Here is a 56,646-nt window from a genome sequence, read left to right as displayed (position 1 = left end):
GCGACATTGGCATCCTGGATCGACGCATCGACATACTGGCCCTGGCCGGACCAGAGCGCCGCCAAGGCCGCAAGGGCGGCCGCCGCACCCCCCTGCATTTCGGCGAAATGGCCGCCGATCTTCAGCGGCGGGCGGTCGGGAAAGAGGTCGACGGACAGACCGTTCGGCAGGAGATAGCCCTCCCCGCCCGCATGAACGAGGTTTATTTCCGCTCCCTTCCAGTCCGCCTTCGGGCCGGATGCGCCGAAGGGCAGCACGGAGAGATGGACGAGATCGGGATGGCGCGACGCAATCGCCGCCTCGTCCAGACCGAGACCCTCCCGATCTGCCAACGGCGTGTCGTCGATGAGAATGTGCGAACTGGAAAGAAGCGCGTCCAGCGCCGCGCGATCGGTTTCGGTCTCGAGGTCGCAGATGACGCTGCGCTTGTCCGCCGCGAGATAGGCGAAGAGCGCGCTGCCGCCCTGCCGGAACAAGGGCGCCTCGTTGCGCAGCGGGCAGAGCGAGGGCGGTTCGACCATGACGACGTCGGCGCCCATCGCAGAAAGCAGGCGCCCGGCCCAGGCTCCGGCCACACCGGCCGCGTGCTCGACGACCCGGATACCGGCAAGTGGTTTGTCATGCTGCATCACCAGACGCCTCCCTCGTCGGTCCGCGCAGGAGCGGGTGGCCACACGGACCTAGAATCCCGCTCCAACGTCTTGTTCTTGCGCATGATCGCGCCCGGAAAGACTTGCGCCCGACCGGCATCATGCCCGTGCGATCACCGCACGACCGGAAGTTCCAGATCGAGGGCGCTGCCATCGAAGGAGACCTTCAGGTTGGGATCGCGGCTGGGAAGGATGACGGTGGCGACGCCCGGCGTGGTGATCTCCCCGCGCTGGTTCTCGCCCCAGATCTCGATATCCACGAGAGCGTGACCGTCCTTCACGTATTTGCGGCTCACCTTGCCCTTGCACCAGGTGGAATCGCCCATGGTGTTGAAGCGCCGCATTTCGGTGCGCACACGCTTCAGGAAGCCGGCATCGCCCATCCAGTTGGTGACCAGCGAGGCCATCCAGGACGAGCGCTGCGGGCCGTAGTCGTAGACGCCGGGAACGCCGACCTCCTTGGCCGTGCTCTCGCGGTGGTGGCCGATGCCGGTATATTCGATGCCGCCGCCGGCTTCCGGATTGCGGAAGAAGTGGCCCGGATGCTTGACGGCCGCCTGGAAGACGACGCCGTGCGTGTGACCGCGGCCGCAACCGACGAGAAAGCCCATCGTATCCATCAAGGACAGCGGCCCGCGCACGATCGGATCGAGCGTCTCGCCCTCGGTGACGTCGTCCCAGTAGCGGACCTTGCCGCCACGGATGAGCTCCACCTCGCGGATGATCGCCTCGTCCAAGGCCTCGTATTCTTGCGCGGTGTATTCGTAGGGCTTGATGTCCTTGTACTTGCCCGTGTCGCGGGCTGCCTTGCGTTCGTGGCGCGTGCAGGTGCCGAGCGCGCGGGCGACGATCTCGCCGCGCTGGTTGGAATAGGTCGCCTCGACATATTGCAGGACCAGCCGCCCGGAGAACTTGCTCTCCTTCTCCTGGACGCCGACGACGCGCTCGATCGCGCTGATCCGGTCGCCGGGGCGGATATGGCGGTAAAGCTCCCAGTCGTTTCCGGCGTAGAATCCGTGAACCCCCGGCAGGCCCCAGCGCGTCCGGCCGACCCAGCCGAAGGCCATCGGAAACATCGGATGGGCGAGCTGGCCGCCATAGCGGGAATTACGACCGTATTCCTGCTCGCGGTAGAGCGGGTTGAGGTCGCCGATGCCATTGCACCAGTTGCGCAGCGTGTCGGTGGTCGCATCCTGCAGATAAGGGCCTTCGGGGCGCAGATGCAGGCCGATCATGTCGCGGGCGGCGGCGACCGCCTCGTCGGTGATCTTCCCCTCCGCCGGGGCGCCGCCCATGCTCTCCTTGGTCGCTTCCTTCGTGTCAGCCATGCTCACGGGTGGTCCCTTCTCTCTCGGGTTCGTGCCCGGCACGGTGGTCCGCGCCCCTGGGCAATGCCGGGTCAACCCAGCGCGTCATCGATAATTTAATGCATTTTATTTTCTCAGGTCAACACGATCATTGCAAGAAAACGCGATTTCTCGGCTGATTCACGCAATAAGCACCGCAAATCCCCACAAGAGCGCGAAGCGATCCCGCTTTTGGGTGCATTTAATGCATTGTTTGAGAGGTCGGCGTTAGAACTGCGCGTCTGCGGCCTTGGTGATGGTCGCGTATCGTTTCAGGCCGGCGAGAGCAAAGTCATGCTCTTCGGTGGTGGCGCCGGCGCAGCAGTCTTCGAGGACGACGCACTGATAGTCGCGGTCGTGCCCCTCGCGCACCGCCGCGGACACGACGCCGTTGGTGGAGACGCCGGTGAGGATCAGGCGGCGAATGCCCTGGGCCCGCAACAGGGGCTCGAGCTTGGTGCCATAGAACGGGCTGACCCGATGCTTGACGATGTCGGGGTCGCCCTTCTGCGGCGCGAAATCCGAATAGACTTCGGTTCCCCAGCTGCCGAGGGTGAAGATCTTGTTGTCGCGTGCCTTCGAGAAGACGGGGGAGCCCGGCGGGCATTCGGCGTAGTCGGGCGAGAACCCGACCCGCACATAGCCGACCATCATGCCGGCCTCGCGGGCGCGGCGGATGGCGAGCTTCGTGTTGTCGTAGACGCCGCGTTCGCGGCAGAGCGGAACGTAGGATTTGCCGCCCATTCCATCGGGATGGACGAGGTCGTTCAGCATGTCCATGACGAGCAGGATGCTATCGGAAGCCATGTTCTTCTCCTTGCTGCACTATCCGTTTGCGGAGGCAGGTCCGCCGGATCGAGCAACGAGGAACGCCTGCCCTATTCGGTGTAACTTGCCTTGAATTCGTCCCAACCGGCCCGGATGTGAGATCTCAGCGCCGTCAGGATCGCGCCTTCGTCCCGGGACAGAATGGCGCTGAGCATGTCGCGGTGCTCTTTCGAGGCCCGGTCGATCCGGTTCTCCAGCTTGTTGATCAGGTCGAAGGGATATCGGGCCCAGAGCGCGCGCACGAAGCGCAGCGTCTGCGGCAGATCGGCGGTGAGGTACAGGACCTCGTGAAAGCGGTAGTTGATGCTGCGAACCGCATCCCGGTCGCCTTTGGCGGCGGCCGTTTCGAGCTGATCCTGCAGATCGCGCAGCTCCTGCATCTGCTCCGCGTTCAACCGCTCCATGGCCCTCAAGGCCAGCTTGCATTCCAGCGTCACGCGCAGATCGACGATTTCCTCGGTCGCGTTGATGTCGAACGGCGCGACGGTCGCCCCCCGGTGCGAGGTGCCGAGGATGAACCCCTCGGCCTCCAGAAGCTTCAGCGCTTCGCGAACCGGCGTGATGCTGGTTCCGATCATCTCCGCGATCTGCGCCTGCTTCAGCTTCGAGCCGCGCGGAAACTTGCCCGAAATAATGCCTTCTCTCAGATAGTCCGCGACCCGCTCTTCCTTGGTCTGATGCTTCAACGTCCCGGCCTTCCGTCCACCATGCGTCGGTTCTACACCGCCGTCGGAGCGAAATAGTGCAAAATATCACGAAGCGCCTCCTCTTTCGGGCGCAACGTCAAGCCGCAGGATATGCTTCATGCCGAGCCCTTCTGCCAAGGGGTAGAGTTCGGCGATCCGCGGGTCGTGGGCGGGCAGGACATGGTCGTCGCCGTCGGCGAGCGACCGGATGACGTCGTGGGCCGCGATCATCTCCGAGGCGTTGAACAGGACGGCGAATGGCACGCCGCGCTCGTACTCCTCATAGTAGTGCAGGGCATCGGAGGCGAGAACGACAAAGCCGCGTTCGGTCCTGACGCGCACGATCTCCTGGCCTGCGCAATGTCCGCCCACCCAGTGGACGCTCACGCCATCGGCGATCTCGGCCTCGCGCCCGTGCAGCGTCAGCCGTCCATCATGAAGCAGGTGAACCAGGCGAACGATCTCGTCCGGCTCGTAGGCCCGGCGGAACCAGGGCTTTTCCATCCAGGGGCCGGTCACATAGGCCATCTCCTCGGCCTGCATGTGAAAATGCGCAGCGGGAAAGGCGTCGAGAAAACCGAGATGGTCGTAATGGGCGTGCGTGAGGATCACCGTGTCGGCCGTTGCGGCATCGACGCCGAGGGCGGCCAGGCCCTCCACCGGGCTCAGGAGGTGCGTGTGTCCATGCTTGGCAGCCTTGGCAGGGTCCATGCCGGTATCGACGACGATGGCGCGCCCGTCGCCGATCAGCACCCAGGAATAAAAGTCGAGGGTGAGCGGCGCGGTGGGATCGGCTTCGAGGATGAAGTTGTTGCCGCGGGTGCGGCTTTCGTTGACGGCATGACGGATGCCGTAGATGCGCCAGATCTGTCCTTTGGTCGTCATCGCGAAATCCTCACGCTGCCGAGGCGGCGCCGAGATAGGCGTCGATGGCCTCCTGGCGCGCCGCGTTGTCTTTCAGGTCCGCCGCCGTGCGATGACCGATGATCCGCCCGCCCCGCAGGAAATGCAGTTCGTCGCAGATGCGCATCGACATCGCGAGATTCTGCTCGACCAGCACGATGGCGAGATCGGATTCGCGCCGGATCGCCGCGAGCCGGTCGAAGACCCGCCGCACCAGCATGGGCGCGAGGCCGAGGGACGGCTCGTCGAGAAGCAGGAGCTTGGGCGCGGCCATCAGGCCCCTGCCGATCGCCAGCATCTGCTGCTCCCCGCCGCTCAGACGCCAGGCCGCGCGATCCGCCTTGTTGGCGATCTCTGGAAACAGGTCCAGCACCATCTCCGTGCGCGTCCGGCGATCCCTGGCGGCGAGATGGTAGCCCCCAAGGACGAGGTTCTCGCGCACGCTCATATTGGCGACGATCTCGCGACCCTCGGGGACGTAGATGATGCCACGCTTCACCCGCTCGCGCGCCGGGAGCGCCGAGATCGGCTCCCCGCCGAAAAGGATCTCGCCGCGCGAAGGGATCAGCCCGGCAATCGCCTTCATGATCGAGGTCTTGCCGGCGCCATTCGCACCGAGAAGCGTGACCACCTGGCCGTCGCCGACGGCAAAGGAGACGTTCTCGACCGCCTGGGCCGAGGTTCCGTAGAAGACCGACAGGCCGGAGACCGACAGGACCTCAGTCATCGTCGTCTCCCAGATAGATGCGCACGACCTCCTGATTGGCGCGCACTTCCTGCGGCGAGCCGCAGGCGACGATGGCGCCGAAATTCAGGACGTAGATCCGGTCGCAGATCGACATGACGAGATCCATGTCGTGTTCGACGACCACCATCACGAGGTCGGACGTCGCGAGCTTGCGCAGGGTGCGCATGAGATCGCGGGTTTCGGAATTGTTGAGACCTGCCGCCGGCTCGTCGAGCAGCAGCACCGCCGGCTGTCCGACGATGGCGCGCGCGATCTCGACCAGACGCAACATGCCGGGCGGGAGTTCGGAGGGCAGCTTGTGCTCGAGACCCGCGAGCCCCAGTTCGGACAGGGCGCCTTCGGCCGCCGCGCGCATGGCCGCCATCTCGTCCGTGCCCCGCCGGGTCGGAAGGAAGGCGTGCAGCCAGCCGGCGTGATAGTTCCGCGCGACGCCGATCATGACGTTTTCGAGCACGCTGAGGTCGGGGCTCAGAGCGACATGCTGGAAGCTGCGCACGATCCCCTTGCCGGCGCGCGCGGCGGGAGACAGCCCGTCCAGGGCGTGCCCGAGATAGGTGATCGCCCCCTTCTGCGGGCGATAGGCTCCCGTCAGACAGTTGAACAGGCTGGTCTTGCCCGCGCCATTCGGGCCGATCAGACCGGTGATCTCCCCCGCCCTGAACTCGACGTCGAGGCCTTTCAGAACCTCGATCCCGCCGAAGGACAGCGCCAAGCCCCGACCTGTCAGGGCATTCGCCGTTCCGTCCATCAAGCGCCTCCCTTGCTTGCGAAGAGAAACGAGCGGATGCGCGGCAGATAATGCCCGATGAGGATCATGCCGAGCAGCGCCAGACCGTAAAGGACCGGGATCCACGCACCGGACGCCGACAGGAACTGCGGCACGAGGGTGAGGAAGGCGCCGCCGACGAGCGCTCTCGTCAGACTGAGGCCGTAGAAGCTGACCACGGACCCCACCAGGAGGAATATCGACGTCCAGAAGGTGAAGCTGCTCGGCGACACGGTCGAACCCGCAAAGGCGAGGATCGCGCCGCAAACGCCGCCGATTCCGCCGCTGATGCCCATGACGGCGATGCGGGCCCAGACCTGGCGGGTGCCGAAGGCGTCGGCCGCGGCCGGATGCTGCTTGGCGAGGAGAAGCGTGAGGCCCTGCCGCGAATGCCGCAGACGCCTCAGGCCATAGACGACTGCGATCAGCGCGAGAAGTCCGGCATAGTAGCGTTGCAGGCTCGCCTCGACGCCCGGGATGACCGACTGCGAGACGTAGAGCCCTTCATAACCGCCCGTGAGCCAGTCGGCATTGTTGATGAGCTCCGGAACGGCCAAAGCCAGCGCCATGGTGGAAACGGCGAGATAGATGCCGGAGAGCTTGCGGGACGGCCAAGCGAAGGCGACGCCGCAAACGGTGCCCAGCACGAGCGCCAGAGGCAGGCTCGCGACCAGCGAGAGACCGTATCGCGTGTCGAGAATGGCGACGGCGTAGGCGCCGACGGCGGCAAAGAAGCTGTGCCCGATGGAAACCTCGCCGCCGTACCGGACCAGGACGCTGACGGCCAGGACACCGATGCTGTTGGCAAAGCAGATACCGAGCGCGAAGGTCCACGAACCGCCGATGAGGAACGGCAGGGCGAAGAGGACCGCGGCGAGGAGATAGTCGGCTCCGCTGGCCGCGAGCCAGCCGCGTGCGTGGTTCCCGGACGCGGACCCGGGCATCGTTTCGATCGAAGCGGACGACTTAGACACGGCTGCCCCCGGCGCGCGCCAGGATGCCGTTCGGGAAAACGTTCAAAGCAAGGAGGATCAGGACGAGCAGGAAGGTGCTGGTGAACTCCGCAGAGACGTAGAAGGTGAAAAGGTTCATGAGGATACCGATGAGGATGCCGCCGACGAGGCTGCCCGGCAAGCTGGCGAACCCTCCGATCACCGCCGCCGCGAAGGCCTGCAGCATGAAGGCCGCGACAGTGGTCACGCTGAGGAACGTCGTCGGAACGATCAGGAGCGCCCCGACGACGCCGAGAATGGCCGCGACGATCCAGGAAAACAGATGGATCGAGCGCAGATTGAGCCCACAGACCTCCGCGGCGAACGGGTTCTCCGAAATGGCCCGGAACGCGATGCCGAGCTTGGTGTAGTCGACGACGAAGAAGAGCGTCCCGATGGTGACGACGGCAACCGCCAGCACGGTCAGATCGTATCCGGTGATGAAGAGCCCGAGAAACGACATGCTGAAACGCGGGATCGGCAGATCCAGATTGACGATGTCGGCGCCGAAGATCAGAAGCGTCGCGCCCTGGGCGATGAGACCGAAACCCAAGGTGGAGATCGTCGCGGTCAGCTCGGATTCGAAGACGAGCGGCGAGATGACGGCGTAGATCAGGAAGGCGATCGCGACGACCGCGATCATCGCCAGCAACACCGCGACGCCCCAGCTGAGATTCAGCAGAACGCCGCTGGAAAATCCATAGATCAGGAAGGCGGCGAAACCCGCGACGTTGCCGTGCGAGAAGTTCACGACCTGCGACGACTTGAAAATCATCACCAATCCCAGCGCCCCGAGCGCGTAGAGGCAGCCGGTGATCATGCCGGACCACATCAGCGGGAAGAGGTCGAGCAGGATATTGCCAAGGCCGTCGCTCATGACGACCGATCCTTGGTGCCGGACCGGCCCATCACGCCCGCCTCCACCAGCTCGATCACCACCGGGAAGTAGCGCCCCGAATAGCCGTTCTCGACCGCGGCGTCGTAGTAGCTGCGCACCGCGGCGGCCGCCGGAAGCGGCACTCCGGTCTGGTCGGCGAGTTCGAAGACATAGGATATGTCCTTGAGAGCGTATTCCGGGGAAAACGCCTTGCCCGGGAAATCCCTCGGAAGCATCGCCTTGCGGCCATGATTGCGAAGGACGAAGCTGTCTCCCGACCCTTTCGACACCGCGTCCAGGAGCACGTCCGGGGCGACGCCGGCTTTTTCGCCCAGGACCATCATCTCGGCCAGGGCCGCGGTGTTGGCAAAGACCAGCATGTTGTTGACGAGTTTCAGGACCTGGCCTGCCCCGACGTCGCCGCCATGGGTGATGTCGGTGGCGATCAACGCCAGCATCGGCTCGATTTCAGCAAACAGGGTTGCGGACGCGCCCACCATGATGGCGAGCGTGCCCTTCTGTGCCGCCTCCCGGGTCCGCGCCACCGGCGCGTCGGCAAAGTCGATCCCCTTGGCCTTCAGCACTCCAGCCACTTTGCGGGCGAGTTCCACCGGTGTCGTCGAGAGATCGACCACCGCCCGGCAGCGGCCGCCCGCCGCGGCGATCGCGCCGACAACCGCCTCCACCTGAGGCCCGCCCGGCAGCGACAGGAAAATCACGTCCGCCTCTTCTGCCAGCGCCTCGACGGAGGGAACCCGCGTTGCGCCCGCCTCTTCGACCACCTCGAGGGCATCGTCGGAAAGGTCGAAGGCGAGAACCCGGCCGGAAGCCTTCCTCGCCATGTTGCAGCACATGGGGCCTCCCATGACGCCGAGGCCGACGAATCCGATCGTAGTGTTGTCGCTCACGATATCAGTCCATCAACATGCCGCCGTTCACGTCGAGAACGGTGCCGGTAATCCAGTTGGAAGCGGGCGAGCAGAGAAACAGGATCGCCTGCGCTATGTCCTCGGGCTGGCCGAACCGGCCGAGCGGGACGTTGCCGTTCGCCGACGGGGCGGCGCGCTGGGTCACGGTCTCCCACATGGGCGTCTCGACCGGGCCGGGCGCGATGACGCTGGCATAGACGCCTTTCGAAGCGCCGTTCTTGGCCACCCATTTCATCAGGCCGTGGACGGCCGACTTGGCGGCGACATAGGACGGTCCCGAAGCCACGCCGCCGATCTTCGCGGCGATCGAGCCGAGCGCGACCATCTTGCCCATGCCCTGCTCGGCCATGATGGGGTAGACCGCCCGCACGGGATTGACCACGCCCATCAGGTTCACGTCCAGGATGGACCGCCATTCCTCGTCGGTGGATTCGGTCAGCGGCCTGTGGGAGATCGTCCCCGCACAAAGGACCAGCGCGTCGATGCGGCCGTGCTCGGCCTTGATCTCGGTGACCAGGGCATCGGTCGCCTCGCGCGAGGTCACGTCATAGCGGCGGTATGACACCCGCCGATCCCCGAAATCGGCGGCCTCGGCGATGTCGGTCGCGACCACCGTCGCGCCCGCCTCCGCCAGAGTGAGCGTCGTCGCCCGCCCTATACCGCCCGCCGCGCCGGTCACGAGGGCGATCCGCCCGTCCATGCGCGCAGGGGCACTCACCGGTATGAGGGCCATACCCGTCTCCTGCTCTGCCTGATTGAAAATATCTGGCGCGGCACCTGGCTCATGCAGGTGCCGCGACGCCGACGTTATTCCGGTTTCGCCTCGAATAAGACGTCGGGATAGGGACGGAAGTCCTGAACCAGCTCGAAGTCGTCGCCCTTCAGCTGGATGATGCCTTCCTGTCGCGTGCCCCGATGATCGCCGGGCTCGAAGGTCACGCCCCGTGCACCGCCGATCGAGGCGTCCTTGACGGTCTCCAGGGCGGCGATGAGATTTTCCCGCGTCAGATCCTTGCCGGAGTCGAGGAGTGCCTTGAACCCCTTGTGAAAGATCGCCGCATTGCTCCAGCCGTTGAGGCCGAACACGCCGACCGGATCGCCCGGATAGTATTCGGCGATCGATTCCCTGTAGGCGGCGACATCGGGCGCTTCGCTCGAGACCGGCAGCAGCCAGGACGAAAAGTAGACGCCGTCAAGCAGATCGCCCGCGAGCTTCAGCGTCGAAGGATCGGCCGTGAAGAAGGGAGCGAACCACTTGACGTCGAGGCCCTGCAGATCGGCCGCCTTCAAGGCCGCCGCCAGATTGGCGTTGGAACCGAACAGGATCACGGCCTCCGCTCCGGAGTTGGCCACCTGTCGGATCTGCGGGCTGAAACTGGTCGTCTTGACGTCGAACGAGACGGATGCCGCGGCTTCGAGTCCGAGTTTCGTCATATAGGCGTCGAAACCGCGCTTGGCCGACTTGCCGAGTTCGTCATTCTCCCAAAGCAGAGCCACCTTCTTCAGACCGAGCCCGTTCACCGCATAGTCGAGATTGGACGCCGCCGACCACCCGTAGTCGGGCAGCAGCGGGAAGACGTTGGGTTCGACGAAAAAGGCGCTGGCGCCGCCGATCGGCCCCACCATGGGAAGGCCGACTTCGCGGGCATAGGGCAGGACGGCGACGTTGGTCGCCGTGCCGATCGGGGCGGACAAGGCGAAGATGCCGTCGTCCTCGACCATCTGGCGGGTGACCGCGACGGAGCGGGCCGGATCGTAACCGTCGTCCTTGGTCACATAGTTGATGGTCCAGCCGTCGATGCCGCCGTTCTCGTTCAGGTGCCGGTAGTAGGCTTCCGCGGCGTGGGTCAGGATCGCGTAGAACGGCACCGGCCCCGTGACGGGGGTAAAGGCTCCGATCGTGACGGTCTTGTTCTCTTCGTCTATGCCATCATCGGCGGCCTGCGCGGACGTGGCAAAGACCATTGCGGCCAACATCGCACCGACGGCGACCGCGCCCTTCAATCCCGAGATCATCTGCACTCCTCCCATGCATGTCTCACTGGCTGGGGGCAGAGTATGAGACGGAATCTCCGACGTCAATATAAAATGCATTTGAAAGTGCGAAGGCCATTTCAGCAGTGACCAATTATCGCCAAAAAATCGATTTTCTGCGAATTTTGAGCGCCAAACAGCGCAGCTCCCCGTGTTAGGCAGGCAGGATTGTGCATTTTATTCTTGCATTGTCCCCTGACTTCGGACACTCATGAGGCCGATTTTGCGCCACAATCGCGGCACGGTCGAACCAGGGAGTGGGTCATGAGAACAGCCGTTCTGGCTCAAAAGACCGTCGTCGAGCTCGGAAGTATGATCGCGGCACCTTTCGCGACACACATCCTCCAGCAGCTCGGCGCCGATGTCATCAAGATCGAGCCCGAGGCGGGCGAAACCACGCGCAAGCTCGTGCGGGGCGGTCCGAGCGGCAGCTATCTCGCCTTCAATCGCGGGAAGCAGAGCCTCTGCCTGAATCTCCAGACCGAAGCCGGCAAGGAGATCTTTGCCAGGCTGATCGAGCGCGCCGACATCGTCGTGCACAATCTTTCGCCGTCTGCGGCGCGCAAGCTGGGCGTGACCTTCGAGGCCTGCAACGCCATCAATCCGCGCATCGTCTTCTGTCACATCAAGGGGTATGGCGAAGGCCCGCTCGCCGACGAAGTCGCCTCGAACCCGATCGCGGAGGCGGCGACCGGCGTGATGTACTCCAATCGCACGGACGGGCGCCCGACGCGCCTCGGTCCGTCTTATCACGACCAGTTTGCCGGCTGCTACGCGGTGATCTCGATCCTGTCGAGTCTTCTCGCCGGCGAAGAGGGGGAACGCAACATCGAACTCGGCCTCTACGAGACGGGCCTTCATATTGCCGCCCGCGACCTCCTCGGCGTGCAGCTCAAGTCCCAGCTTCTCGGCCGACCTGAAACCGAGCCCTCGGCAGAATTCAGCATTCCCGGCTATGGCGCCTACGAGACGTCCGACGGGCGATGGATCTATCTCGTCATGCTGACCGACGACCACTGGCGGCGCTTCTGCTCGGCAGCGGGGATTCCCCGGGACCCGGCACTCGCCACCTTGCGGGCTCGCCGTGGCAATCGCCCGAAAGTCGAGGCGCTGGTGCGCGAGGCAGTGGCGGGCATGACATACGACGCGCTCGCGAAGGTTCTGTCGACCGAAGGTGTCGGACACACCGAGATTCTCTCCACCGACAGAGTTCTTCAATCGCCCCAGGCCCGGGCGCCGGGAAAATATTCCGAATTCGCCTTCGAGGGCTACGACTTTCAGTCGCCGGACCTGCCTCTGTCCTCGATGATCCGGAAAGATGGCCTGGACGACGCCCCGCCTCTCCTCGGCGAGGACACCGAAGCGATATTGCGATCACTGAACTACGAAGACCGCGAGATCCGCGAACTGCTTGCCTCCGGCGCAGCGCATACGGCCCGCCGGGACGGGCCCCTTTGGGCTGCCGTGCGAGAGTCCGATCGATCCACGGGGACGTAGAACCCGGCAATACCGTTCCCGGCAATGCCGTTCATGAGCACCGACGCGGGCCGCTTTCCGGCCTCGCCTGCCGACCGCACGACAAGTTTGGGCCTCGTTTGCGGACTGCCGTCGCATCCTGCAAGCCGGTCGAACCCTGGTCGGTGAAACAGATCGTGCCGGTGCGCCCGAAGGTCGGATGGTCGGCGCTCTTGAAGCGCTCTGACCGGTGTCGATCGACGACGACGCGGCGTTTTGCCCGTATCGAGACCGAATTCCATGACGCCAAGCCGGAAATCGGGGACGAGAACACGGCCATCGGGCAGCACCGTCAGTTCGTTCGGCTCGCCCTCATAGTCGGCTAAAACCCCGGCTTCCTTGCGTCGACGTGGCCGTCGTAGCGGTCTTCCGCATCGCCGACGAAAACTTCGATGCTCGTCTCTCCTTCCGGAGCAGACGAAGCGTGGGACGTTCCGGAAGGCGTTCGCCATGGTGATCCTCCGAGCCGCCGAACGCACCTCCTTCAAAGGGCACGACCGATCCAAGAACGGCTGGCCGGAGGCCGTTCGTCCGCCGAAACGGAAGGCCGCCACGACGGCGGACTTGACGCCATGCCGATCGCAGCGCAGGACTAATCGCAAATAGCCTTCGCGAAGCCGGTGCCGTTCAACGAAATTCGACGCAGTCCATATGGTGGATTTCTCAATACATTTTCTTGAAAATACCTCTCAGCGGATGACTATGACGATCATCGTACGAAAGTTCCCTTCAGCCGCCTCCCACGACAGATGGAAGAGGAGCTTTCCGCATGTTTGCTAAGACGGCTGGCATGCTGACCGTGCTGTTTTGCTTCACCATGGTCATAAACGTCCTTCTGCTCGTGCAGCCGATCTACATGCTGCAGATCTACGATCGCGTCCTGGTCTCGGCCTCCTTCGACACGCTGGTCTACATCTCGCTGATCGCCGCCGGCGCGCTCTTGCTCCTCGGCGCCTTCGACGCGTTGCGCTCGATGATCGCCGGGCGTCTCGCCGCGCGGCTGGAGACCGACAATGGCGGCGACGCGCTGATCGCCTCCCTGCGCTCGCCCCGCGCCAGCCTCGGCGACGTGCAGCCGCTGCGCGACCTTGCGACGGTGCGCGGCTTCGTCGGCGGCCGGGCCATGCTCGCCTATCTCGATCTGCCCTTCATGCCTCTGTTCATCGGCATGCTCTATCTCATCCACCCCGACCTGTTCTGGCTGACCCTCGGCGGTGCGGTGGTCCTCGCCTTCGTCGCGCTCGCCAATCAGCGCGCCACGACGAAGCTCGCCGGCGAGGCCGGCGAAGCCTCGATGAACGCGACGCTCTCGGCCCAGGCCTTCGTGCGATCGAGCGAAAGCCTCTTTGCCATGGGCATGATCGGCAATGCGGTGGACTTCTGGGGGCGGAGCCAAGCCAGGTCGCTGCGGGCGCTCGATCGGCTGAACGGTCGCAACGCCTTCTTCGCCGGCCTGTCGCGGTTCCTGCGCATGGGGCTTCAGATCGCCATCCTCGGCTATGGCGGCTATCTGGTCATCGCCGGGGAGATGACGGCGGGCATGATCTTCGCCGCCTCGCTGATCTCGGGCCGGGCGCTGCAGCCGATCGATCAGGTGATCGGCGGCTGGAAAGGCTTCGTCGACATGCGCAAGGCGATGTCGCGCCTGTCGAAGGGCCTCGACACCGTCCGCTCGGACCGGTCCGGCAAGACCGCCTTGCCGGAGCCACGCGGCGAGGTGCGCTTCGATCAGGTCGTCGTCATGCCCCAGGGCAGCGGCGCCGATCCGATCCTGAAGCGCATATCGTTCAAGGTACCGCCGGGAGAGTGCTGCGTGGTGATCGGTCCCTCCGGCGCCGGCAAGTCGACGCTGATGCGGGCTCTCGTCGGCGGGGTCGAGACACGCTCCGGCGCGGTGCGGATCGACGGCGCCGACATCCGCAACTGGGACGGCGAGGCGCTCGGCCGCCATGTGGGCTATCTCGCACAGGAGGTCGAGATCCTGCCCGGAACCGTGGCCCAGAACATCGCCCGGTTCGACCCCGACGCCGCCGACGAAGCGGTGATCGCCGCCGCGAAGATGGCCGAGGTGCACGAACTCGTCCTGAAGCTGCCGCAAGGCTACGACACGGTCCTCGGGCCGATGGGGATGAAGCTGTCCGGCGGCCAGCGCCAGCGCGTCGGGCTCGCCCGGGCCTTCTACGGCCGGCCGAAGATCCTCGTCCTCGACGAGCCCAATGCCAGCCTCGATGCGGAAGGTGATCTCGCCCTCGACCGGGCGCTGCGTCACGCCCGGGAAAGCGGCGTCACGGTGATCCTCGTCACCCAGCGCCGGCAGGTGGCCGAGCAGGCCGACTGGATCCTCGTCCTGCGCGATGGTGCCATCGACGACTTCGGATCGCGTGACGAGGTTCTCGGGCGCCAGGCGAACAAGGTCCAGGCCGCCAGAGAAGCAGCGCGCCAGCAGACGAAAGAGTCCGGCGGCCAGGTCGTCGCGGCACAAGCCGCCTTCGGCGCCAATGCCGCCCCGGCACCGGCAGCCGCGATGGCGCAGCCGATGGGGCAGGCGACCGGACGGGTCACCGCGCCGATGCGCGCGCGGTTTCCGGCCATCGTAACCGATGGCGGCAAGCCGGCCCGGCCGGGCGGTTGAGACGAAAGCGCCGGTGGGGCAGACGACGACGCACCCGCGAAGCCGACCGGCTTCCGGCAAAGAGGTGGCGGACATGGCGAAGGACACGGGCGGGGTGGCGACGCTCGGCGACGGCAAAAAACCGAGAGCGAGCTGGACATCGGAGGTTCCGAGCGGCACGCGGCTCCATACTTTCACCGGGCTGTTTCTCGGAGTGGCCTTTCTCGGCAGTTTCGCCGCCTGGGCGAGCCTCGCCCCGATCGCCGGCGCCGCCGTCGCTCCCGGCGTCGTCGCGGCCGCGGGCCAGAACCTGTCGATCCAGCATCTGGAGGGGGGTATCGTCCAGGCGATCGCAGTTGCCGAAGGAGAGCGCGTCAGCGAAGGCCAGCCGTTGGTCGAACTCGATCCGACCGTCGCGACCGCCGAGCGCGACCGCCTGAAGAACCAGCTCATCGGGCTGGAGGCGCGGGCGGCGCGCCTGTCGGCCGAGCGCGACGGGGCCGGAGAACTCGTCTTCGACGCGGAGCTCGTGCAAAGGGCTCGGACGTCGGCCGTCGTCGATCTCCTCGACGAGCAGCACCGGGAATTCGCCGCCCGTCTGGCGCGCCACCGCCAGGAGCAGGAGATCATGGTCCAGCAGATCAAGGCCCTGCAGGAACAGGCTGAGGGCATGACCGCCCAGAAGACGGCGCTCGAACGTCAGATCCAGGTGGTGCGCGAGGAGGAGGCCCGAAAAGGCGATCTGCTCGGCAAGGGCCTCACCAACCGGTCCGAATATACCGCCCTGGTGCGGGCCGAGGCGGACCTCGTCGGCCAGCTCGGACAGGTAGTCTCGACCATACTGGCCTCCAACACCCAGATCACCCAGGCCGAGCAGGAAGCGGCGCGGCTGGAGGCGCAGCGCGTCGAGACGGCCGTCAGCCAGCTCAACGACGTCAGGGCCTCGCTGTCGGACATGACGGAGCAGTTGCGGGCATCCGAGAGCGTGCTGTCACGATCGGTGATCCGCTCTCCCGCCGACGGCGTCATCGTCGCCAAGTCGATCAATACGATCGGCTCCGTCGTCAAACCGGGCGAGACGCTGATCGAGATCCTGCCGAGCGCGGCCGATCTGATCGTCGAGGTGCGGCTGTCGCCGAACAACATCGATTCCATCCGGCCCGGCCAGGGGGCCAGGCTGCGCTTCACCTCGCTCAATGCCCGCACGACCCCGACGGCCGAGGCGACCGTCTCCTACGTTTCGGCCGACCGGCTGGTCGATCGGCAGAACCGCGAGAGCTACTACACCGCCCGACTGAAACTGGACGAACCGCTGCCGCCGGGGCTTTCGGCGGAATCGATCACTCCGGGCATGCCGGTCGAGGCCTATATCTTCACCGGCGAGCGCAGCTTCTTCGACTACCTGACGCAACCGATCACAGACAGTTTCGCCCGCGCCTTTCGCGAGTAGACGGCGGGCGAACGACGGACGCCTCGTCTGCGGTCCGCTGCAATGCGAGCCTGCCATGGCACGACCGCCCCTGCCGCCGCTTGCTGCCGAGATCGCCGGCCGGAAGGCGCGCATGGCGCGACGAAGCGTGTCCGCTCCGCCGGCCCGAGGATCGCCCGCCGTTGATCGGGACTCTCTCACTTCCAGGGCGTCGTCTTCCAGATCTCGGCGGCCGCCTCGTTCTGCTCCTTGGCGAGCGCTTCATAGGCTTCGCCTTCCGAGAACTCGACCGGGCTGCCCTGTTCTTCCATCGCGGCGGTGAATTTCGGGTCCTTGGCGACCGCGCCGAGGGCGTCGATCAGCTTCTGGCGGACGTCGTCGGGAAGGTTCGCCGGGCCGACGATGCCGCGATAGGAGCCCATGGTGATGTCGAAGCCGAGTTCCCTGGCGGTCGGAACGTCGGGGGCATAGGGCAGGCGTTCGTCGGAGAGGACCGCGAGCACCTTCAGCTCGTCCTCGAAGCCGACCGTCTGGCTGTAGGCCATCGTGCCCATGGCGACATGGCCGCCGAGCATCGCGGCTCTCGCCATCGACGCGCCCTTGAAGGGCACCTGCGTCAGCTCGATGCCGGCGGCATTCGCGAACTGGATCGCCGCGAAGTGATCGTTGCCGCCGAGCGAGGTGAGACCGGCCGTGATCGCGCCTGGATTCTCCTTGGCCTTCGCGACGAGATCCTCAAGGCTCTCGATGCCGGAACTCGCCGGCACGACCAGCGTGTTCGGATCGTAGACGAAATTGCCGAGCCAGGTGAAGCTGTCGACCGTGTAGTCGGCGTCGCGGTCGTAGGTCAGCGCGACGGCGGCGGGCAGGTTCATGACGCCGAGCGTATAGCCGTCCGCCTCGGCCGTAGCGACCTCGGTGAAGCCGATCTGGCCGCCGGCGCCGGGCAGGTTGCGCACGACGACGCTCGCGCCGCCCAGCGCGGGCTCCAGATAGCTCGCCACCGTCCGCGCCATCACGTCCGAACCGCCGCCCGCCGAATAGCCGACGACGACCTCGATCGGGCGGGTCGGATAGTCCTGTGCCGCGACCGGGGCCGCGATGCCGGCGAGCACGGCGGCGGCGCCGAGGGTTGCAAGAAATCTTCTCATGATATCCTCCCGTTGGTCTTGTCGTCAGATGTCGAGCGTGAACCCGTAGGCCTCGCAGGCCGTCCCGGCGAAGAGGCGAGCCCGTTTCGGAGCATCGAGATCGGCGGTCAGCCGCTTCATCGCGTTCCAGTAGATGCCGTAGGAATAGCCGCCTTTGTCGACGGGGAAATTGCTCTCGAACATCGCGCGTTCGGGGCCGAAGAGGTCGAGGCAGGTGGAGACTTCCGGCGCGACGGCCTCGGCGAACTCGACCGACGAGGGCGGGCGCGCGCGTTCGTGAAAGCCGAAGCCCATGACCGGCATCGCGAAGCCGCCGATCTTGACGAAGGCGTTCGGCGCGGTGGCGACGGCGGCGAGGCCGTCGCGCCAGGCCTTGCGATCCTCGGCGCTCCTTGAAGCATAGGGCCCGACGCCGAGCGGGCCGCCGGCATGGTCGAGGACGATCGTCAGGTCGGGGATCGCTCGCGCGATCTGCGCCACCTCGCCGAGCTGCGTCTGATAAACCCAGAGGTCGAGCGTCAGGCCGCGCCTTGCGAGGGCGCGCGCACCGGCCTGGAAGGCTTCGGTCACGATCAGGCCCTCCGGCGCGGGAACCGGATTGGACCGGACGACCGGGTCGGGATGGGCGGCGACCGGCGTGCGCACGCCCCGAAACAGCCGGCCACCGGCCACGCTCATCGCGTCGAGGACGCGCGCCACGTCGCCGCCGAGGGTCAGATCGGCACCGCCGACGATCGCGGCGATGCGATTGGGGCCGTAGAAGCCGCTGTTCGCCTGCGCCGCGAGCCCGCGCACGAATTCGACCTCGCCGACGGGGCGCAGGTCCTCGGGCCCGTCGGCTCGGAGCATCGCGCGGCACTGGACGAAGACAGAGGCGAGGACGTTGTGCCCGCTCTCGCCGATATCCTCCGCGAACTCCTCGAGGAGATAGCGGAAGCCCTGCCGGTCCCAGAGATGGTGATGGGCATCGACGATCGGTAGGTTGGGTTCGAGCGCCGGCTCCACGACCTCGGCCAGCCAGTCGGGCCGCGGAAGGGGGTTCGGCGTCGCGGCTGCCGGGCGGCGGCGCCAGGGCGGCAGGCGGTCCGTCCGGTCCGTCTTTCCCGCCTCCTCACGCATGGCGCGCCGACTTCCGCTTGCGCAGGAAGCGCGTCACCAGCGGCCCGACGACGATGGCGATGGTGACCGCGATGAGGATCTGGCTCGTCGTGTTCGCCCAGAGGACCGACCAGTCGCCGCGACCGATGCGGAGCGCGAGGCGCAGGTTCTCTTCGGCGAACCCGCCGAGAATGACGCCGAGGACGACCGGCGGAAGCGGATAATCGAGCTTGTCCATGCCGTAGCCGATCACGCCGAAGCCGAGCATCAGATAGACGTCGAACATCCGCCCGTGGATCGCGTAGGTGCCGATCAGCATGAGAACGATGATGAAGGCGGCGAGCAGCGGGCGCGGCAGCAGCAGCACCTTGGCGAAGGAGTTGGTCGCCAGCGATCCGCCGAGGAAGATCAGGAGGATCGCGCCGAAGAGGAACTGCCACATGAAGCCGAAGACGATGCCCGGATTGTCGCGGAAGAGCATCGGGCCCGGCTGCAGGCCGTGGATGAGGAGGCCACCCAGCATGACGGCCGCGACCGCCGTGCCCGGAATGCCGAGGGTCAGCGCCGGGATGAGGGCGGAGGCCGTGTCGGCATTGTTGGCGGTCTCGGAGGCCGCGACGCCTTCCGGCTCGCCCTTGCCCCAGTTCTCGGGGTTTTTCGAGGCGCGGCGCGCCTCGTTATAGCTGAGGAAGGCCGCCATGGAGCCGCCGGCTCCCGGCAGGATGCCGACGAGGATGCCGATGATCGAACCGCGCAGCCAGGTCGTCCAGAAGCCCATCATGTCCGGCAGGCGCGACCAGATGCTGGTGGTGGCGAGCTTACGGGTGTTCGAGGCGTCCGGGCTTTCGGGATGTTCCAGAAGGTCGATCACCGGCGGCAGCGCGTAGAGGCCGACGAGGAGAACGACGATGTTGATGCCGTCGAGGATTTCGAGCCGCCCGAAGGTGAAGCGATCGTAGCCGGTGATCGTGTCGGAGCCGACGAGCGAGACGAAGACGCCGAAGGCCGCCGCGATCAGGCCCTTGATCGGATTGCCGCCGAGCAGGAAGACGATGCTGGAGAGACCGAAGACGGCGACCCAGAAGACCTCCGACGGGCCGAAGAGCAGCGTGACGCGCGCGAGCGGCGGGGCGAGCAGCATGAGCGCCAGCGCGCTGGCGATGCCGCCGATCGCCGAGGAGACCACCGCGATCTGAAGCGCGTAGCCGCCTTCGCCCTTCTGGGCCATCGGATAGCCGTCGAAGCTGGTGCAGACGGCCGCCGGCGTGCCCGGAATGCGCAGGAGCACGGCCGGGATCGCGCCGCCATACATCGCGCCATTGTAGATGCCGGCCATCAGGCCGAGCGCGACCAGCGGCTCGAAGGCGAAGGTGAAGGGGATCAGCACCGAGATCGCCATGGTGGCGCTGAGGCCCGGAAGCGCGCCGACCACGATGCCGGCGAGGACGCCGACGATGACGGCGAGAAAGTTGGAGAGGCCCAGAACCTCGGGCAGCGCATCGATCAGGGAACCATACATCGCGCCTGTCCTCAGTTGAACCAGATCTCGGCGGGAAAGCGCTGGCTCATCCCGAGCGAGAAGATGACGTAGATCGCGCCGACGAAGATCGCGGTGCCGGCGAGAAGGCCGATGGGCTTGCGAAAGCCGAAGATCCAGGCCGTGACCGGCAGTCCGATGAGCGTCGCGGTGTAGAAGCCGACGACGTCGACCGCGATCGCGTAGACGAAGATCGCCGCGAAGCCGCCGATGACGCGGCCGACCTTCTCGACGGGAAGGGTCTTGAGGCTGTCGCGCCGGATGGTCTGGGCGACGATGAGGACGGCGCAGAGAACGATCAGGGCGACCAGCATCGCGACCGGCAGGAGCGCCGACATCGCGGGAAGATCGGTCGCGACGAACAGGAGGGCCGCGCTCGCAAGGATCAGGAAGGCGGCAAACAGCACCTCGGCGAGCAGCCGGGGGCTCAGACCCGAAGGTGCCATGGGTCAGCTCCAAGAAGAAAACGGAACGGAAAAGGATCGAGGAATGCGGCGCGCGAGGCGCCGGAACGCCCGCGCCGTCGATGAAGACGGCGCGGGCCTCGGGATCACTTCCAGGGAGAGACTTCCCAGACTTCCTTCGCGAGCTCCAGCTGCTGGTCGTTCAGGGTCCGGAAATCCTTGCCGACGGTGAGATCGACCGGATTGGCGGTCTCCTTCATCGCGGCCTGAAACTCCTCGTCGTTCTCGAGCTGGCGGAAGGCTTCGAGAAGCTTGGTCTCGACCTCTTCGGGAAGACCTGCCGGGGCGACGAAGCCGCGCCGGGCGCCGTTGACGATATCGACGCCGAGCGACTTCAGCGTCGGCGTTCCCGGCGCATATTCGGACTCTTCCTCAGAGGCGACGGCGATGATGTTGAGCTCGTCCGCGAAGTTGGCGACCTCGGAAACGTTGACGATCGCCATGTCGACATGGCCGCCGATCAGCGCCGTGCGGGCCGGCGCCGAGCCCTTGAAGGGCACGATGGTGAATTCGGCGCCGATCTTCTCGCCAAGCTTCATCAGGAAGAGATGGTCGTCGCCGCCGAGGCTCGACATCGAGACGGTGACCGCGCCGGTCTCCGACTTCGCCTTCTCGATCAAGGCGTCGAGACTTTCGAGGCCGCTCGCCTTCGAGGTGACGATGACGTTCGGATCGTCGACGACATTGGCGAGGAAGGTGAAGCTGTCGGCGCTGTATTCCGGCTCGCGGTCGAGCGTGCGGGCCATCATGCCCGGCAGGTTGTAGGTGCCGATCGTGTAGCCGTCGGGCGCGGCGGCCGCGACTTCGGTGATGCCGATCTGGCCGCTCGCGCCCGGCACGTTCTTGACGACGATATTGGCGCCGTTGCCGAGATGCTTTTCGAGATAGGTCTCGACCGTGCGGGCCATGACGTCGGTGCCGCCGCCGGCGGCGAAGCCGACGACGAGGTCGATGTCGCGTTGGGGATATTCCGCGAAAGCGGGCGCTGTGGACAGGACGAGGGCCGCAAGGCCGGCCTTGACTGTGGTCAGTTTCATGAGTTCCTCCCGGTGATCCATTCCAGCCTAAGAAAAAGAGAGATGGACAAAAGCGAATTCTCTTCGTGGATTGATGAAGCTCGGCTGCACTTCATGTCATGGGGCGAGCCGACTCCTCCTCCGGCCCGTGACGGCGTCCCGCGTTCAGCCTGCGATCGCGCAGCCGCTCTCCTCGAGTGCCCTGTCGACCCAGGATCGGTCGTTGGTCCGTTCGCGGATCGCGCGCATCTGTTTCTCTTCGGCGGCCTGCTTCTTGTGCGCTTCGGCAAGCACGGTTTCGAGATCCTCGACCGCGACCGCAAGGACGCCGTCGCTGTCGCCGAGGATCAGGTCGCCCGGCTGGATCGTCATGCCGTCGAGGGCGATGGTCACGTTGATCTCGCCCGGCCCGTGCTTGTAGGGGCCGCGATGGGTGACGCCGGCGGCGAAGGTCGGCAGGTTGACCTCCCTGAAGGCGTCGAGATCGCGGATCGCACCGTTGAGGACGAAGCCCGCGACGCCGCGATTGACGGCATGGGCGAGCATCAGTTCGCCCATCAGCGCATTGGAAAGATCGCCGCCGGCATCGACGACGACGACGTCGCCTGGCTCGGCCATGTCGATCGCCTTGTGCAGCATCAGATTGTCGCCCGGGCGACTGCGCACGGTGATCGCGGGGCCGGCAAGGACGCCCTTCGTATGCATCGGCCGCAGCGTCGGCCCGGCCGCGAAGACGCGGGCCATGCAGTCGCTGACATTGGCGACGGGCAGGACGCGGAACGCCTCGATCATTTCGGGGCTCGCCTTGCGCGCGGCCTTGAGGATGCGATTGCCGACCGTCATTGTCACGTCTCCTGAAAGATTATCGGGCTTGCCGGCGTGCGTGCGGCTGGTCCTGCGCCGGCGGCGGAAGCACCCGGTTCACCAGCCGGTCGGCGGCGACGCTCCGGCCCTCCGCAATGTCGATGATGGCCTGCACCGCATCGACCGCGACCCGCTTCATGGCCTCTTCCGTCGAACCGCCCACATGGGGTGTGACGATGAGATTGCCGGCGGCGACGAGGCGGGAGCCGGCGGGAAGCGGCTCGGTCTCGAAGGTGTCGAGCCCGGCGCCGGCAAGCTGCCCGCTGTCGAGCGCCCTGAGGAGCGCCATCTCGTCGATCAGCCCGCCGCGAGCGGTGTTGACGACATAGCCGCCCTTCGGCATCAGCCTCAGCGTCTCCTCGTTCATCAGGTGATGCGTCGCGTCCGTCAGCGGGCAGTGCAGGCTGACGACGTCGACAGAAACGAGCATCTCGGCAAATGCGGCATGACGCGCCGCGCCCATCGCCGCGAAGGCGTCGTCACCCGCATAGGGATCGTAGGCGGAGACCTCGAAACCGAGACCGCGGAACAGCCTTGCCGCGGCGCGCGCGATCGCACCCGCGCCGACGAGGCCGACGCGCATGCCGGCCATTTCACGACCGACGAAATGCGGCTTTTCCCATTGTCCGCCGCGAAGCGTGCGATCGAGCGGAATGAGGCGCTTGATCGCGGTGACGGCGAGGGTCACCGCGTGCTCGGCGACCGACAGCGCGTTGGCCCCGGTCGCGCGGACCACTTGAATCGAATGCGCCGTCGCGGCCTCGACATCGATGTTGTCGACGCCCGCGCCATGCTTGGAAATCACCCGCAGCGAGCGCGAGGCGGCCATCGGCTCGGCCCCGAACCGGCCCATGCGCGAGACGGCGCCGACCGGCTCGTACCTGGCGATGAAGTCGATCAGAACCTCGGCGCTCGGATAGGGCGGCGTATGGACGAGCGTGTAGCCCGCCTCCTCGGCAAGCACCGTGGCCGCGGGATGAATATCCGCCCCCGTCACCAGGATGTTGTGCGATCCCGACACGCCGTCCTCCCTCTTCCCCGGCCCGATCCATGTTCGAGCCAGTCGCCCGTTCGGGCTGTTTCGATCAGCATAGAGAAAGAATGACTTCATGAAAGCGAATATTGCTGAACCAGAAATTAAGTTGTACTGTATCTGCCATGGATATGAGGCAGTTGCAGACCCTGATCGCGATCGCGGACCACGGCACCTTCGCCCGCGCGGCCGAAGTCGTCCACATCACGCCCTCGGCGGTCAGCCAGCAGATCCTCGCGCTCGAGAACGAGATCGGCGTGCCGCTCTTCAACCGCGAAACCCGGCCGCCGACGCTGAACCTCCAGGGCATGCAGCTGCTCGAGACCGCGCGCAGCATCCTGAGACAGATCCAGGACACGAGGGCGGTGATTACGGAAGGACGGACGATCGGGAGCTTTTCGATCGGTTCGGTGCGGACGAGCGCGATCGGGCTGTTGCCGCTCGCCATCGTCTCTCTGCGCAAGGCCTATCCGGAACTGAAGATCAGCCTGAAGGTGGGGCTTTCGGCGGCGCTCATCGCCGACGTCCTCGCCGACCGGCTGGACATGGCGATCGTCGCCGAGCATGTCGGCGTGCCGCGCTCGCTGACATGGGAGCCTTTCATCCGCGAGCCGCTGGTCGTGATCGCACCGAAGGACACGCCCCATGAGGACGCCCGCGCGATCCTCGAAAACGTGCCCTTCGTGCGCTTCCGCAGTCTGGTGCCACTCGCCAACATGATCGACACCGAGCTCGCCCGCCTCGGCATCGTCACGCAGGACACGGCCGAGATCGACACCATCACCACCATCGTCGAATGCGTCGCCGCCGGTCTCGGTGCCGGCATCGTGCCCGACATCGCGCTGAGGGGGCTGTCGACCCCGCTGAAGGTCGTTCCCTTCGGCGATCCGCAGATCTATCGCCAGATCGGCATCGTCAGGCCGGGCGTCTCGCCGAAGGCGGCCTTCTTCGACGACGTCCATACGCGCCTGATGAACCTTGCCGGCCCCTATGGTGTGCCGACGGCGCGTCCTCGATCCGATAAGAGCGCATCAGGTCCAGCCGGCGCCCCAGCCTGAAGCCATCGGATGGCCGGCGACGGGAAGGTCCGCCTTCAGGATCGTGCCGGTATCGGATTCGGTGACGAACAGCGTGCGCCCGTCCGGCCCGCCGAAAGCGCAATTGGTGGTGCCGAGGCCGCGCGGCGAGCGCACGACCGCGATCGGCATGCCCAGGGCATCATGCACCCAGACGAGGCCCATGCCGGTCTGGCAGACGGTGACGCCGTTGTTTGCCGTCAGCGCGAGCCCGTCCGGCCCCGCCCGGCCGCCGGAGAATTGCAGGAAGAGCCCCGCCTTCACCACGCGCTCGCTTTGGGAAAGCGGCAGCCGCCAGACGGCATTCGCGCGCGTGACGGCGAGGAAGAGGGTATGGCCGGCCGTGTCGAGGACGAGGCCGTTGGGGCTTGGTACCTTGTCGATCAGACAGTCGAGCCGCCCGCTCGCTTCGTCGAATCGCCAGACGCGGCCCGAAGGATCTTGCAGGCCGGTCTGGCCCTGATCGGTGAAATAAAGCCTGCCATCGGCCCCGAAGTGAAGATCGTTGCAACCCTTGAAGCTCTCGGTGTCGGCATCGCCGAGCACCGTCTCCACTGCCCCCGTCGCCGGGTCCAGCCGCATGATCCCCTTCCTGAAATCGGCGATGAAGATCCGACCGTTCGCATCGATCTTCAGCCCGTTCGGCCAGCCGTCATATTCGGCGACGAGGTCGACCGCGCCATCGGGCGATGCCCTGAAGATGCGGCCGAAGGGGATATCGACGAACCAGAGATTGCCCTCAAGGTCAAAGGACGGGCCTTCGAGAAAGCTGTCAGTCGGCGCGCCGCGACGGTTCTTGTCCGCCCAGACGGACCTTTCGCCCGTCCGTCGATATGCCTTCGGCAGTTCGGTGAAAACCTCGGCCTCGATCAGGACCGGATCGGGAAACGGAAAGCCCATTCTCAACCTCCGAAGGCCAGCGCCGGAAACCACAGGGCGATCTCGGGAAAGATGATGATCAGGAGCAGGAAGGCGAGGATCGCCCCGAAGAACGGCAACACGCCCATCACCACGTCTTCCACCCTCACCTCGCGCGAGGAACTCGCGACGACGAAGAGGATGACGCCGAGCGGCGGGGTGAGCTGACCGAGCTCGACCAGGATGACGACGAAGACGCCGAACCAGACCGGATCGACATCCATGGCCATGAGCGTCGGAAAGATGATCGGCACGATGATCGCGATCATGCCGAGGCCCTCCATGAAGCAGCCGAGGATCGCGAAGGCGACCATCAGGACGAGGAGGAACTCCGTGCGTGACAGGCCGAGATCGGCGACGAGCGCGACCAGCTTTTCGCCGACCCCCGAGAGCGCCGTCGCATAGGCGAAGATCAGCGAGATGAAGACGATGAAGAGGACGTTGCCGCTCATCACCAGCGCCCGCGAGACCGCCTGCCAGAACATCGAAAGGTTCAGCCGGCGATAGATCGCCGCGATCAGCGCCGCGCCGAAGACGCCGACCGCGCCGGCCTCCGTCGGGGTCGCGAGTCCGGCATAGATGCTGCCGAGGACGATGACCATCAGCAGCATGAAGGGCACGACGTCGGAGGCCGCGCGCAGATAGTCGTGAACCGTGCTCGCCGAGGTGTCGCGCGGGGCGAGTTTCGGATCGAGAACCGAGCGCACGGCGATCAGCAGGCTGTAGCAGGCCGCGAGCAGGATGCCCGGCACGAGACCGGCCGCAAAGAGCTGAGCGATCGAGGTCTCGGTGAAGGTCGCATAGATGATCATCGTGATCGAGGGCGGGATCAGGATGCCGAGCGTGCCGCCGGCGGCGAGGGAGCCGGCGACGATGCGCTTGTCGTACCCTCGCGCGGCGAGCGAGGGCAGCGCGACCGTGGACATCGCGGCCGCCGTCGGCGCACTGCCGCCGGCCACCGCCGAAAAGACCGCGCTGCCGACGATATTGGTATGGAGGAGGCCGCCGGGCAGCCGCTTCATGAAGGGCGCGACGCCGTTGTAGAGCCGCTCGCTGAGCCCGCTCGCGAGCAGGATCTCCGCCATCAGGATGAAGAGCGGGATCGCCGCGAGCGTGAAGCTGTCGGCCGAACCCCAGCTGACGAGGCCGATGGCGTTCCAGGCGGAGGTGCCCCGCATCAGCCAGAGATAGAGGAGCGCGGCGGCGCCGACCGCGAACTGGACCCAGAGCCCGCCGACGATGAGGAGGATCAGGGTGCCGAAGGCGAGGATCGCGTCCATCAGTCGCCGGCCTTTCCGCGAAACTCGATGATCGCGCGTTCGAGAAGGAAGAGGGCGATGACCGAGAGGCCGACGGGGAGGAGAAGCTGCGGAATATAGAGCGGCGTCATCAGCTCGGTCGGCGCGAACTTGCCGCGCGAATAGGAACTCTGGACGAGGCGGATGGTCTGCCAGATCAGGACACCCGAAACGCCCAGCGAGAGTGCGAGATAGACGAATGTCAGCGCGCGCCGCGCCACACCGGGCAGCGCATCGAAGACGAAGCCGACGCGAAACATCACCTGATCGCGAAAGGCGAGCGCGGCGCCCAGGAACGTCACCGCGACGACGACGTAGCCGGCGAGTTCCTCGACCACGTTGAGCGAACGGCCGAAGGCGCGCGAGACGACCTCGGCGAGGACGAGACAGGCGAGCGCGACGAGGCCGCCGCCGGCAAGGACGCGAACGAGTGTCGCGACGAGATCGAAGACGCGTCCGGCCGATCCCGCCGACCGGACGCCATCGTCTTGGGAGGTTGTCATGAAACGAACCGATCGGAGAGAATGCGGAGACGGCGGTCGCGGACGAGATGGGCCTGTCCGCCCGCCGGGCACGTCCGGAAGGTCACGACCGATCGCAAGGCTCGGCGACCATCCGGACCCGGAAACTCAAGGCCGTGAACGCGGCCTGCGGGACCTTACTTGCCGAGCGCCGCGCGGACGGCCTTCAGCGCCTCGACATGATCCGGCCCGGCCTCTTCGGCCCACTTTTCCCAGAAGGGTGAGAACTTCTCCGTCGCCGCCGCGACGTCCTCGGCACTCGCCTCGGTGATCGTCATGCCGCCGTCGGCCTGGGATTTCTTCTGCACTTCCTCGTCCTCGATGAATTCGGCCGTGATCTTCGGCCCCTCCTCGGCGACGATATTCGCAAAAGTCTTCTGCGTCTCCTCGTCGAGAGCGCCATAGGCATCGGCATTGGCGATCATCTGGCTGCCGACATAACCGACCGGGAAGCGGTAGTTGTAGGGCAGGAATTCGTGCCAGTTCTTCGCCCCGCCGGCGCTCGCGGTGAGAACCCCGTCGATCACGCCGCGCTCGAGGGCCGTCGGCACTTCCGAGCCCGACAGGGTGATGGGCGAGCCGCCGAACTCCTCGACGAAGGCACCCTGCTCGGGCGAGACGATGCGGATCTTGCGTCCCTTGAGATCGTCGAGGGAATCGATCTCGAAGGTGGCGAAGATCGTCTGGACCGGATAGCGATAGCCACCGAGATGGGCGACGCCCTGACCGGAGAAGCCTTCCTCCAGAAAGGGCTTCATCGCGGCATAGGCCTTGTCCCACTCCTCGTCGTTCTCGATCAGGAGGGGCAGCGAGAGAACCCGCCCGACGGGCACGTTGCCCGCGAAGAACAGGTCGGCCGCGAACTGGACGATGTTGTCGCCGACGGCCTGGGTGATGTCGCTCGATGCGATCTGCAGCGTCTTGCCGAGATGCAGGTCGATCGCGAGTTCGCCGTCCGTCTCGTCCTTCGCGCGTTCGACGATCCGGTTCATGCCCTTGACGGCCGCCGTGGTCGAGACCGCGGAATAGGTATAGCCGGTCCATTCGTCGGCGGTTGCGGACTGAAGGGTGAAAGCCGTGGCAAACGTCGTCGCCGCCGCCAGAATGCGGAGCTGTGTCATCGAATTGTCTCCTCCCGAAACGACCGCCTGCTCCGATTCACCGGTGCACGGTCACATGGGAAGAGATTATAAGTTCAGCGCCTCTAATCCAAATGTCGAATTCTTTATCATAAAAACAGATTTGGTTTATCTCTACGCGCCTGCATGAATTCTCTCTCATGCCAGTATGACGTCAGGAATCCGCAAAGAGCGACAAGATTCCTGAAGCAGCCCTGGTCGGCCATGGCCCATCTCGCGGCAGTTTTTGATCGTCGATTTCGGCTATGCTGGCGTTCGCGTTTCCATTTGCCCGCCGAGGCGGAAGCCGCCTGCGACGCAAAGCTCGATGCCATGCCGATCGCTGCGCAGGACGCAAACCAATCCGTCTCCGGGAACCCGGGGCGGCCGAGCGGCGGAGCGAGCCGAGGGCGAGGTTGCGGGACGACCGCACGGCAGCAACTCATTCCAACCGGACTTCGGCGATGGATTTGGTCCGCGACCGGCCTCCTACCGGCCGCCGCCCTGGTGCATCCGCTGCGTAAGGGCGGATTTTTGCAACGGTGCCGAGGATCACGCGATCGTCGGGCAGCGCGCGGTCATGAGCGGCGGCGCGCTCGGCCGATGCCGCCTCCAGGTCCCCGGCTCCAGCCAGCCGAGGTCGCCGAAGAGGTCCATCCGCGTCACGGGGCGGATCGATCGGAGGGCGCGCGGACGGCTCCGCTTGAAACCATCTGCGCGATCTGCTCCTCGGAAAATCCGTTCTCGGCGAGGATTTCGCGGCTGTGTTCGCCGAGCAGCGGCGCGGGGCGGGCGACCCCGCCGGGCGTCCCGGAGAACTTCACCGGCAGGCCGATCGCCTTGACCCGGCCGGCCACCGGATGCTCGGTCTCGACCACCATGTCGCGGGCAAGCGCTTGCGGATCCTCGTGCATCTCGCAGATGTCCAGCACCGGACCGGCCGGAACGCCGGCCTTTTCCAGGCGCTCCAGCCAGACCGCCGAGGTGTCGGTCACGAAATGACCGTCGAGGATTTCGGCCAGCGCGTCGAGATTTTCCATGCGGCCGCGATTGGTCGTAAAGCGCGGATCGGAAGCGAGCTCTTCGGCGCCGATGACGGAGAGCATGCGCTCCCAGTTCTTCTGGTTGGCCGCACCGAGATTGATCCAGCCGTCGCTCGTCCGGAAGGCCTGATACGGCGCGTTCAACGGATGCGCCGAACCCAGCGGCCCCGGCGAGACGCCGGTCGCGAAGGCGATCGCCGACTGCCAGTAGGTGAGCGTGATGCCGGCCTCGAAGAGCGAGGTATCGACCTTCTGCCCCTCCCCCGTCTGCAGCTTTCGCGCATAGGCGGCCGCGCAGCCGAGCGCGCCGAGAATGCCTGCCGTGATGTCGGAAACCGGCGCGCCGGACTTGACCGGCGGACGGCCGGGCCCCTCGCCGGTGATCGACATCAACCCGCTCATGCCTTGCGCGATCAGGTCGAAGCCGCCGCGCGTCGCGTAGGGACCCGTGCGCCCGAAGCCGGAAATCTCGCAATAGATCAGGCCCGGATTGGTCTTCTTCAGCTCGTCATAGCCGAGGCCGAGCTTTTCCATCGTCCCCATGCGGTAGTTCTCGATGACGACGTCCGCCGTTTCGAGGAGACGCTTCAGCGCCGCCTTGCCCTCCTCGTTCTTCAGGTCGAGCACGATGCCGCGCTTGTTGCGGTTCATCATCAGATAGGCGGCGGATTCGCCGTTGATGTCCGGCGGCAGGAAGCGGCGGGTGTCGTCGCCCTCCGGCTTCTCCACCTTGATCACGTCGGCCCCCATGTCGGCGAGCATCAGGCCACAGACCGGCCCGGCCATGATATGCGCCAGCTCGACCACCTTCATGCCCGCGAGCGGTCCCTTTCCGCTGGTCATCTCAGCGCCCCTTCCATTGCGGTTTGCGCTTGCCGAGAAAGGCCTCCATGCCCTCCTTGAAGTCCTCGCTCATATAGGCCTCGACGATGAGATCGCGGTCGTCCGCGTCCGCGCCCTGCATGCGCAGGCGCCGCAGCGCCTCCTTGGTCGTGCGCAGCGTGATCGGCGCGTGGCCGCCAAGCGTTTCGGCAAGGGCTTCCGCGCGCGCCAGAAGGGCCGCGTGGTCCGGCACGATCTCGGAAATCAGGCCGACGGCCTTGGCCTCCTCGGCTCCGACCAGCCTTGCGGTGAAGATCACCTCCTTGGTGCGGCCGGTCCCCATCAGGCCGGCGAGGCGCGAGAGGTTGGCGATCGACAGGCAGTTGCCGAGGGTGCGGGCGATCGGGAAACCGAACTTGAGATCGGCGGTCGCGATGCGGATGTCGCAGGCAGCCGCGATCCCCGCGCCGCCGCCGGTGCAGGCCCCCGAGATCGCCGCGATGATCGGGATCGGACAGGCTTCGACCGCTCCGAGCACGGTGTCGATCCTGTGCTCGTAATCGAGCGCGTCCTTGTCGGTCGAGAAGCCGCGGAACTGCGTCATATCGGTGCCGGCGGCAAAGGCCTTCTCGCCCGCCCCGGTGACGACGAGGCACTTGACGGAGCCGTCGCGGGGGACCGTGCGGCAGATTTCCGCGAGCCCCTCATACATCGCGAAGGTCAGGGCGTTGCGGGCCTGCGGCCGGTTGAGCGTGATCCAGCCAACGCCGTCCTTGATTTCGTAGAGAAGTTCGCTGTCGGACATGGCTTACCTGTAGAAATATTCGACGAGGAACATCGGGATCGCCGGGACATAGGTGCAGAGGAAGAGGACGAAGAGAAGAACGCCGACGAAGGGCAGGTTCCACTTCGATACCTCCCAGATGTTCGCTTTCGCGATCGAGCAGGCGGTGATCAGCACCGATGCGACCGGCGGCGTCTGCTGACCGATGGCGAGGTTCAGCGTCACGACGAGGCCGAAATGCACCGGGTCGATCCCGGCCTGATTGATCAGCGGCACGATGATCGGAACGACGAGAATGATCGCCGCCGAGGAATGCAGGAAGAAGCCGATGATCAGGAAGAAGACGTTGAGGATCAGGAGGATGAGATACTGGTTCGTCGTCAGATCGAGGATCGCGGCGGCAAGCTCCTGGGGCACCCGTGCCGTCGTGAGATAGGAGCCCATCAGGATCGACGAGGCGACGAGCAGCATGACGACCGCCGTCTGGATGCCGCCTTCGAGGGTCGCTTCCTTGAGCTGGCCCCAGTCGATCTCACGGTACCAGAGCCCGACGAGGATCGCGGCGACGACGGCGAGCCCGGCGCCTTCCGTGGCGGTGACGACGCCGCCGAAAATACCGCCGAGTATGATCACCGGCAGGGCGAAGCAGGGCAACGCCTCGACGAAGGACGTTCGAAGCTTCGCGAGATTGAAGGCCGCTTCTGTCGGGAAGTTGTAGCGCCTCGCGAAATAATAGGCCGTGCCCATGAGCCCGGCTGCGCCGATGAGCCCCGGCACGACGCCGGCGACGAAGAGCTGTTCGATCGAGGCGCCGGAGGCGACGCCGTAGAGGATCATCGGGATCGACGGGGGGATGATGATGGCGAGCGATGCCGCGGACGAGGTGACCGCCGCGGCGAAGGGCGAAGGATAGCCGCGCTTCTTCATCTCGGGAATGAGGATCGAGCCGATCGCCGCGACGTCGGCGACCGCCGAGCCGGAGATTTCGGCGAAGAACAGCGAAACGCCGATATTGACCATCGACAGGCCGCCCCGGACGAACCCCACGATCGCAGAGACGAAGGCGATGAGCCGCCGGGTGATGCCGGTGGCGTTCATGATCGCGCCGGCAAAGACGAACATCGGGATCGCGATCAGCGAGAAGCTTTTCGCGCCAGCATACATGTCGAGCGCGATGGTGACGAGCGCGCCGGTGCCGTCGGTGAGCGCGATGGCGAGCACCGCCGAGAGCGCCAGCGCGATGGCGATCGGCACGTTGATGCAGACCATCGCGACGAGGGCGAGGAAGATCGTGAGAAGCATCAGGCGTGTCCCCCGCCGCGCGTGGTGTTCTCTGGCGTCGCATCGTGAGCCATGACGGCATGCTCGGTGGAGTGACCGGCCATCACCATGCGCCAGTAGTCCGGCAGGCTGAGAAGTTCGCAGACGATGAACAACGCGGCGCCGATGGGAATGACCGATTGCGTCAAGGAAACCGGCACCCAGGTCAGGCTGACGAGCGTCTCGCCCTGAAGGATCGTCAGGACCGTGTAGCCCGCCCAGGCGAGCAGGGCGAAGAAGAAGAGGACGAGCACCTCCGCAGCGACGACCGCGACTTTACGGACGGGAATCGGCAGCGCGAGAAGGACGTCGTCGAAGCCGATATGGCCGCGTTTCAAGGCCGCCAACGCCGAACCATAATAGGTGATCCAGGCAAGAAGGACCGAGGCAACCTCGTCGTACCAGGAGAGCGACGCCCCCGCCTTTCGGTATATGACCGCGACGATGACGATCGTCGTGAGAACGACCATCAGACCGATCACCATCCAGGTGAGGAGTTCTCCCAAAATCTTCGCCGCTTGGCGCACCCGTCCCTCCCCACGCCCCGACGCTGGAGGCGGTTGCCGTCGTCGATCATTTTCATCTGCGGCCGGGCCAGGCCGTCATCCGGCTTACCCGGCCGCAAATGTCTGACGAGAGCCGGGCAGCGCCTCCCAAACGACGGCCCGGCGTCCGATGTGTCTCAGGAACCCTTGGCGAGCGCCTGAATGTCGTCGATCAGCTTCTGGCCGCCCTCGACCTCCTGGCCGAACTGTTCGTAGATCGACTTCGACGCCTGGATGAAGGCGTCCTTGTCGGCTTCGTTCACCTCGACGCCGGCTTCCTTGATCTTTTCGATCAGATCGTCGTCCATCTGGGCGGACGTCTCATAGGCGAAGTCGCTGGCCTGCGTGGCGCAGTCCTGTACCGCCGTCTGAACCTCTTCGTCCCAGCTTTCCCAATTGCGCGTCGAAGTCGCGAGATAGGCTGGCGAATAGACGTGGCCGGTCATCGAGAGGTATTTCTGCACCTCCTGGAACTTGCCCGAATAGATCTGGGCGAGCGGGTTTTCCTGGCCGTCGATGACGCCGGTCTTCAGCGCCGTGAAGACCTCCGAGAACGACATCGGCGTCGGGTTGGCGCCATAGCTCTGGAACATCTTCACGCGCCAAGTGCCCTTCGGCGTCCTGAGCTTGATGCCGTCGAGATCGGCCGGCACGGTGATCGGCCGGACATTGTTGGTGATGTTGCGGAAGCCGTTCTCCCAGAAGCCGAGGATATGGTAGCCCTTGGCGTCGGCGGCGTCGACGAAGGTCGAGCGCATGTCGTCGCGGACCTTCTTCATGTGATCGCGGCTTTTGATCAGATAGGGCATCTCGAAGACGCCGAAGGTCGGCGAGACCGAACTCATGATCGAGGACGGGATCGAGAAGGAGATCTGGCCGAGCTTCAGCTTCTGCAGCATCTCCTCGTCGGAGCCGAGCTGCGAGGAGCCGTAATTCTCGACCGTCGCCTTGCCGGTGGCGTTGACGCATTCGGCGAACTTGCCGGCGGTCGCCTCGTAGAGCGAGCCGGGATCGCCGACATGACCGAGCTTGAGTGTGGGACCTTCGGCCTGTGCGGCGGAAGCGGTCAGGGCCACCACGGCGGCGCCCAGCATCATCGTGCGAACGTTCATTCCATTCCTCCCAGGTTGTCGTTTCTCATGGAGCGGCTCCTCTTCCGCCCGGGCCTTGCGATCAGGCCCTCATTCGGCGGCCTGCCGGGCTTCCCCGGCATTCGCGGCCGCAAGCACGGCCATCGCCGCATCCACACCGCCCTTGCGATACGGCACGCCGCCGGCTTCCAGCCCCATCTCCACGCCCCCCAGCGTGCCGATCAGGGTCAGATCGTTGAAATCGCCGAGATGCCCGATGCGGAAGATCTTGTCGGCGAGCTTCGAGAGGCCCGCGCCGAGCGACATGTCGAACCGCGTGAGGATCGCCTTCCGCAGCGCGTCGGCGCCCTGGCCGCCCGGCATCATCACGGCGGTCAGCGAGCCCGAATGATGGGCCGGCTCGTCGCAGAGAACCTCCAGCCCCCAGGCCTCGACGGCTGCGCGCGTCGCCGCGCCGTGGCGCTGGTGGCGGGCGAAGACGTTGGCCAGGCCTTCCTCGTGCAGCATCTCGATCGCCGCATCGAGCCCGTAAAGAAGATTGGTAGCCGGCGTGAAGGGGAAGAAACCGCTCTCGTTCATCGTCAGCATCTCGTCCCAGGCCCAATAGGACCTGGGGAGGGATGCCGTCTTCGACGCGGCGATCGCCTTGTCGGAAATCGCGTTGAACGACAGGCCCGGCGGCAACATCAGACCCTTCTGCGAACCACCCACCGTAACGTCGACGCCCCATTCGTCATGCCGATAGTCGATCGAGCCGAGCGACGAGATCGTGTCGACCAGCAGAAGCGCCGGGTGCCCGGCCGCGTCGATCGCCTTGCGCACGTCGCTGATCGGCGACACGCATCCGGTCGAGGTCTCGTTGTGGACGACGCAGACCGCCTTGATCTCGTGGCCCGCGTCCTTCTTCAGCCTTTCGCCGATCGCCGCCGCATCGGCGCCGTGGCGCCAGTCGCCGGCAATGAATTCCGTCCTGAGCCCCAGCTTCTCGGCGAGTTTCTTCCACAGGCTCGCGAAATGGCCGGTCTCGTACATCAGGCAGAGATCGCCCGGCGAGAGCGTGTTGACGAGCGCGGCTTCCCACGCGCCGGTGCCGGAGGCGGGATAGATGACGACCGGGTTCTTCGTTTGAAAGATCGTCCGTATACCGGAGAGGACCCGCTTTGCCATGGCCTGAAATTCCGGGCCGCGATGATCCATCGTCGGCATGTCCATGGCCCGCAGGACGCGGTCCGGCACGTTGGTGGGCCCGGGGATCTGCAGAAAGTGGCGGCCGGCATGATAGGTCACGTGAGGCGTCTCCCGTTTACCGCGAAGCGCCCTCCCGAACGCCCGCTGGTCGTCACGCGCTCTTGTCGGCGCGCTGGATTTCGGCTCCAATTGGATTATGAATTCATTATTCAGTCAAGCAGCAAGAACAAAATCTGCGCGTGGGAGAGCGTGAACCGATGTCCGAAACGATCCGCCCGGGCCTGTCACGGCGGCTTTCGCGGGAAATTGCCGGCGAGGTCCTGTTCGACCGATTTTCGCGCGGTCGCTACGCGACGGATGCTTCGATCTACCAGATGACCCCGGTCGGGGTCGTCGTCGCGAAAGGCGCCGACGACGTTGCCGCCGCGCTCGATGCGGCGCGCGAGGAAGGCGTTCCGTTGACGATGCGCGGCGGCGGCACCTCGCAATGCGGCCAGACGGTCAATTCCGGCCTGATCGTCGATACGTCCAAGCACATGAACAAGCTGATCGAACTGGACGTCGAGGGACGACGCGCATTGGTCGAACCGGGGATCGTGCTCGACGACCTCAACCGCCTGCTGAAGCCCCACGGCCTGTGGTTTCCCGTCGACGTCTCGACCGCTTCCAGGGCGACGATCGGTGGCATGGCCGGCAACAATTCCTGCGGCTCGCGCTCGCTGCGCTATGGCACCATGCGCGACAACGTCATCGCCATCGACGCCATCCTCGCGGACGGAACGAAGGGCCGCTTCGCCGGCCTCGATCAGGATGCGTCCAACGAGCCGCCACGTGACCTCGTCGCCGCCATGCTGGCGCTCGGGCGGCGCGAGGCAGGCGAGATCGCGGCGCGGTTTCCGAACGTGCAACGCCGTGTCGGAGGCTACAATCTCGACGCCCTCGTCCAGGGAGACGCGCCGGTCAATCTCGCGCATCTTCTCGTCGGATCGGAGGGAACGCTCGGCATCTCGACGGCGATCGAGATCGAGCTGTCGCCCCTGCCGAAGGCGAATAAGCTTCTCGGCGTCTGCCATTTCCCGACCTTCCGATCGGCGATGGAGGCCGCCCAGCACATCGTCGCGCTTCGGCCGACATCGGTCGAACTCGTCGACGATACGATGATCGCGCTCGCCCGCGACATCCCGATGTTCCAACCGACCCTCGAAGCCTTCGTCGAAGGCAAGCCCGCCGCCCTCCTCCTCACCGAATTCGCCGACGAGCCGGACGAGAACGCCGAGAGCATCGCCAGGCTCGAAGCTGTGATGAGCGATCTCGGATACGGCTTCGGCCGGGGCGGCGCCCATGAGGGCGGTGTCGTCACCGTGTCGGATCCCAAGTTGCAGGGCGCGATCGCCGAGCTGCGCGCCGCCGGCCTCAACATCATGATGTCGATGAAGGAGGCGGGAAAGCCGGTTTCCTTCGTCGAGGACTGCGCCGTGCCGCTCGAACATCTCGCCGACTATACCGACCGGCTCACCGCCGTCTTCGACAAGCACGGCACGCGCGGCACCTGGTACGCACACGCCTCGGAAGGCTGCCTGCACGTGCGGCCGGTTCTCAACGTCAAGCTCGAAAAGGACGTTCGGACCATGCGGGCGATCGCCGAAGAGGCCTTCGCCATGGTGCGCGAATACAAGGGCTCCCATTCGGGCGAGCACGGCGACGGCATCGTGCGCTCGGAATTTCACGAAGCCATGTTCGGTTCGCGAATCGTTGGCGCCTTCAAGGAGGTCAAGACGGCCTTCGATCCGACGAGCCTGCTCAATCCCGGCAAGATCGTCGATGCGCCGAAAATGGATGACCGCAGCCTGATGCGCTATCCGCCTGGCTATTCCGGGGAGGAGTTCGAGACCGCTTTCGACTGGTCGGCCTGGCCCGGCGCCTCGGGCGGCTTCCAGGGCGCCGTCGAGATGTGCAACAACAACGGCGCGTGCCGCAAATCGGCCGGAGCCGTGATGTGCCCGAGCTACCGCGTCACCCGCAACGAGCGGGACGTGACGCGCGGACGGGCGAACTCGCTGCGGCTCGCCATCTCCGGCCAGCTCGGCCCGGACGCGATGCACTCCGACGAGATGGCGGAAACGCTGAAGCTGTGCGTGTCCTGCAAGGCCTGCCGCCGCGAATGCCCGACCGGCGTCGACATGGCCAAGATGAAGGCGGAAGTGCTCTACCAGCGCGGCAAGCGGAACGGGTTTTCCCGCAAGGACAGGCTGATCGCCGACCTGCCGCGCATGGCCCCTTACGCGGCGAGAATGGCCGGTCTCCTCGGCCTGCGCGACCGGCTTTCGCCGTTGGCCGCGCTCTCGGAGAAGCTTCTGGGATTTTCGTCGCGGCGAACGCTTCCGGTGTTTCGGCGGGACTTCTTCCGGGACGACGAGGGGGACATCGGCGGTGGGATGGATACCGGCCAACGAACCGGCCAGACCACATCTGCCGCAAAACTCGCGGCAACGCCTGCCAACCAAGCCGATGCCGGCATTCCACTCAATCCGGAAGGAGCCGGCGCCGATACCACGACCGGGTCGCCAGCCGATGCGCCCAGCGCGCGCGGCGTCGAGCACACGGATTCGGCGGGAGCGACTGAAAACGGTAAGGACACCGCTTCGAGCAAGCCCGGCGTCGTGCTCTTCGCCGACACGTTCGGACGCTGGTTCGATCCGCAGACGCTCCGCGCCGCCGTGAAGGTCCTCCACGCGGCCGGATATTCCGTCGAGACCGCCCGCCCCTCCTCCGGCAAGCAGCCGCTCTGCTGCGGCCGAACCTACATCGCGAGCGGTATGGCCGATCGGGCGAAGCAGGAGGCCGAGCGCACGATCGCCTCTTTGATCCCGCATGTGCGGGCCGGCAAGCTGGTCGTCGGGCTGGAGCCCTCCTGCCTTCTCACCCTGCGCGACGAATTTCCGGCGCTCGTGCCCGGCGAGGCGGCGACGGAGCTTGCCTCGGCGGCTCTTCTCTTCGAGGAGTTTCTCGCGCGCGAAATCAAGGCGAAGCGCCTCTCTCTGCCGCTGAAGCCGCTCGGCCGGAAGGCCTATCTCCACGGCCACTGCCATCAGAAGGCATTCGGCGCGATGGGCGCGGTCGAGGCGGCACTGCGGCTCATCCCCGAGATCGACCTCGTGACCATCGAAAGTTCCTGCTGCGGCATGGCCGGTGCCTTCGGCTACGATGCCGAGACCATCGACGTCTCCCTGGCGATGGGCGAATTGTCGCTGCTGCCGGCGGTTCGCGAAGCGCCGGAAGATGCGCTCATCGTCGCGGATGGCACGTCCTGCCGCCACCAGATCCATGATGGCGCGGGCCGGACGGCCATACACGTCGCCGAAGCGCTTGCGCATGCTCTGGCTTCGTGATCCGGTTTTCAGATCGGGTTCGGTGTCGTGGAAACCGCTCGGCGCAGCCTCGGAAAGGAGGGACCGTCGGCCGGAGTTGTGTTCCTCGTGGTTTTTTCGAATTTAACGGCCCATGCAAGTCAATGAGAAACACCAGAACCACCCCATGAGCTTACTGGATCTCAAGAACCCTCTCGTTCGGCCCGCCCTCTCCGCCGAGATCAGCGATCGGATGCGGCAGATGATCATGGAAGGCGAGCTGAAGCCGGGCGAAAAGGTGCCCGAAAAGGCGCTGACGGAGCGCTTCGGCGTTTCGCGGACGCCCGTGCGGGAGGCCGTCAAGATCCTCGCACACGAAGGTTTCGTCGTCCTCGTCCAGAATCGCGGGGCGATCGTCGCGCGGCACACGGCGGACGAACTGCGCGAACTGTTTCCCGTCATCGCCGCGCTCGAGGGCGCGGCCGGTGAACTGGCGGCCAGGCACGCCAGCGACAAGGCAATCGCGGCGCTCGGAGCCCAGTGCATCGCGCTGCGCGAGGCTTACGAGTCCGCCGACCGGCCGACCTATTTCACGATCAACCAGCAGATTCACGCCGGCATTCTCGAAGCGGCCGGCAACCCGACGATCGTCCGTCATCACGCCACGCTCGCCAACCGCGTGTACCGCGCCCGCTACCAGGCCAATCTCTCGACGGAGCGCTGGCGTACGGCGACGGAAGAGCACGAGGCGATCCAGGCCGCGCTCGCAGCGCGCGACGGCAAGCGACTCGGCGAACTGATGCGCGAGCACCTCATGCACAAGCTCGAAGCCTTGACGCGCTATCGCCTGTCGGACTGACGTCTTCACGCCGAGACGCTCGATTTCGAGCAAGCGCGAGGGCCGGTGTTCGACGGTTCCTCGACGGTCGCCGGAACGGCCGCGCGCGATGGGTGAACAAAAAGAGGCGTGATCGTCCCCTCTCCGCGAGTGCGATCCTGATCTTCCTCCGGGGGGTCGCCAGCTTCGCCCTGGTCCCGCCGCTACAGCTTCGGGTGATGAGGGCGGCGGCCGACGCGCCGAACCTCGCCGCGGCGGTCAATATCGGCGCCTTCTAGTCTAGCGCCTCCGAAAAGCGTCCCAGTAGAAATTCCGAGGCCGAAAGGCCTTGAAGCCTTTGAACGATACCTGCCCGCCAAGGCTTTCCCGGGGCAAGTCCATGCCCTGCGCTACGGGTTTCCGGGTGCCTTCGCGCTCGTCGGGCCGAGTTTCGGCAGCCCGGCGGGCCGGAGGCTTCGCTTCTGCGCAGCGATCCTGAATTGCGCGTTGGAGGCGCCGTAACCGTCGTAGCCGCCGCGTCGCTCGACGATCTCGAAGAAGAAGCCTTCTCCGTAGTTCGGGCTGTAGAGCTGGAAATATTCGCCGCCTTCGCCATCCCGATCGTAGAGGATGTTTTCAGCCTTCAGCCGATCGGTGAAGTCGGGTTCGAGCCCGAACCGGGCCTCGAGATCGTCGTAGTAGTTCTGGCTGATCTCCAGGGGCTTGAACCCACGGGCCCGCAATCGCTCGGCGGTCTTGAAGATATCCCCGGTCGAAAAGGCCAGATGCTGGACGGACGAGCCGAAGCTTTCGGCGATGAAATGACCGGCGAGCGTCTTGCGATTCTCCGCGCCGTTGAGGGTCACCCGAAGCGAACCGTCGGCGTTCTCGATCGCCTGGCTTCGCACCAGGCCGCCCGGGTCGACGATATCCACCATGGGCGTGCGCCGGGTGGCGAAGATCGACGTATAGAACAGCGTCCAGGTCAGCATCTCCTCGTAGTTCATCGTCTGGGCGATGTGGTCGATGCGGGTCAATCCCGCTTCGAAAGCGGTCTCGTCACGCTCCTCGGCCGGTCGGAACTCGATGCTCCAGACGTTTCCGAGTTCGCTTCGTTCGTCGAGGAAATGTATCAAGCCCGCGCCGACGCCCCGGATCGCCGGAATCTTCAGTTCGCCGGGACCGATCGGCTGCTCGAACGGCTGCGCCTTCAGCGCCCGCGCCCGCTCCAACGTCGCCGTGGCATCCTCCACCTTGAGCCCGATGTCGCAGACGCTCGTGCCGTGGACGAGATAGGCGGCGTGGGCGAAACCCTCCCGCTCCATGTTGACCACGAGATTGATGTCGCCCTGGCGCCAGAGCGTGACGTCCTTCGAGACATGGCGACCGGCCTTCCGGAAGCCCATTCCGGCAAACAGCGTCCCGAGTTCCTCGGCCTCTTCCTCGTTCGCCGTGAACTCGACGAATTCGATGCCGCTCGCCGCGATCCGGTCCGGCATCGCCGGCAGCGTGAGATCGATCCCCGGCTCGCTGCGGCGTACCCCGTCCATGAGATTGACCAGCGAGCGATAACCGTCGACGGCGATGGATTTCGGCGATCCGCCGCGGAACTGATCGTTGAAGATTTCGAGCGAAATCACGCCTTTGTAGCCCGTCGCCATGACGGCCCGCATGAAGGAGGGCACGTCGAGATCGCCTTCGCCGGGCATGTTGCGGAAGTGCCGGCTCCAATACAGGAGATCCATGTCGATCTTCGGCGCATCGGCCAACTGGATGAAGGCGATCCTGTCGCCGGGGATCGAGCGGATCGTGTCGGGATCGATGCCCCGCGCCAGCGTATGGAAACTGTCGAGGATGACGCCGACGGCCGCGTGGTCGGCCCGGCGCACCACCTCCCAGGCGTCGCGGTGATCGCTCACGTGCCGGCCCCAGGCCAGCGCCTCGTAACCGACCTTCAGACCCCTCTTCGCCGCCCGCTCGCCCAACTCGCGAAAGTCGGTGGCCGCGCGGTCGATGCCGCCGAGGCTGATCGGCGAAACGTTGGAGCAGACGAGCATGAGCTCGGTGCCCAGCTCCTGCATCACGTCGAACTTGCGCTCGACGCGGTCGAATGTGCGCCCGCGCTGTGGCTCGGGCATGCCCTCGAAATCGCGGAAGGGCTGGTAGAGCGAGATTTCCAGCCCGTGATCGCGCACCATCTGCCCGACCTCGCGCGGACCACCATCGAAGGCCAGGAAATCGTTTTCGAAGATCTCGACGCCGGAAAAGCCGGCGGCGGCGATCGCCGCGAGCTTTTCCTTCAAATCGCCGGAGATGGAGACCGTTGCGATTGCCGTTTTCATGAAGTCGTCCTCGCGTCTCGGATTGGGCCTAATGCAATCTCCGTGGATCGATCAGAAGCCGAACAGTCGTGGCAGGAGCGTCACCGTGTCGGGCACGAAGGCGAGGATCAAAAGAACCACCACCTGGACCAGGAAGAAGGGCAAAACGGCCCGCGACAGCTTTCCGATTCCGACATTGGCAATGGAGTCCGCAACGAAAAGACATAGTCCCATCGGCGGCGTGATGAGGCCGATCATCAGGTTGAAGATGACCACGATGCCGAAGTGGACCGGATCGATGCCGAGGCTGACGGCGATCGGGTGAAGGATCGGCACGAGCACCAGCATCGCCGCGATTCCCTCCAGGAAAAGCCCGACGATCAGAAGCAGGACGATCACGGCCAGGAGGAAGGTCCACTGGCTGTCCACGAAGGCGAGGGTGAAATCGGTGATCAGGTTGGGAATGCGGTTGTAGGTCATCAGCCAGTTGCCGGCGGCGACGGCGGCGATGATGATCAGGATGATCGAGGAATCGACCATCGATCGCGAAAAGATCGCGGGCAGCGACGTCACCGGGAGTTCCCGATAGACGATCATGCCGAGTATCAGCGCATAGGCGACCGCGAAAGCGGCGGCCTCCGTCGGGGTGACGACGCCGAGAAGGATCGTGCCCACCACGAAGATCGGCATCAACACCGGCAGGATGCCGTCCAGAACCGTCCAGAGGCGTGATTTCCTCGGTTCCTCGGCCACTTCGGGGGCGGCGTCCGCCTCGTAGCGACCGGCGAAGATCATCACATAGACGGACAGGAAGACGGCGAGCAGCACGCCGGGAACGACGCCCGCCAGAAAGAGCGCCGGCACCGAGACGCCGCTGGCGATCAGCGCGTAGATGATCACGGGGATCGAGGGCGGAATGATCGGCCCGATCACGGATGAGGCGGCCGTCAGCGCCGCCGCGAAGTCGAGCGGATAGCCCCGTGCGTTCATCTGCGGAATGAATACCCGGCCGATCGCCGACGTATCGGCGACCGCCGAGCCCGACAGGCCGGCGAAGATCACCGAGGCCCAGATATTGACCAGCGCGAGACCGGCCCGGCACCAGCCGACCAGCACCATGGCGAAGGCGATGATGCGCGTCGTGATGCCGGAGGCGTTCATCACCTCACCGGCGAGGACGAAGAGGGGAATGGCCAGAAGCGGAAAGGAATCGAGGCCGGAAAACATCTGCGTCGGCACGAGGCGCAGCATGTACGGCATCTCCCCCACGGCCATGAAATAGAGGAGCGCGGCGACGATCGAAAACGCGACGGGAACGCCGATGGCGAGCGCGGCGACGAGAATGACGACGATCATAGCTGGGTCTCGCTCATTTCCGCCGTCGTCGCCGGTTCGGCATCGGGATCGGTCGCCGCGCGCTCGACGAGTTTCAGGAAGGCGGCGAGCGCGACCAGCACCCCGCCGACGGCCATGGCGAGCTGATAGGGATAGAGCTTGCCGAAGATTTCGAGGCCATCCACCCCGGTCGTCTCGGCGAGGGTGCGCGCCGTCGTGCGGATCGACGAGGCGCTGAGATTTCCCCCGCGTTCGGCGAATTGCCATCCGGCATAGGCGAGAAGCCCGCCGGAGACGACCATCACCACGTCGACGACAAGCAGGAAGACATGGCGCAGGCGTGCGTTCACCGTGTCGATGATGATCGTGAACCGCACATGCCGATCGAGAAGATAGGCCAGAGCCGTGCCGAACATGACGCCGTAGATGGTCAGATAGATCGGCAGCTTCTCGCCCCACTGGAGCGAGGCGCCGGTGGTGTAGCGCATCAGCGAGTTCGCGAGGATGATCGCGAATACGAGCGCCATCGACAGCCCGGACGCAAAGGCGAGAACGACGACGAAGCCTCGTGTCACTGTCTTCAGAAAGCGCGGCATTGCCACCTCGAAGCCACCTGGGGCACGGAAAAGAGACGAAGCGCCGGACCTTTGGCCCCGCGCATGTTCAGGGAAAAGCGACGCGCTTCATTCGGGCGTCGCGGTCCGGGATGCCGACGGCATGACACGTGTCGGGCCGCCGCCGGCTCCCTCGCATCAGTTGCTGGGCGTCGCCTCGGAGACGGCCTGCTGCAACTTGTCGATCCAGACGGCATCGTCGCCCAGATCGTCCTTCAGGAAGGCGATGACCGGAGGCTGGGCGGCCTCGCGGAACTTGGCGAGGTCTTCGGCGCTCGGCGAATAGACCTGCATGCCTGCCTCCTGCACCTTCTTGATGCCTTCGGCGGTGGTGAACTGCTGGATCGAACGGCCCATCATGCCGGCGACCTTGGCGGCCCGGCTGACGACTTCCTGCTGCTGCGGCGTCAGCCCTTGGAAGAAGGCATCGTTGATGAGCAGGAAGTCCGTCGCGTAGACGTGGCCGTCGAGGATCATGTACTTCTGCATCGTGTGCAGATTGTTGTTGTAGATCACCCCGACCGGGTTTTCCTGGCCGTCGACGACACCCGTCGACAAGGCATTCGGCAGTTCGGCCCATGCGATCGGGGTCGGCTCGCCGCCGAGCGCATTGACCATCTCCACATAGAGCGGAATGTCCTGAACCCGGAACTTCAGGCCCTCCATGTCGGCAGGCGTCTTGATCTCGCGCTTGGAGTTCGTGAAGTTGCGAAAGCCCGTCTCGCCATAGGCCAGCGTGCGAAGGCCGGTCTCGTCGAGGCAATGCTGGGCGAGTTCGTCGCCGAAGGAGCCGTCGAGAACGTCCCAGGCGATCGGCGCGGAGGAGAAGGTGTACGGAATGTCGAGGACGGCCGCCGCCGGGCAGATCTGCTGCATGGCGCCGGAGACCATCACGACCTGGGTCGTCCCGTCCTGGGCCTGCTGAACGAGTTCGGTCTCTCCACCCAGCGACGAAGCCGGAAAGACTTCGACCGTCATGTCGGACTGGCCCTCGACGATGTTCTTGAAGATCTGCGCGGCCGCGCCCTTCTTCGAGGTCTGCCACTCGGCCGGATCGACGTGCGCGAAACGAATGGTCTGCGCGTTGGCGGCACCGGCCGCCGTCAGACCGATCGCCGTGATGGCTCCAAAAATGGAGTGCATGAGCATGTGACGCATGAGGTTCCTCCCTTGGCTGGCGTCATGAACCCCGCTCGTGGCGGGGAGATCGATCGGCGGAACGTCCGCCGGCGAGGGCGGCGCCGCTCGCGGCACCGCCGGAATCTGTTGCTACCCGTCCATCGGGCCGCCCATCGGCCGAAGACGGGACGGCGAGCGGTCTCAGCTCGCGAAACTGTCGAACGTCTCCTTCATGGCCGCGACGTCTGGCGTTTCGCCGGTAAAGAGTTCGAAGGCACGCACCGCCTGAAACAGGGCCATCCCGGAGCCGGCGAGGACCCGACATCCCCGCTTTCGGGCAGTGGCGAGAAATTCGGTTTCGAGCGGGAAATAGACGACGTCGGCCGCCCAATGACGCGGCTCGATCATTTCGGCCGGGACAGGCAGGCCCGGCAATTTCGCCATGCCGACGGGCGAGGCGTTGACGATGCCGTCGGCCTGTTTCGCCGCTGCGGAAAGATCATCGGCTCGCTCGGCCCGCCCGGCTCCGTCCGGGCGCGCTTCGAGGCTTGCGATCAGGATATCCGCCGCTTGACCATCGATATCACGGACCAGAATGCGCTCGACGCCGCAGTCGAGGAGCGCATGGGCCACCGCGCCGCCCGCCCCGCCCGCTCCGACGAGGAGAACCGTCCCGGATTTCACGCCGCCCATGCCCTGCCGGAAACTCTCGGCGAAGCCCCAGCAATCGGTGTTGTGGCCGAAGCGCTTGCCGTCGCGAAAGACGACGGTGTTCACCGCGCCCACACGGCTCGCCGCGTCGGACAGCCCGTCGAGCAACGGCACGATCTCGCGCTTGTAGGGATAGGTCACGTTGACGCCGGCAAAGCCGCAGAGTTCGGCTGCGTGAAGGATCGTCGGAAGATCGGGAGCCGGCTCGCCCATCATGTCGGCGTCGAGCAATTGGTAGACGAGGCGCAGGCCGCGGCTCGCACCGGCGGATTCCTGCATGGCGGGCGTGCGCGAAAGCTGAATGCCGCGCCCGATCAGGCCGGCGACGATGGACCTGCGCCGCGCTCCTGCGCCGTGCGCGTCGCGGCCGCCGCTCGCCTCAACATCGCTCTTATCGCCCATCGCAAAGGATGCGGCGGCACCTGCCGTCATGCCAGGCCTCCCTACAGCGGCGATCCTCCAACCGCCTTATCCAATGTTTGTACCGGTTAGTTCATTCTGCCGTCAACCGGTTTGTACGAATTCGTTCATTTGCTATGGTCGACCGGGGAGGACCACGGGAGATTCGAATGGACGGCGGCAAGGACGGCACGCGAGGCGACGTACCGGGAACGCGTAAGCGCGACCCCGAGGCCGTGCGCGCGGATATCATGGCCGTCGCGGAAGCCGAATTCGCGAAAAACGGCCTATCCGGCGGCCGGATCGACGAGATCGCGGCGAAGACCCGCACCTCCAAGCGGATGATCTACTACTATTTCGGCGACAAGAACGGGCTCTACCGCGCCGTGCTCGAGGAGGCCTATCGCAAGGTCCGCCTGGAGGAGGCCGAACTTCATCTCGACGATCTCGAACCGATCGAGGCGCTCAGGCAGCTCGCCGCCTTCACCTTCGAGCATCACCGGCGAAGCGAGAGCTTCATCCGCATGGTGATGATCGAGAACATCCACAGCGGCGCGTTTCTCAGCCAGTCCACCAGCATCGGGGACGTCAACCGCCCGGCGATCGGCCGGGTCGCCGCCCTCCTCGATCGCGGCAAGAAGGCCGGCGTCTTCCGCCACGAGATCACGCCGCTCACCCTCCACTGGCTGATCAGTGCGATCAGCTATTTCAACGTCTCCAATCGCCACACCTTCGGCCTCATCTTCGGCGATGCGCTGTGGACGGAGACGGAACAGGTGAGGCTCGGCAGCGAATGCGCCGAGATCGTGCTGCGCTACGTGCTGACGACCGACGCTCTCGGCGACCTTCACCCCTCGTGCGCTGACGCCTGAAGCGCTGATGCAGACCCGACGCGTTCGGGCAGCCGGTGGCGCGCAGGGCGATGAGCGTCGTTCCCCACCCGTCATCCATCCATCTCGCACGTCGTCCGGACCGGAAAAGGGGCCTGGTTCGCGGTCAGGAGCGGGAAGACCTGAATGACGTCCCGCCTCTCCTCCGCCAAAGCCTCAGGGTTCTGCCAGGGGATCCCAGCGCCACCCCCTGCTCCCGGAACTCTTCCGAATGAGGTTCTCTCCTTCTCGGCATTCGGACACTCTCCCTTGAACGTCGGATCGTCTCCGCGAACCGGGGAACTTCAACGATCAGGTCGCGCGCAAACCCGACAACCAGGCATTGAGGCCAACCAGGGCGAGGACCGCGAGCGGGATGACGGCGTGGGAATATTCGCCGTGGAGGCTCACCGTCCCCGCTGCCGCCACCATCAGCACGGCTGCGAGCGCGCTGCCGGCAAGACGCGTCCCGGGGAATGCGATCAGGAGGGCGGCGGTCAGTTCCAGCAGACCGGTCACGACGTGAAAGCCGTCCGGATAGCCCCACCGGCGATAATCGGCGATCACCGCTTCGGGCGGAAAAAGATTGACCGAACCGCCGACGACGAAGAACGCCGAGAGTGCCCATGCATAGAGGTTTCGCCAGCCCGGTCGCGTCATGAGATTCGCCTCGATTGAATTGCCGCGTCGCAAGAGCGGCGACGAGCGTTGCACGCGGGAGCGGACCTTCCAGGCGCCGCTCCCGCCTACGAACTTCCGAGAGGAAGCCCCGACCTGCGCTCTCAGGCCTCGAGGCCGTGATATCGCCGGCGATGCCAAATCAGCGGTGCGCGATCGCCCGACGTCTCGATGTCGACGACACACCCCGCCACCAGCCGGTGGGTCGCGGTCTCGATCACGCCGATCACCTCGCAATCCATCGTCACGAGCGTGTCCTCGAGCCGTGGGTGGCCAGACTTCCAGGCCGTCCACCGGCCGTGACGGAACCGCTCGGCCGGGTCGGCAGCCCCGGCGAAGGCATCGGCCACGGGCTGCTGGCCGTCCGCCAACATCGCGAAGGAAAAGCCCGCCGTTGCCGCGATACATTCGGCAAGTCGGCTCTCCCGATCGATCGAGACCAGGATCGCAGGCGGCTCCAACGACAGGGAAAAGTAGGACGTGACCGTCCGGCCGATCCGCTCGTCACCCAGCCGGGCCGTCGCGAGCCCGACCGTCGCACCGATCGAAGCCATGGCGTCGCGATAGCTCCGGCGGTCGACCGCCGGGCGCCGGGAAGACGTCGTGCGCAACGTATCGAAATGGTCGTCAAGGTCTTGCATTCGTCTCACGAGGACCTTCCGGCTCGCGCGCGCCGCGTTCGATCTGCGCGCTTTCCAGGGATTTGTTCGAGGCCGGGCCGTTGCCGGCCGGCGACGTCGGGTCGACGCGCCGCCCTCGAAGGTGGCCGGAAAAAGCGAAGCACCGCCCGGCCGGTCCATCGGCGCGGGCGGCACATCGAGGCGAGAAACGTCTCAGCCGAGATTGGCTTCGGCGAATTCGTAATTGGCCAGATTGTCGAGGAAGTTCGTCACGTAGTCCGGGCGCCGGTTGCGGAAATCGACGTAATAGCTGTGTTCCCAGACGTCGAGCCCGAGCAGCGGCTTGCCCTCGCCGGTGGCGATCGGGTTCGAGCCGTTCGGCGACTTGGTCGCCTTCAGCTTGCCGTCCGGTCCGAGGACGAGCCAGGCCCAGCCGGAGCCGAACTGGCCGACGGCGGCCGCCTTGAAGGCGTCCTTGAACGCGCCCACCGAACCGAAGTCCTCGACGATCTTCGTCTCCAGCCGGCCCGGCAGACGGCCGCCTTCCGGCGACAGGGCATTCCAGAAATGGATGTGGTTCCAGTGCTGGCCGGCATTGTTGAAGACCGGGGCGCGATCGGCGTCGTCCTTCACCAGCGCGATGATCTCTTCGAGCGACTTGCCCTTCAGATCGTCGTGCTTGTCGACGAAGCCGTTCAGCGCGGTCACATAGGCCTGGTGATGCTTGTCGTGGTGGAGTTCGAGGGTCTCCTGGCTCATGCCGCGATCGGCGAGCGCCGAATGGGCATAAGGCAGATCGGGAAGGACGAAGGCCATGGGAAATCTCCTTGTTTTCGCCTGTCGCGCTTGCGTCGGGGGCCGAGCGCGGCTATTTTCCAAGTAACGGCTTTGAAAAACATTGCAAGGAATATGTCAAGCAATCGCTTGGAAAAAACGGAATGGGTCGATCGGAAGCCGTCGGAGCGGGTGTTGATGGCCCTCAAGATGCACGGCGCGATGACGGCGGCCGGCATGGGGAAGAAGCTCGGCACCACCGCCGAAGCGGCCCGCCAGCAACTCGTCCGGCTCGGCGAGGAAGGCCTCGTGGTCGCCAGCAGCGCGCCCGCCGGCCGCGGACGTCCGACCCAGAACTGGGAACTGACCGAAGCCGCGCAGAGCCGATTTCCCGACACCCACGCGGCGCTGACGGTGGAACTGCTCGACAGTATCCGCTCCACGCTGGGCGAGGACGCGCTCAATCTCGTCATCGCCAGGCGGGAGGCCGAGACGCGCCGCATCTATGAAACGGCGATGGCCGACCGTTCCCGCCTGAGCGATCGCGTCGCGGCGCTCGCTTCGATGCGCACGGCCGAGGGCTACATGGCGGAATGGGAGGAACGGGAGGACGGCTCGCTGCTTCTGATCGAGAACCACTGCCCGATCTGCGCGGCCGCCGCCTCTTGCCAGGGCTTTTGCCGCGCCGAACTGCAGATCTTCAGGTCGCTTCTCGGGCCGTCCGTCGCGGTCGATCGCACCGATCACATCGTCGGCGGCGGGCGCCGCTGCACCTACGTCATTCGAGAGACATGACCATGCCGATCTCACGAGCCGATGCCGCGCGGGCGGAGCGCGCGATCGCGCCCCGCTCGCTTCCCGGTCTCGACGAGGCGCTGATCCGCCGGGTCGTCGCCCGCTTCTATGCGGCGGCGCGCGAGGACGATCTGATCGGCCCGATCTTCCGCCGCGTCGTCCCGGACGAGCACTGGCAGAACCATCTCGATACCATCGCCGATTTCTGGAGCTCGTCCTTTCTCGGCACCCGGCGCTACGGTGGGCGTCCGATGCCGAAGCATCTGGCGATCCCGGAGCTGGACGACGCGCATTTCCGGCGCTGGCTTGCGCTTTTCCGCCTGACGGTCGAAGAGACGTGTCCGCCCACCGTCGCGAGCGCCTTCATCGAGCGCTCGGAGCGGATTGCCAATTCCTTCCGCATCAACATCAAGATGCGGCGCGGTGAGGATATCCTGCATCTCGAACCCCTGGAGCGGGAAGAGCCCGACGAACACGGCCATGGACGAGGAAATGCCCGAGACGATGCCGGAGGACGGCCGAGCGACGACCCGGATTGACGATGCATCGCGTCCGGCAAGGCCCGACTTCGATCTGAGTGCGCGCAACACGCTCAAGCTCCCGGCGACGGCCCGGTACGGCGCCTTCGTGAGCGATGCCGGCCAGATCGCGGCGCTCGACGGCTTCGCCCGCCGGGAAGGTCTTCCCTTCGTCGTCATCGGCGGGGGCAGCAACGTCGTCCTCTATCCGCGGATCGAGGCGGTCGTCGCCGTCCTGGCGACGAAGGGGCGTTCGGTCGTCCGGCAGGCCGACGGGAGCGCCCTCGTCACGGCGCAGGCCGGAGAGGACTGGCCGGACTTCGTGCAATGGACGGTCGGCCAAGGCTTCGGCGGGCTCGAGAACCTCGCCGGAATTCCGGGGACGGTGGGGGCGGCGCCGGTCCAGAACATCGGCGCCTACGGCGTCGAACTCGCCGACCGTTTTCACAGCCTCACCGCCTACGACCGCGTGGAGGGGCGGTTTGTCGACTTCGAACGCAGCGACTGCCGGTTCCGCTATCGCCAAAGCGTCTTCAAAGACGAGCCGGGCCGCTTCGTCATCACCGAGGTGAGGCTCTGGCTCCCGGCCGACTGGCAGCCGGTTCTCGGTTATGCCGGCCTCGACAGCCTGAGCAAGACGGCAGATCCCGCCACCGTCATGGCGCGCGTCCTCGCCCTTCGCGGCAGCAAGCTTCCCGACTGGCGGATACTCGGCAATGCCGGTTCGTTCTTTCACAATCCGGTGGTTTCCGCAGAGCTCGCGCAAAGCATCGACGGCGCGCCGCGATATCCCCAGCCCGACGGAACGGTAAAACTCTCGGCCGGATGGCTCATCGAGCGATGCGGTCTCAAGGGTTACCGGGTGGGCGATGCGGGCGTCTTCGAAAACCACGCTCTGGTCATCGTCAACCACGGCAACGCCACCGCCCACGACGTCGAGGGCCTCGCCCGGACGGTCAAGTCCGCCGTCCGGGAAGCCTTTGCCGTCACGCTCCAGCAGGAGCCCCTGGAAGTCCGCTGATTTCGCAGGATGCGTGCGGCATTCAGGGTCCGACGCGATGCGAATGGCCGGATCCCCTCCTTGCGAACGCTTCGGGATCGAGGCGCGACTTCACGCGCAGTTTCCCGAGAGTCGGAATGGGACGACCGGGCGATTCTTCCGTAACGCAAAAAATCTCGTCCGCGCCACTTGACCTCAAGATAGGTTGAGGTCCTATCAGAACGTCCGGGTCCATCGAACGGGCCCGAGAGACGGGGCCGCTGCGCCCTCGTCCTCGATCGATCACCTCGTATCCGGACCGCCGAATGCCCCGCAAAATCGCATTTTTCCTTTGGCTGTTGAGCATTCCCGTTCTGGTGTCCGCCTGCACGGAATCCGGCGACGAGCAGCAGCAAGCTTCGGCACCGCCGCCGACCGCCGTTCGCACCGTGACGGTCGAGCCGCAGGACGTGCCGCTCCAGCAGGAATATCCCGGACGTCTCTCGCCCGTCCGCCTCGCCGAGGTGCGGGCGCGCGTATCCGGCATCGTCCTCGCCCGCACCTTCACCGAAGGCGGCGACGTCGAGGCGGGTGAAGTCCTGTTCGAAATCGACCCGGCCAAATTCGAGGCCGCGGTCGAATCCGCCAAGGCGCAGATTTATCGCGCCGAGGCGGCGCTGGCCCTCGCGACGCAGCAATTTTCCCGCATCAAGGGGCTCGTCGGGAAAAAGGTGGCGAGCGAGGGCCAGCTCGATGCCGCAGTCGCCGAGCAGCGGCAGGCGGATGCGGAAGTGAAAGTGGCGAAGGCCAATCTTCGCACGGCCGAGCTGGAGCTGAGCTACGCCTCCGTCCGCTCCCCGATCGCCGGGCGCATCGGGCCGGCGCTGGTGACGGAGGGGGCCCTCGTTCGCCAGGAGGACGGCACGAAGATGGCGACCGTGCGCGATCTCTCGTCGGTCTATGTCGACTTCACCGCGCCGCTCGGCGACATTGCCGGACTGTCCGTCGTCGGCGAGAAGGGCGGCGAGCCCGGACCCGACGTCGGCACGGCGGTGGAACTCGTCGGCGACGACGGCAGCGTTTCCCCGCAGCGGGGCAAGCTCTTGTTCTCGTCGGCGGTGGTGGACGAAACGACGGGCCAGGTATCGATCCGGGCGGAGTTTCCCAATGCCGACAGGCAACTGCTTCCCGGCACCTATGTCCGCGTCCGGCTGACGCAGGGCATCGAGCGCCAAGCGCTCCTCGTGCCGCGACAGGCGGTCTCGTGGGACACGCTCGGTCAGGCCAGCGTCAAGCTCGTCGTGGACGGCAAGGCGGTTCAGCAGCCGGTCGTGACGAAGCGCTCGGTGGGTGGCGACTGGCTGATTTCGGAGGGCGTCGCGAGCGGCGATCAGGTGATCGTCGAGGGCTATGAAAGGGCACGTCCGGGCATGCCCGTCGCCGCCGAGCCCGCCAAGGACGACGGGGCCGAGGAAACGCCCGTCGAGAGCTCCTGCAGCCCGGCCTGCAACGCAGCGAACAAGGCCTGAGGAGCGCCCCGATGCCGCAATATTTCATCGACCGGCCCGTCTTCGCCTGGGTCATCGCACTGGCGATCGCGCTCGCCGGCGCCATCGCGATCCCGTTCCTGCCGATCTCGCAATATCCGAACGTCGCGCCGACGACGATCGCGGTGACGACCTCCTATCCCGGCGCCTCGCCGCAGAACCTCTACGACAGCGTCACCAAGCTGATCGAGCAGGAGATGAACGGCGCGACGGGCCTGCTCTACTACGAATCGGTGAGCGACGCCCAAGGCAGCGTGACGATCAACGTCACCTTCGAGGCGGGGACCGATTCGCAGGAGGCGACGGTCGACGTGCAGAACCGCATCAGCCGGGTCGAGTCGCGGCTTCCGGCCTCGGTCCGCCAGCAGGGCGTCAGGGTCGAGGAGACGAGCAACGCCTTCCTGCTCTTCGTCGGCCTGACCTCCACCGACGGCCGGCTCGACGCCATCGATCTCGGCGAGTTCGCCACCCGCAACGTCATCGACGAGTTGCGCCGCCTGCCGGGCGTCGGCAAGGCGCAGCTCTTCGCCACCGAGCGCGCGATGCGGGTCTGGATCGATACCAAGAAGCTCGTCGGCTTCAACCTCACCGCCCAGGACGTCACCAACGCCATCGCCGCACAGAACGCGCAGGTGTCCTCGGGCAGCATCGGCGCCCAGCCGAGCGTGCCGGGCCAGGCGGTGACCGCGACCGTGCTGGCGACGGGTCAGCTGTCGACGGAGGACGAGTTCGAGGAAATCGTCCTGCGGGCCAACCCCGACGGCTCGGTGGTGCGTCTCGCCGACGTCGCAGACGTCGAGTTCGGCGGGCAGAGCTACAACGTCTCGTCGAGCGTCAACGGGCAACCGGCGGCGATGATCGGCATCCAGCTCAATTCCACCGGCAACGCCCTCATCACCGCCGAGGCGGTGAAGTCGCGGATGGACGAGCTGGCCGCCAATTTCCCGCCGGGCATCTCCTGGGACGTTCCCTACGACACGACGCCCTTCGTCGAAGTCTCCATCGAGAAGGTGATCCACACGCTCGGCGAGGCGGTGGCGCTCGTCTTCGTCATCATGTTCCTGTTCCTGCAGAACTTCCGCTACACGCTGATCCCGACGCTGGTGGTCCCGATCGCGCTTCTGGGCACCTGCGCGGCGTTGCAGATCTTCGGCTTCTCGATCAACGTCCTCACCATGTTCGCCATGGTGCTGGCGATCGGCATTCTCGTCGACGACGCGATCGTCGTCGTGGAAAACGTCGAGCGGATCATGGCGCAGGAGGGCTTGCCGCCGCGCGAAGCGACGAAGAAGGCGATGAAGCAGATCACCGGCGCGGTGATCGGCATCACCGTGGTTCTGATCGCCGTCTTCGTGCCCATGGCCTTCTTCCCCGGCGCGATCGGCATCATCTACCGGCAGTTCTCGCTCACCATCGTCATGTCGATGGTCTTCTCGGCGCTGATGGCGCTGACGCTGACGCCGGCGCTGTGCGCGACGATCCTGAAGCCGATTCCGGCGGGCCACGAGCATCACAAGAACTGGTTCTTCCGGCTCTTCGACAAGCTGATCGGCAAGACGACGGCCGGCTATGGCCGGGTCGTCGGCGGCGCGGTCCGGCGCAATGTGCGCATGCTCGCGGTCTATGCCGCGATCGTCGGCGCGCTCGGCTACGCCTATTCCAAGCTTCCCTCGGGCTTCCTGCCGCTGGAAGACCAGGGCTACGCCATCGCCGCGACCCAGCTTCCCGCAGGCGCGACGGCGGAACGTACGGCCGGCGTCCTCGACAAAGTCAACGATTTCTTTCTCAACCGATCAGGCGTGAAGCGGATCGTCTCGGTTCTCGGCTACGGCTTCAACGGCAATGGCCAGAATGCCGGCCTCTCTTTCGCGACCTTCGAGGACTGGGACGAGCGGGGGCCGGGGGACTCCTCCGAAGCGATCGTCGGCTCGGCCCTGGGCGCGCTGGCCGGCCTGCCGGAAGGGTCCGTCTTTACCCTCACCCCGCCGCCGATCGCGGCACTCGGCAATGCCAGCGGCTTCAGCTTCCGGCTGCAGGACCGCGCCAATCTCGGAAACGCCGAGCTGGTCGCAGCCGCAAACACCCTTCTCGGCATGGCCTATCAAAGCCCGGTCATCGGCTATCCGTATATCGAGGGCCTGCCGCCCGCGCCGCAGGTGATGATCGACGTGGATCGGCGCAAGGCGAATGCCTACGGCCTCACCTTCGATGCGATCAACGCGGTCCTCTCGACCTCGATCGGCTCGTCCTACGTCGCGGATTTTCCCAATGCCGGGCGGATGCAGCGGGTGATCGTCCAGTCGAAGGCCGACGAGCGCATGGACGTCGAGAGCATCCTCGATCTGAACGTGCGCAACAGCAGGGGCGAGATGGTGCCGCTGTCGGCCTTCGCCAAGGCGAGCTGGGCCGAGGGGCCGACCCAGGTCGTCGGCTATAACGGGCTTCAGGCCGTGAAGATTTCCGGGAGCGCGGCGCCCGGCCATTCCAGCGGCGAGGCCATGCAGGAGATGGAGCGTCTCGCGGGCCAACTGCCTCCGGGATTCGGCTTCGAATGGACCGGCCAGTCCTACCAGGAAAAGGCCTCCGGCAATGCCGCGCCCTTCCTGCTCGGCCTCTCGCTGGTCTTCGTCTTCCTCTGCCTGGCCGCGCTGTACGAAAGCTGGTCGATCCCGATCGCGGTCATGCTGGTGGTGCCGCTCGGCGCGATCGGCGCGGTCGTCGGCGTCATGTGGCGGGGCCTGCCGAACGACATCTATTTCACCGTCGGCCTGATCACCATCATCGGCCTGTCGGCCAAGAACGCCATCCTGATCATCGAGTTCGCCCGCGAACTGAGGGCCGAGGGCAAGCCGCTCGTCGAGGCGACGGTCGAGGCGGCGAAGCTGCGCTTCCGGCCGATCCTGATGACGTCCTTCGCCTTCATCCTTGGCGTCGTCCCCCTCGCCTTCGCGACCGGGGCGAGTTCGGCGAGCCAGCGGGCGATCGGCACGGGCGTGCTCGGCGGCATGATCTCCGCGACGGTCCTCGCCGTTCTTCTGGTGCCGACCTTCTTCGTCGTCGTCTCGAAGCTGTTCAGACGGAAGAAACCGGCCGAGGCGGCGCATGGAGAGGCGGAAGCCGTCGCCCATCCGGCCTGAGCCCGGCGACGAGAGCATGCGACCCGATTTCGGCATCGGGTTTCATGCCCTGGTTCTTCGTTTTCGCATCGGATTTTCCGAAAATCGGCATCCGCTTCCGATGCTCTAATCCGCCGACTGCAGAAGGACCGCGCCCGTCGCGGTCCTTCCCAGTTCGTCCTGGGGATTGCGCAAGGGACACTGCTTCATGGAGAGGCAGCCGCAACCGATACAGCCGTCCATGGCGTCGCGGATCTGCGTCAATGCGGTGATCCGCTCCTGCAGGCCTTGCCGCCAGTGCGAGGAAAGCCGCTTCCAGTCCTCGGCATTGGGGGCCCGGTCGGCCGGCAGCGTGGCGAGCGCCGCCTTGATCTCCGCCAGCGAGAAACCCGCCCGCTGGGCGATCCGGATGATCGCGACGCGCCGCAGGAGCGCCCGCGGATAGCGCCGCTGGTTGCCGCCGGTACGTCGGGGCGAGATCAGCCCCTTGGCCTCATAGAAATGCAGGGTCGAGACGGCGATCCCCGACCGCTCGCCGAACTCGCCGACCGAAAGTTCGTCCCGCAGACGCCCCGACCCGCTCACGCTCCACCTCCAAATCTCGATCATGCTTTGGGTTTCGTAGGCGCCCGACGCAAACGTCGCAAGTGACGGGGCCGGCATAGCGAGCCCGATGTCGCAACGACTGCGGTCGGTTTGGGGCCATCGGGGCTTGGTGAGCGCCGATCAACTTTTTGTCGGATCAATCGTGATCGCTTCCGAAACCTCCCACGCGCTCCGGCAACACCCTGATTTATCTCGATAATCATATCCATTTCGCCATTCATGAGCGTGGTTCATCACCGCTATCGCGGGATCTGCGATTACCGTCATTCCTTCGGTGGCT

51 protein-coding genes (1 of these 51 cut by a window edge) are annotated in these 56,646 nt (G+C 65.7%); 13 read left to right on the top strand and 38 right to left on the bottom strand.

What is annotated here, in order from left to right:
* The 12 genes from LZD57_RS16770 to LZD57_RS16715 all read right to left on the bottom strand — a co-directional run.
* Positions 1-629: the 5' portion of a CoA transferase gene (locus LZD57_RS16770; RefSeq protein ID WP_233720629.1), read on the bottom strand. The gene continues 538 nt to the left of window position 1, outside the view; the window shows 629 of its 1,167 coding nt (coding positions 1-629); it begins with the start codon at positions 627-629; its stop codon lies beyond the left edge, outside the window.
* Positions 630-763: 134 nt separating this feature from the next.
* Entirely contained in the window at positions 764-1,978 is a 1,215-nt protein-coding gene (locus LZD57_RS16765; RefSeq protein WP_233720628.1) for an FAS1-like dehydratase domain-containing protein, read from the bottom strand.
* A gap of 246 nt (positions 1,979-2,224) precedes the next feature.
* Positions 2,225-2,803: a cysteine hydrolase family protein gene (locus tag LZD57_RS16760; protein WP_233720627.1), complete on the bottom strand. Its 579-nt coding sequence runs from the start codon at positions 2,801-2,803 to the stop codon at positions 2,225-2,227.
* A 71-nt stretch (positions 2,804-2,874) separates the two neighbouring features.
* A complete protein-coding gene (locus LZD57_RS16755) occupies positions 2,875-3,510 on the bottom strand; it encodes a GntR family transcriptional regulator (protein WP_233720626.1) in 636 nt (211 codons plus the stop codon).
* Between the two features lie 66 nt (positions 3,511-3,576).
* Complete coding sequence (locus LZD57_RS16750; protein WP_233720625.1) at positions 3,577-4,395, bottom strand: N-acyl homoserine lactonase family protein; 819 nt, start codon at positions 4,393-4,395, stop codon at positions 3,577-3,579.
* A gap of 10 nt (positions 4,396-4,405) precedes the next feature.
* Positions 4,406-5,140, bottom strand: a complete 735-nt coding sequence (locus LZD57_RS16745; protein ID WP_233720624.1) for an ABC transporter ATP-binding protein — start codon at positions 5,138-5,140, stop codon at positions 4,406-4,408.
* The gene (locus LZD57_RS16740; protein ID WP_233720623.1) at positions 5,133-5,909 is read right to left on the bottom strand and encodes an ABC transporter ATP-binding protein; all 777 of its coding nucleotides are present in this window, start codon (positions 5,907-5,909) and stop codon (positions 5,133-5,135) included. Before LZD57_RS16740 ends, LZD57_RS16745 begins: the two co-directional genes overlap by 8 nt.
* Positions 5,909-6,871 (bottom strand): branched-chain amino acid ABC transporter permease, encoded by a 963-nt coding sequence (locus LZD57_RS16735; protein ID WP_233720622.1) that lies wholly within the window; start codon positions 6,869-6,871, stop codon positions 5,909-5,911. Before LZD57_RS16735 ends, LZD57_RS16740 begins: the two co-directional genes overlap by 1 nt.
* Before the next feature lie 22 nt (positions 6,872-6,893).
* A complete protein-coding gene (locus LZD57_RS16730; protein WP_233720621.1) occupies positions 6,894-7,796 on the bottom strand; it encodes a branched-chain amino acid ABC transporter permease in 903 nt (300 codons plus the stop codon).
* A complete protein-coding gene (locus LZD57_RS24175) occupies positions 7,793-8,704 on the bottom strand; it encodes an NAD(P)-dependent oxidoreductase (protein ID WP_233720620.1) in 912 nt (303 codons plus the stop codon). Before LZD57_RS24175 ends, LZD57_RS16730 begins: the two co-directional genes overlap by 4 nt.
* 4 nt (positions 8,705-8,708) lie before the next feature.
* Positions 8,709-9,458: an SDR family NAD(P)-dependent oxidoreductase gene (locus LZD57_RS16720; RefSeq protein WP_233720619.1), complete on the bottom strand. Its 750-nt coding sequence runs from the start codon at positions 9,456-9,458 to the stop codon at positions 8,709-8,711.
* 74 nt (positions 9,459-9,532) lie between these two features.
* Entirely contained in the window at positions 9,533-10,741 is a 1,209-nt protein-coding gene (locus LZD57_RS16715; RefSeq protein ID WP_233720618.1) for an ABC transporter substrate-binding protein, read from the bottom strand.
* Positions 10,742-11,023: 282 nt separating this feature from the next.
* Here LZD57_RS16715 and LZD57_RS16710 point away from each other — a divergent pair, with 282 nt between their 5' ends.
* The 4 genes from LZD57_RS16710 to LZD57_RS16695 all read left to right on the top strand — a co-directional run bounded on the left by LZD57_RS16710 (position 11,024) and on the right by LZD57_RS16695 (position 16,335).
* Positions 11,024-12,256 carry a CaiB/BaiF CoA transferase family protein gene (locus LZD57_RS16710; protein WP_233720617.1) on the top strand — a complete coding sequence of 411 codons (1,233 nt, stop codon included), beginning with the start codon at positions 11,024-11,026 and terminating at the stop codon, positions 12,254-12,256.
* A gap of 143 nt (positions 12,257-12,399) precedes the next feature.
* Positions 12,400-12,600 (top strand): hypothetical protein, encoded by a 201-nt coding sequence (locus tag LZD57_RS16705; RefSeq protein WP_233720616.1) that lies wholly within the window; start codon positions 12,400-12,402, stop codon positions 12,598-12,600.
* A gap of 443 nt (positions 12,601-13,043) precedes the next feature.
* Complete coding sequence (locus LZD57_RS16700; protein ID WP_233720615.1) at positions 13,044-14,906, top strand: type I secretion system permease/ATPase; 1,863 nt, start codon at positions 13,044-13,046, stop codon at positions 14,904-14,906.
* A 73-nt stretch (positions 14,907-14,979) separates the two neighbouring features.
* The gene (locus tag LZD57_RS16695; protein ID WP_233720614.1) at positions 14,980-16,335 is read left to right on the top strand and encodes an HlyD family type I secretion periplasmic adaptor subunit; all 1,356 of its coding nucleotides are present in this window, start codon (positions 14,980-14,982) and stop codon (positions 16,333-16,335) included.
* Positions 16,336-16,511: 176 nt separating this feature from the next.
* On the opposite strand, the gene LZD57_RS16690 is transcribed toward LZD57_RS16695, so the two are convergent.
* The 7 genes from LZD57_RS16690 to LZD57_RS16660 all read right to left on the bottom strand — a co-directional run bounded on the left by LZD57_RS16690 (position 16,512) and on the right by LZD57_RS16660 (position 23,465).
* Complete coding sequence (locus LZD57_RS16690) at positions 16,512-17,465, bottom strand: tripartite tricarboxylate transporter substrate binding protein (RefSeq protein ID WP_233720613.1); 954 nt, start codon at positions 17,463-17,465, stop codon at positions 16,512-16,514.
* A 24-nt stretch (positions 17,466-17,489) separates the two neighbouring features.
* Positions 17,490-18,584, bottom strand: coding sequence for an amidohydrolase family protein (locus LZD57_RS16685; RefSeq protein WP_233720612.1), 1,095 nt, complete (start codon positions 18,582-18,584; stop codon positions 17,490-17,492).
* Positions 18,577-20,082, bottom strand: a complete 1,506-nt coding sequence (locus tag LZD57_RS16680; RefSeq protein ID WP_233720611.1) for a tripartite tricarboxylate transporter permease — start codon at positions 20,080-20,082, stop codon at positions 18,577-18,579. The genes LZD57_RS16685 and LZD57_RS16680 overlap by 8 nt, the downstream gene beginning before the upstream one ends.
* 11 nt (positions 20,083-20,093) lie before the next feature.
* Complete coding sequence (locus tag LZD57_RS16675; protein ID WP_233720610.1) at positions 20,094-20,546, bottom strand: tripartite tricarboxylate transporter TctB family protein; 453 nt, start codon at positions 20,544-20,546, stop codon at positions 20,094-20,096.
* Between the two features lie 104 nt (positions 20,547-20,650).
* Positions 20,651-21,601, bottom strand: a complete 951-nt coding sequence (locus tag LZD57_RS16670) for a Bug family tripartite tricarboxylate transporter substrate binding protein (RefSeq protein WP_233720609.1) — start codon at positions 21,599-21,601, stop codon at positions 20,651-20,653.
* Positions 21,602-21,745: 144 nt separating this feature from the next.
* Positions 21,746-22,423 (bottom strand): RraA family protein, encoded by a 678-nt coding sequence (locus tag LZD57_RS16665; RefSeq protein ID WP_233720608.1) that lies wholly within the window; start codon positions 22,421-22,423, stop codon positions 21,746-21,748.
* Positions 22,424-22,442: 19 nt separating this feature from the next.
* Positions 22,443-23,465, bottom strand: a complete 1,023-nt coding sequence (locus tag LZD57_RS16660; RefSeq protein WP_233720607.1) for an NAD(P)-dependent oxidoreductase — start codon at positions 23,463-23,465, stop codon at positions 22,443-22,445.
* A gap of 143 nt (positions 23,466-23,608) precedes the next feature.
* Between LZD57_RS16660 and LZD57_RS16655 the strand changes: the two genes are divergently transcribed.
* A complete protein-coding gene (locus LZD57_RS16655; protein WP_233720688.1) occupies positions 23,609-24,535 on the top strand; it encodes a LysR substrate-binding domain-containing protein in 927 nt (308 codons plus the stop codon).
* On the opposite strand, the gene LZD57_RS16650 is transcribed toward LZD57_RS16655, so the two are convergent.
* The 10 genes from LZD57_RS16650 to LZD57_RS16605 all read right to left on the bottom strand — a co-directional run bounded on the left by LZD57_RS16650 (position 24,509) and on the right by LZD57_RS16605 (position 35,300).
* Positions 24,509-25,453, bottom strand: a complete 945-nt coding sequence (locus tag LZD57_RS16650) for an SMP-30/gluconolactonase/LRE family protein (protein WP_233720606.1) — start codon at positions 25,451-25,453, stop codon at positions 24,509-24,511. The genes LZD57_RS16655 and LZD57_RS16650 overlap by 27 nt on opposite strands.
* 2 nt (positions 25,454-25,455) lie before the next feature.
* Complete coding sequence (locus LZD57_RS16645) at positions 25,456-26,751, bottom strand: TRAP transporter large permease (RefSeq protein WP_233720605.1); 1,296 nt, start codon at positions 26,749-26,751, stop codon at positions 25,456-25,458.
* The gene (locus tag LZD57_RS16640; RefSeq protein ID WP_233720604.1) at positions 26,751-27,272 is read right to left on the bottom strand and encodes a TRAP transporter small permease; all 522 of its coding nucleotides are present in this window, start codon (positions 27,270-27,272) and stop codon (positions 26,751-26,753) included. Before LZD57_RS16640 ends, LZD57_RS16645 begins: the two co-directional genes overlap by 1 nt.
* A 155-nt stretch (positions 27,273-27,427) precedes the next feature.
* Positions 27,428-28,411, bottom strand: a complete 984-nt coding sequence (gene dctP / locus LZD57_RS16635) for a TRAP transporter substrate-binding protein DctP (RefSeq protein ID WP_233720603.1) — start codon at positions 28,409-28,411, stop codon at positions 27,428-27,430.
* Between the two features lie 659 nt (positions 28,412-29,070).
* A complete protein-coding gene (locus LZD57_RS16630) occupies positions 29,071-30,294 on the bottom strand; it encodes a CaiB/BaiF CoA transferase family protein (protein ID WP_233720602.1) in 1,224 nt (407 codons plus the stop codon).
* 1 nt (position 30,295) lies between these two features.
* Positions 30,296-31,078 (bottom strand): enoyl-CoA hydratase/isomerase family protein, encoded by a 783-nt coding sequence (locus LZD57_RS16625; RefSeq protein ID WP_233720601.1) that lies wholly within the window; start codon positions 31,076-31,078, stop codon positions 30,296-30,298.
* 3 nt (positions 31,079-31,081) lie between these two features.
* Positions 31,082-32,359 carry a TRAP transporter large permease gene (locus LZD57_RS16620; RefSeq protein WP_420844829.1) on the bottom strand — a complete coding sequence of 426 codons (1,278 nt, stop codon included), beginning with the start codon at positions 32,357-32,359 and terminating at the stop codon, positions 31,082-31,084.
* Positions 32,359-32,904, bottom strand: a complete 546-nt coding sequence (locus LZD57_RS16615; RefSeq protein ID WP_233720600.1) for a TRAP transporter small permease — start codon at positions 32,902-32,904, stop codon at positions 32,359-32,361. The genes LZD57_RS16620 and LZD57_RS16615 overlap by 1 nt, the downstream gene beginning before the upstream one ends.
* Positions 32,905-33,059: 155 nt before the next feature.
* On the bottom strand, positions 33,060-34,034 hold the full coding sequence (locus LZD57_RS16610; RefSeq protein ID WP_233720599.1) for a TRAP transporter substrate-binding protein: 975 nt from the start codon (positions 34,032-34,034) through the stop codon (positions 33,060-33,062).
* Between the two features lie 69 nt (positions 34,035-34,103).
* Positions 34,104-35,300 carry a pyridoxal-phosphate-dependent aminotransferase family protein gene (locus LZD57_RS16605; protein ID WP_233720598.1) on the bottom strand — a complete coding sequence of 399 codons (1,197 nt, stop codon included), beginning with the start codon at positions 35,298-35,300 and terminating at the stop codon, positions 34,104-34,106.
* Between the two features lie 158 nt (positions 35,301-35,458).
* Between LZD57_RS16605 and LZD57_RS16600 the strand changes: the two genes are divergently transcribed.
* Complete coding sequence (locus LZD57_RS16600) at positions 35,459-38,590, top strand: FAD-binding and (Fe-S)-binding domain-containing protein (RefSeq protein WP_233720597.1); 3,132 nt, start codon at positions 35,459-35,461, stop codon at positions 38,588-38,590.
* 145 nt (positions 38,591-38,735) lie between these two features.
* Entirely contained in the window at positions 38,736-39,407 is a 672-nt protein-coding gene (locus tag LZD57_RS16595) for a GntR family transcriptional regulator (RefSeq protein WP_233720596.1), read from the top strand.
* A gap of 368 nt (positions 39,408-39,775) precedes the next feature.
* On the opposite strand, the gene LZD57_RS16585 is transcribed toward LZD57_RS16595, so the two are convergent.
* From LZD57_RS16585 to LZD57_RS16565, 5 genes are all read right to left on the bottom strand, one after another.
* Positions 39,776-41,707, bottom strand: coding sequence for a bifunctional sugar phosphate isomerase/epimerase/4-hydroxyphenylpyruvate dioxygenase family protein (locus LZD57_RS16585; protein WP_233720595.1), 1,932 nt, complete (start codon positions 41,705-41,707; stop codon positions 39,776-39,778).
* Between the two features lie 51 nt (positions 41,708-41,758).
* Positions 41,759-43,042 (bottom strand): TRAP transporter large permease, encoded by a 1,284-nt coding sequence (locus LZD57_RS16580; protein WP_233720594.1) that lies wholly within the window; start codon positions 43,040-43,042, stop codon positions 41,759-41,761.
* On the bottom strand, positions 43,039-43,617 hold the full coding sequence (locus LZD57_RS16575) for a TRAP transporter small permease (protein ID WP_233720593.1): 579 nt from the start codon (positions 43,615-43,617) through the stop codon (positions 43,039-43,041). Before LZD57_RS16575 ends, LZD57_RS16580 begins: the two co-directional genes overlap by 4 nt.
* A 156-nt stretch (positions 43,618-43,773) precedes the next feature.
* Positions 43,774-44,793, bottom strand: a complete 1,020-nt coding sequence (locus tag LZD57_RS16570; RefSeq protein WP_233720592.1) for a DctP family TRAP transporter solute-binding subunit — start codon at positions 44,791-44,793, stop codon at positions 43,774-43,776.
* 162 nt (positions 44,794-44,955) lie between these two features.
* The gene (locus tag LZD57_RS16565; RefSeq protein ID WP_233720591.1) at positions 44,956-45,897 is read right to left on the bottom strand and encodes a shikimate dehydrogenase; all 942 of its coding nucleotides are present in this window, start codon (positions 45,895-45,897) and stop codon (positions 44,956-44,958) included.
* Between the two features lie 137 nt (positions 45,898-46,034).
* On the opposite strand from LZD57_RS16565, the gene LZD57_RS16560 reads away from it, so the two are divergent.
* Positions 46,035-46,736 (top strand): TetR/AcrR family transcriptional regulator, encoded by a 702-nt coding sequence (locus LZD57_RS16560; RefSeq protein ID WP_233720590.1) that lies wholly within the window; start codon positions 46,035-46,037, stop codon positions 46,734-46,736.
* Between the two features lie 309 nt (positions 46,737-47,045).
* Here the strand turns inward: LZD57_RS16560 and LZD57_RS16555 are convergent, their stop codons facing one another.
* The 3 genes from LZD57_RS16555 to LZD57_RS16545 form a co-directional block, all read right to left on the bottom strand.
* Positions 47,046-47,393, bottom strand: a complete 348-nt coding sequence (locus LZD57_RS16555; RefSeq protein ID WP_233720589.1) for a DoxX family protein — start codon at positions 47,391-47,393, stop codon at positions 47,046-47,048.
* A 122-nt stretch (positions 47,394-47,515) separates the two neighbouring features.
* A complete protein-coding gene (locus LZD57_RS16550) occupies positions 47,516-48,211 on the bottom strand; it encodes a flavin reductase family protein (RefSeq protein ID WP_233720588.1) in 696 nt (231 codons plus the stop codon).
* 33 nt (positions 48,212-48,244) lie between these two features.
* Positions 48,245-48,847, bottom strand: a complete 603-nt coding sequence (locus tag LZD57_RS16545) for a superoxide dismutase (RefSeq protein ID WP_233720587.1) — start codon at positions 48,845-48,847, stop codon at positions 48,245-48,247.
* Between LZD57_RS16545 and LZD57_RS16540 the strand changes: the two genes are divergently transcribed.
* The 5 genes from LZD57_RS16540 to LZD57_RS16520 all read left to right on the top strand — a co-directional run bounded on the left by LZD57_RS16540 (position 48,812) and on the right by LZD57_RS16520 (position 55,781).
* The gene (locus LZD57_RS16540) at positions 48,812-49,600 is read left to right on the top strand and encodes a helix-turn-helix transcriptional regulator (protein ID WP_338034714.1); all 789 of its coding nucleotides are present in this window, start codon (positions 48,812-48,814) and stop codon (positions 49,598-49,600) included. The genes LZD57_RS16545 and LZD57_RS16540 overlap by 36 nt on opposite strands.
* A 2-nt stretch (positions 49,601-49,602) precedes the next feature.
* On the top strand, positions 49,603-50,139 hold the full coding sequence (locus LZD57_RS16535) for a group III truncated hemoglobin (protein ID WP_338034713.1): 537 nt from the start codon (positions 49,603-49,605) through the stop codon (positions 50,137-50,139).
* Entirely contained in the window at positions 50,081-51,139 is a 1,059-nt protein-coding gene (gene murB, locus LZD57_RS16530) for a UDP-N-acetylmuramate dehydrogenase (RefSeq protein ID WP_233720586.1), read from the top strand. The genes LZD57_RS16535 and murB overlap by 59 nt, the downstream gene beginning before the upstream one ends.
* A gap of 284 nt (positions 51,140-51,423) precedes the next feature.
* Positions 51,424-52,626 (top strand): efflux RND transporter periplasmic adaptor subunit, encoded by a 1,203-nt coding sequence (locus tag LZD57_RS16525; RefSeq protein WP_233720585.1) that lies wholly within the window; start codon positions 51,424-51,426, stop codon positions 52,624-52,626.
* Positions 52,627-52,637: 11 nt separating this feature from the next.
* A complete protein-coding gene (locus tag LZD57_RS16520; protein ID WP_233720584.1) occupies positions 52,638-55,781 on the top strand; it encodes an efflux RND transporter permease subunit in 3,144 nt (1,047 codons plus the stop codon).
* A 105-nt stretch (positions 55,782-55,886) separates the two neighbouring features.
* On the opposite strand, the gene soxR is transcribed toward LZD57_RS16520, so the two are convergent.
* Positions 55,887-56,369, bottom strand: coding sequence for a redox-sensitive transcriptional activator SoxR (gene soxR, locus LZD57_RS16515; RefSeq protein ID WP_233720583.1), 483 nt, complete (start codon positions 56,367-56,369; stop codon positions 55,887-55,889).
* Between the last annotated feature and the right edge of the window lie 277 nt (positions 56,370-56,646).

Origin of the sequence: Jiella avicenniae (assembly GCF_021390325.1) — a bacterium.
Lineage (GTDB): Bacteria > Pseudomonadota > Alphaproteobacteria > Rhizobiales > Rhizobiaceae > Jiella > Jiella avicenniae.
This window is presented reverse-complemented; position numbering and strand designations above follow the sequence as displayed.

What these genes read in the sequence shown, in the direction of transcription:
- LZD57_RS16710 (WP_233720617.1), top strand. Translation starts at nt 11,024, where the DNA reads ATGAGAACAGCCGTTCTGGCTCAAAAGACCGTCGTCGAGCTCGGAAGT.
- LZD57_RS16540 (WP_338034714.1), top strand. Translation starts at nt 48,812, where the DNA reads ATGGGCATAAGGCAGATCGGGAAGGACGAAGGCCATGGGAAATCTCCT.
- LZD57_RS16620 (WP_420844829.1), bottom strand. Translation starts at nt 32,359, where the DNA reads ATGCTTCTCACGATCTTCCTCGCCCTCGTCGCGATGGTCTGCATCAAC.
- LZD57_RS16630 (WP_233720602.1), bottom strand. Translation starts at nt 30,294, where the DNA reads ATGACCAGCGGAAAGGGACCGCTCGCGGGCATGAAGGTGGTCGAGCTG.
- LZD57_RS16640 (WP_233720604.1), bottom strand. Translation starts at nt 27,272, where the DNA reads ATGACAACCTCCCAAGACGATGGCGTCCGGTCGGCGGGATCGGCCGGA.
- LZD57_RS16560 (WP_233720590.1), top strand. Translation starts at nt 46,035, where the DNA reads ATGGACGGCGGCAAGGACGGCACGCGAGGCGACGTACCGGGAACGCGT.
- LZD57_RS16670 (WP_233720609.1), bottom strand. Translation starts at nt 21,601, where the DNA reads ATGAAACTGACCACAGTCAAGGCCGGCCTTGCGGCCCTCGTCCTGTCC.
- LZD57_RS16750 (WP_233720625.1), bottom strand. Translation starts at nt 4,395, where the DNA reads ATGACGACCAAAGGACAGATCTGGCGCATCTACGGCATCCGTCATGCC.
- LZD57_RS16610 (WP_233720599.1), bottom strand. Translation starts at nt 34,034, where the DNA reads ATGAACGTTCGCACGATGATGCTGGGCGCCGCCGTGGTGGCCCTGACC.
- LZD57_RS16745 (WP_233720624.1), bottom strand. Translation starts at nt 5,140, where the DNA reads ATGACTGAGGTCCTGTCGGTCTCCGGCCTGTCGGTCTTCTACGGAACC.
- LZD57_RS16585 (WP_233720595.1), bottom strand. Translation starts at nt 41,707, where the DNA reads ATGAAAACGGCAATCGCAACGGTCTCCATCTCCGGCGATTTGAAGGAA.
- LZD57_RS16575 (WP_233720593.1), bottom strand. Translation starts at nt 43,617, where the DNA reads ATGCCGCGCTTTCTGAAGACAGTGACACGAGGCTTCGTCGTCGTTCTC.
- LZD57_RS16545 (WP_233720587.1), bottom strand. Translation starts at nt 48,847, where the DNA reads ATGGCCTTCGTCCTTCCCGATCTGCCTTATGCCCATTCGGCGCTCGCC.
- LZD57_RS16690 (WP_233720613.1), bottom strand. Translation starts at nt 17,465, where the DNA reads ATGAGAAGATTTCTTGCAACCCTCGGCGCCGCCGCCGTGCTCGCCGGC.
- LZD57_RS16680 (WP_233720611.1), bottom strand. Translation starts at nt 20,082, where the DNA reads ATGTATGGTTCCCTGATCGATGCGCTGCCCGAGGTTCTGGGCCTCTCC.
- LZD57_RS16700 (WP_233720615.1), top strand. Translation starts at nt 13,044, where the DNA reads ATGTTTGCTAAGACGGCTGGCATGCTGACCGTGCTGTTTTGCTTCACC.
- LZD57_RS16525 (WP_233720585.1), top strand. Translation starts at nt 51,424, where the DNA reads ATGCCCCGCAAAATCGCATTTTTCCTTTGGCTGTTGAGCATTCCCGTT.
- LZD57_RS16675 (WP_233720610.1), bottom strand. Translation starts at nt 20,546, where the DNA reads ATGGCACCTTCGGGTCTGAGCCCCCGGCTGCTCGCCGAGGTGCTGTTT.
- LZD57_RS16665 (WP_233720608.1), bottom strand. Translation starts at nt 22,423, where the DNA reads ATGACGGTCGGCAATCGCATCCTCAAGGCCGCGCGCAAGGCGAGCCCC.
- LZD57_RS16735 (WP_233720622.1), bottom strand. Translation starts at nt 6,871, where the DNA reads ATGCCCGGGTCCGCGTCCGGGAACCACGCACGCGGCTGGCTCGCGGCC.
- dctP (WP_233720603.1), bottom strand. Translation starts at nt 28,411, where the DNA reads ATGACACAGCTCCGCATTCTGGCGGCGGCGACGACGTTTGCCACGGCT.
- LZD57_RS16625 (WP_233720601.1), bottom strand. Translation starts at nt 31,078, where the DNA reads ATGTCCGACAGCGAACTTCTCTACGAAATCAAGGACGGCGTTGGCTGG.
- LZD57_RS16730 (WP_233720621.1), bottom strand. Translation starts at nt 7,796, where the DNA reads ATGAGCGACGGCCTTGGCAATATCCTGCTCGACCTCTTCCCGCTGATG.
- LZD57_RS16570 (WP_233720592.1), bottom strand. Translation starts at nt 44,793, where the DNA reads ATGCGTCACATGCTCATGCACTCCATTTTTGGAGCCATCACGGCGATC.
- LZD57_RS16565 (WP_233720591.1), bottom strand. Translation starts at nt 45,897, where the DNA reads ATGACGGCAGGTGCCGCCGCATCCTTTGCGATGGGCGATAAGAGCGAT.
- LZD57_RS16765 (WP_233720628.1), bottom strand. Translation starts at nt 1,978, where the DNA reads ATGGCTGACACGAAGGAAGCGACCAAGGAGAGCATGGGCGGCGCCCCG.
- LZD57_RS16595 (WP_233720596.1), top strand. Translation starts at nt 38,736, where the DNA reads ATGAGCTTACTGGATCTCAAGAACCCTCTCGTTCGGCCCGCCCTCTCC.
- LZD57_RS16715 (WP_233720618.1), bottom strand. Translation starts at nt 10,741, where the DNA reads ATGATCTCGGGATTGAAGGGCGCGGTCGCCGTCGGTGCGATGTTGGCC.
- LZD57_RS16580 (WP_233720594.1), bottom strand. Translation starts at nt 43,042, where the DNA reads ATGATCGTCGTCATTCTCGTCGCCGCGCTCGCCATCGGCGTTCCCGTC.
- LZD57_RS16550 (WP_233720588.1), bottom strand. Translation starts at nt 48,211, where the DNA reads ATGGACCGGCCGGGCGGTGCTTCGCTTTTTCCGGCCACCTTCGAGGGC.
- LZD57_RS16685 (WP_233720612.1), bottom strand. Translation starts at nt 18,584, where the DNA reads ATGCGTGAGGAGGCGGGAAAGACGGACCGGACGGACCGCCTGCCGCCC.
- LZD57_RS16760 (WP_233720627.1), bottom strand. Translation starts at nt 2,803, where the DNA reads ATGGCTTCCGATAGCATCCTGCTCGTCATGGACATGCTGAACGACCTC.
- murB (WP_233720586.1), top strand. Translation starts at nt 50,081, where the DNA reads ATGGACGAGGAAATGCCCGAGACGATGCCGGAGGACGGCCGAGCGACG.
- LZD57_RS16555 (WP_233720589.1), bottom strand. Translation starts at nt 47,393, where the DNA reads ATGACGCGACCGGGCTGGCGAAACCTCTATGCATGGGCACTCTCGGCG.
- soxR (WP_233720583.1), bottom strand. Translation starts at nt 56,369, where the DNA reads ATGATCGAGATTTGGAGGTGGAGCGTGAGCGGGTCGGGGCGTCTGCGG.
- LZD57_RS16720 (WP_233720619.1), bottom strand. Translation starts at nt 9,458, where the DNA reads ATGGCCCTCATACCGGTGAGTGCCCCTGCGCGCATGGACGGGCGGATC.
- LZD57_RS16600 (WP_233720597.1), top strand. Translation starts at nt 35,459, where the DNA reads ATGTCCGAAACGATCCGCCCGGGCCTGTCACGGCGGCTTTCGCGGGAA.
- LZD57_RS16650 (WP_233720606.1), bottom strand. Translation starts at nt 25,453, where the DNA reads ATGGGCTTTCCGTTTCCCGATCCGGTCCTGATCGAGGCCGAGGTTTTC.
- LZD57_RS16695 (WP_233720614.1), top strand. Translation starts at nt 14,980, where the DNA reads ATGGCGAAGGACACGGGCGGGGTGGCGACGCTCGGCGACGGCAAAAAA.
- LZD57_RS16645 (WP_233720605.1), bottom strand. Translation starts at nt 26,751, where the DNA reads ATGGACGCGATCCTCGCCTTCGGCACCCTGATCCTCCTCATCGTCGGC.
- LZD57_RS16740 (WP_233720623.1), bottom strand. Translation starts at nt 5,909, where the DNA reads ATGGACGGAACGGCGAATGCCCTGACAGGTCGGGGCTTGGCGCTGTCC.
- LZD57_RS16535 (WP_338034713.1), top strand. Translation starts at nt 49,603, where the DNA reads ATGCCGATCTCACGAGCCGATGCCGCGCGGGCGGAGCGCGCGATCGCG.
- LZD57_RS16655 (WP_233720688.1), top strand. Translation starts at nt 23,609, where the DNA reads ATGAGGCAGTTGCAGACCCTGATCGCGATCGCGGACCACGGCACCTTC.
- LZD57_RS16520 (WP_233720584.1), top strand. Translation starts at nt 52,638, where the DNA reads ATGCCGCAATATTTCATCGACCGGCCCGTCTTCGCCTGGGTCATCGCA.